52 protein-coding genes are annotated in these 44,568 nt (G+C 64.1%); 18 read left to right on the forward strand and 34 right to left on the reverse strand.

All coding sequences use genetic code 11. The features are described 5' to 3' along the window. Window positions 1-180 precede the first annotated feature (180 nt). From ACESNG_RS12920 to ACESNG_RS12945, 6 genes are all read right to left on the reverse strand, one after another. On the reverse strand, window positions 181-1,143 hold the full coding sequence (locus ACESNG_RS12920) for an ABC transporter six-transmembrane domain-containing protein (RefSeq protein ID WP_373069276.1): 963 nt from the start codon (window positions 1,141-1,143) through the stop codon (window positions 181-183). Window positions 1,144-1,146: 3 nt separating this feature from the next. Then, window positions 1,147-2,577: an SET domain-containing protein-lysine N-methyltransferase gene (locus tag ACESNG_RS12925; protein ID WP_373069277.1), complete on the reverse strand. Its 1,431-nt coding sequence runs from the start codon at window positions 2,575-2,577 to the stop codon at window positions 1,147-1,149. Further along, entirely contained in the window at window positions 2,574-3,800 is a 1,227-nt protein-coding gene (locus ACESNG_RS12930) for a hypothetical protein (RefSeq protein ID WP_373069279.1), read from the reverse strand. The genes ACESNG_RS12925 and ACESNG_RS12930 overlap by 4 nt, the downstream gene beginning before the upstream one ends. Before the next feature lie 86 nt (window positions 3,801-3,886). Next, window positions 3,887-6,130, reverse strand: a complete 2,244-nt coding sequence (locus ACESNG_RS12935) for a TonB-dependent receptor family protein (protein WP_373069281.1) — start codon at window positions 6,128-6,130, stop codon at window positions 3,887-3,889. A gap of 101 nt (window positions 6,131-6,231) precedes the next feature. Then, a complete protein-coding gene (locus ACESNG_RS12940) occupies window positions 6,232-7,569 on the reverse strand; it encodes a CitMHS family transporter (protein ID WP_373062750.1) in 1,338 nt (445 codons plus the stop codon). A gap of 8 nt (window positions 7,570-7,577) precedes the next feature. After that, entirely contained in the window at window positions 7,578-9,488 is a 1,911-nt protein-coding gene (locus tag ACESNG_RS12945) for a CocE/NonD family hydrolase (RefSeq protein ID WP_373062748.1), read from the reverse strand. 150 nt (window positions 9,489-9,638) lie between these two features. Here ACESNG_RS12945 and ACESNG_RS12950 point away from each other — a divergent pair, with 150 nt between their 5' ends. Next, complete coding sequence (locus ACESNG_RS12950) at window positions 9,639-12,368, forward strand: PAS domain-containing protein (protein ID WP_373062746.1); 2,730 nt, start codon at window positions 9,639-9,641, stop codon at window positions 12,366-12,368. 36 nt (window positions 12,369-12,404) lie between these two features. Here the strand turns inward: ACESNG_RS12950 and ACESNG_RS12955 are convergent, their stop codons facing one another. The 7 genes from ACESNG_RS12955 to ACESNG_RS12985 form a co-directional block, all read right to left on the reverse strand. Next, entirely contained in the window at window positions 12,405-12,872 is a 468-nt protein-coding gene (locus ACESNG_RS12955; RefSeq protein WP_373062744.1) for a hypothetical protein, read from the reverse strand. A 1-nt stretch (window position 12,873) separates the two neighbouring features. Continuing rightward, on the reverse strand, window positions 12,874-13,224 hold the full coding sequence (locus ACESNG_RS12960) for a hypothetical protein (RefSeq protein ID WP_373069283.1): 351 nt from the start codon (window positions 13,222-13,224) through the stop codon (window positions 12,874-12,876). Window positions 13,225-13,227: 3 nt separating this feature from the next. Beyond that, a complete protein-coding gene (locus tag ACESNG_RS12965) occupies window positions 13,228-13,482 on the reverse strand; it encodes a hypothetical protein (protein WP_373062742.1) in 255 nt (84 codons plus the stop codon). A 6-nt stretch (window positions 13,483-13,488) separates the two neighbouring features. Beyond that, entirely contained in the window at window positions 13,489-13,779 is a 291-nt protein-coding gene (locus ACESNG_RS12970) for a CocE/NonD family hydrolase (protein ID WP_373062740.1), read from the reverse strand. Between the two features lie 93 nt (window positions 13,780-13,872). Continuing rightward, entirely contained in the window at window positions 13,873-14,025 is a 153-nt protein-coding gene (locus tag ACESNG_RS12975; RefSeq protein WP_373069305.1) for a CocE/NonD family hydrolase, read from the reverse strand. Between the two features lie 102 nt (window positions 14,026-14,127). Next, complete coding sequence (locus ACESNG_RS12980; RefSeq protein WP_373069285.1) at window positions 14,128-14,388, reverse strand: hypothetical protein; 261 nt, start codon at window positions 14,386-14,388, stop codon at window positions 14,128-14,130. A 100-nt stretch (window positions 14,389-14,488) separates the two neighbouring features. Beyond that, complete coding sequence (locus ACESNG_RS12985) at window positions 14,489-15,808, reverse strand: hypothetical protein (RefSeq protein ID WP_373059719.1); 1,320 nt, start codon at window positions 15,806-15,808, stop codon at window positions 14,489-14,491. A 570-nt stretch (window positions 15,809-16,378) separates the two neighbouring features. Between ACESNG_RS12985 and ACESNG_RS12990 the strand changes: the two genes are divergently transcribed. Beyond that, window positions 16,379-17,080, forward strand: a complete 702-nt coding sequence (locus ACESNG_RS12990) for a hypothetical protein (RefSeq protein ID WP_373059717.1) — start codon at window positions 16,379-16,381, stop codon at window positions 17,078-17,080. A gap of 147 nt (window positions 17,081-17,227) precedes the next feature. Here ACESNG_RS12990 and ACESNG_RS12995 read toward each other — a convergent pair whose 3' ends face one another. Then, window positions 17,228-17,683: a hypothetical protein gene (locus tag ACESNG_RS12995; RefSeq protein WP_373059715.1), complete on the reverse strand. Its 456-nt coding sequence runs from the start codon at window positions 17,681-17,683 to the stop codon at window positions 17,228-17,230. Further along, window positions 17,680-18,102 carry a hypothetical protein gene (locus ACESNG_RS13000; RefSeq protein ID WP_373059713.1) on the reverse strand — a complete coding sequence of 141 codons (423 nt, stop codon included), beginning with the start codon at window positions 18,100-18,102 and terminating at the stop codon, window positions 17,680-17,682. The genes ACESNG_RS12995 and ACESNG_RS13000 overlap by 4 nt, the downstream gene beginning before the upstream one ends. Window positions 18,103-18,366: 264 nt before the next feature. On the opposite strand from ACESNG_RS13000, the gene ACESNG_RS13005 reads away from it, so the two are divergent. Continuing rightward, window positions 18,367-19,599: a histidinol-phosphate transaminase gene (locus ACESNG_RS13005; RefSeq protein WP_373059711.1), complete on the forward strand. Its 1,233-nt coding sequence runs from the start codon at window positions 18,367-18,369 to the stop codon at window positions 19,597-19,599. Between the two features lie 63 nt (window positions 19,600-19,662). Here the strand turns inward: ACESNG_RS13005 and ACESNG_RS13010 are convergent, their stop codons facing one another. From ACESNG_RS13010 to ACESNG_RS13075, 14 genes are all read right to left on the reverse strand, one after another. Next, on the reverse strand, window positions 19,663-20,193 hold the full coding sequence (locus ACESNG_RS13010; protein ID WP_373059709.1) for an SET domain-containing protein-lysine N-methyltransferase: 531 nt from the start codon (window positions 20,191-20,193) through the stop codon (window positions 19,663-19,665). Between the two features lie 344 nt (window positions 20,194-20,537). Then, window positions 20,538-20,933, reverse strand: coding sequence for a hypothetical protein (locus ACESNG_RS13015; protein WP_373059707.1), 396 nt, complete (start codon window positions 20,931-20,933; stop codon window positions 20,538-20,540). A gap of 24 nt (window positions 20,934-20,957) precedes the next feature. After that, entirely contained in the window at window positions 20,958-21,212 is a 255-nt protein-coding gene (locus ACESNG_RS13020) for a M23 family metallopeptidase (RefSeq protein ID WP_373059705.1), read from the reverse strand. 9 nt (window positions 21,213-21,221) lie between these two features. Further along, entirely contained in the window at window positions 21,222-21,644 is a 423-nt protein-coding gene (locus ACESNG_RS13025; protein ID WP_373059703.1) for a hypothetical protein, read from the reverse strand. 155 nt (window positions 21,645-21,799) lie between these two features. Then, complete coding sequence (locus ACESNG_RS13030; protein ID WP_373059721.1) at window positions 21,800-22,030, reverse strand: BrnA antitoxin family protein; 231 nt, start codon at window positions 22,028-22,030, stop codon at window positions 21,800-21,802. 2 nt (window positions 22,031-22,032) lie between these two features. Then, window positions 22,033-22,323 (reverse strand): BrnT family toxin, encoded by a 291-nt coding sequence (locus tag ACESNG_RS13035; protein ID WP_373059701.1) that lies wholly within the window; start codon window positions 22,321-22,323, stop codon window positions 22,033-22,035. Window positions 22,324-22,428: 105 nt separating this feature from the next. Then, a complete protein-coding gene (locus ACESNG_RS13040; RefSeq protein ID WP_373059699.1) occupies window positions 22,429-23,439 on the reverse strand; it encodes a hypothetical protein in 1,011 nt (336 codons plus the stop codon). Window positions 23,440-23,744: 305 nt separating this feature from the next. After that, window positions 23,745-24,110 carry a HigA family addiction module antitoxin gene (locus tag ACESNG_RS13045; protein ID WP_373069287.1) on the reverse strand — a complete coding sequence of 122 codons (366 nt, stop codon included), beginning with the start codon at window positions 24,108-24,110 and terminating at the stop codon, window positions 23,745-23,747. After that, window positions 24,076-24,270, reverse strand: a complete 195-nt coding sequence (locus ACESNG_RS13050) for a type II toxin-antitoxin system RelE/ParE family toxin (protein ID WP_373069289.1) — start codon at window positions 24,268-24,270, stop codon at window positions 24,076-24,078. The genes ACESNG_RS13045 and ACESNG_RS13050 overlap by 35 nt, the downstream gene beginning before the upstream one ends. A gap of 366 nt (window positions 24,271-24,636) precedes the next feature. Next, window positions 24,637-24,867, reverse strand: a complete 231-nt coding sequence (locus tag ACESNG_RS13055; protein ID WP_373059693.1) for a tyrosine-type recombinase/integrase — start codon at window positions 24,865-24,867, stop codon at window positions 24,637-24,639. A 234-nt stretch (window positions 24,868-25,101) separates the two neighbouring features. Further along, the gene (locus ACESNG_RS13060; RefSeq protein WP_373069291.1) at window positions 25,102-25,227 is read right to left on the reverse strand and encodes a hypothetical protein; all 126 of its coding nucleotides are present in this window, start codon (window positions 25,225-25,227) and stop codon (window positions 25,102-25,104) included. Between the two features lie 17 nt (window positions 25,228-25,244). Beyond that, complete coding sequence (locus ACESNG_RS13065) at window positions 25,245-25,502, reverse strand: phage integrase N-terminal SAM-like domain-containing protein (protein ID WP_373059689.1); 258 nt, start codon at window positions 25,500-25,502, stop codon at window positions 25,245-25,247. Window positions 25,503-25,612: 110 nt separating this feature from the next. Further along, window positions 25,613-26,404 (reverse strand): YecA family protein, encoded by a 792-nt coding sequence (locus tag ACESNG_RS13070; protein ID WP_373059687.1) that lies wholly within the window; start codon window positions 26,402-26,404, stop codon window positions 25,613-25,615. A gap of 87 nt (window positions 26,405-26,491) precedes the next feature. Further along, the gene (locus tag ACESNG_RS13075) at window positions 26,492-27,355 is read right to left on the reverse strand and encodes a HEAT repeat domain-containing protein (protein WP_373059685.1); all 864 of its coding nucleotides are present in this window, start codon (window positions 27,353-27,355) and stop codon (window positions 26,492-26,494) included. 589 nt (window positions 27,356-27,944) lie between these two features. Between ACESNG_RS13075 and ACESNG_RS13080 the strand changes: the two genes are divergently transcribed. The 3 genes from ACESNG_RS13080 to ACESNG_RS13090 all read left to right on the forward strand — a co-directional run bounded on the left by ACESNG_RS13080 (window position 27,945) and on the right by ACESNG_RS13090 (window position 30,882). After that, window positions 27,945-28,529, forward strand: a complete 585-nt coding sequence (locus tag ACESNG_RS13080; RefSeq protein WP_373069293.1) for an ECF-type sigma factor — start codon at window positions 27,945-27,947, stop codon at window positions 28,527-28,529. Between the two features lie 71 nt (window positions 28,530-28,600). After that, window positions 28,601-29,479: a protein kinase domain-containing protein gene (locus tag ACESNG_RS13085; RefSeq protein ID WP_373059681.1), complete on the forward strand. Its 879-nt coding sequence runs from the start codon at window positions 28,601-28,603 to the stop codon at window positions 29,477-29,479. Between the two features lie 164 nt (window positions 29,480-29,643). Further along, a complete protein-coding gene (locus tag ACESNG_RS13090) occupies window positions 29,644-30,882 on the forward strand; it encodes a hypothetical protein (protein WP_373069295.1) in 1,239 nt (412 codons plus the stop codon). Here the strand turns inward: ACESNG_RS13090 and ACESNG_RS13095 are convergent. After that, window positions 30,832-31,587, reverse strand: a complete 756-nt coding sequence (locus ACESNG_RS13095; RefSeq protein ID WP_373061343.1) for a PEP-CTERM sorting domain-containing protein — start codon at window positions 31,585-31,587, stop codon at window positions 30,832-30,834. The two genes, ACESNG_RS13090 and ACESNG_RS13095, sit on opposite strands and share 51 nt — an antisense overlap. 100 nt (window positions 31,588-31,687) lie before the next feature. On the opposite strand from ACESNG_RS13095, the gene ACESNG_RS13100 reads away from it, so the two are divergent. Genes ACESNG_RS13100 through ACESNG_RS13115 form a run of 4 tightly spaced genes read left to right on the forward strand, consistent with a single transcriptional unit; the run spans window position 31,688 to window position 34,348 of the window. Then, on the forward strand, window positions 31,688-32,593 hold the full coding sequence (locus ACESNG_RS13100) for a VOC family protein (protein WP_373061345.1): 906 nt from the start codon (window positions 31,688-31,690) through the stop codon (window positions 32,591-32,593). Between the two features lie 36 nt (window positions 32,594-32,629). Next, window positions 32,630-33,220 carry a hypothetical protein gene (locus tag ACESNG_RS13105; protein ID WP_373061347.1) on the forward strand — a complete coding sequence of 197 codons (591 nt, stop codon included), beginning with the start codon at window positions 32,630-32,632 and terminating at the stop codon, window positions 33,218-33,220. Then, on the forward strand, window positions 33,213-33,986 hold the full coding sequence (locus ACESNG_RS13110) for a 1,4-dihydroxy-6-naphthoate synthase (RefSeq protein ID WP_373061349.1): 774 nt from the start codon (window positions 33,213-33,215) through the stop codon (window positions 33,984-33,986). Before ACESNG_RS13105 ends, ACESNG_RS13110 begins: the two co-directional genes overlap by 8 nt. Then, window positions 33,983-34,348 (forward strand): DUF952 domain-containing protein, encoded by a 366-nt coding sequence (locus tag ACESNG_RS13115; protein WP_373061351.1) that lies wholly within the window; start codon window positions 33,983-33,985, stop codon window positions 34,346-34,348. The genes ACESNG_RS13110 and ACESNG_RS13115 overlap by 4 nt, the downstream gene beginning before the upstream one ends. 42 nt (window positions 34,349-34,390) lie before the next feature. Here the strand turns inward: ACESNG_RS13115 and ACESNG_RS13120 are convergent, their stop codons facing one another. Together ACESNG_RS13120 and ACESNG_RS13125 are read right to left on the reverse strand one after the other, a co-directional pair. Further along, window positions 34,391-34,993, reverse strand: a complete 603-nt coding sequence (locus ACESNG_RS13120) for a tRNA (cytidine(34)-2'-O)-methyltransferase (protein WP_373061353.1) — start codon at window positions 34,991-34,993, stop codon at window positions 34,391-34,393. 38 nt (window positions 34,994-35,031) lie between these two features. Beyond that, window positions 35,032-36,510, reverse strand: coding sequence for a serine hydrolase domain-containing protein (locus ACESNG_RS13125; protein ID WP_373069297.1), 1,479 nt, complete (start codon window positions 36,508-36,510; stop codon window positions 35,032-35,034). Between the two features lie 102 nt (window positions 36,511-36,612). On the opposite strand from ACESNG_RS13125, the gene ACESNG_RS13130 reads away from it, so the two are divergent. Further along, window positions 36,613-36,957 carry a hypothetical protein gene (locus ACESNG_RS13130; RefSeq protein ID WP_373069299.1) on the forward strand — a complete coding sequence of 115 codons (345 nt, stop codon included), beginning with the start codon at window positions 36,613-36,615 and terminating at the stop codon, window positions 36,955-36,957. After that, the gene (locus ACESNG_RS13135; protein WP_373061359.1) at window positions 36,958-37,335 is read left to right on the forward strand and encodes a hypothetical protein; all 378 of its coding nucleotides are present in this window, start codon (window positions 36,958-36,960) and stop codon (window positions 37,333-37,335) included. A gap of 90 nt (window positions 37,336-37,425) precedes the next feature. Here ACESNG_RS13135 and ACESNG_RS13140 read toward each other — a convergent pair whose 3' ends face one another. Together ACESNG_RS13140 and ACESNG_RS13145 are read right to left on the reverse strand one after the other, a co-directional pair. Continuing rightward, a complete protein-coding gene (locus ACESNG_RS13140) occupies window positions 37,426-37,713 on the reverse strand; it encodes a protein kinase domain-containing protein (RefSeq protein ID WP_373061361.1) in 288 nt (95 codons plus the stop codon). Between the two features lie 236 nt (window positions 37,714-37,949). After that, on the reverse strand, window positions 37,950-39,131 hold the full coding sequence (locus tag ACESNG_RS13145; RefSeq protein WP_373061363.1) for an ATP-binding protein: 1,182 nt from the start codon (window positions 39,129-39,131) through the stop codon (window positions 37,950-37,952). Window positions 39,132-39,195: 64 nt separating this feature from the next. Here ACESNG_RS13145 and ACESNG_RS13150 point away from each other — a divergent pair, with 64 nt between their 5' ends. From ACESNG_RS13150 to ACESNG_RS13175, 6 genes are all read left to right on the forward strand, one after another. Next, window positions 39,196-39,597: a hypothetical protein gene (locus ACESNG_RS13150; protein ID WP_373069301.1), complete on the forward strand. Its 402-nt coding sequence runs from the start codon at window positions 39,196-39,198 to the stop codon at window positions 39,595-39,597. Between the two features lie 27 nt (window positions 39,598-39,624). Further along, window positions 39,625-39,882 (forward strand): hypothetical protein, encoded by a 258-nt coding sequence (locus ACESNG_RS13155; RefSeq protein WP_373061367.1) that lies wholly within the window; start codon window positions 39,625-39,627, stop codon window positions 39,880-39,882. Window positions 39,883-39,961: 79 nt separating this feature from the next. Next, complete coding sequence (locus tag ACESNG_RS13160) at window positions 39,962-41,950, forward strand: Ig-like domain-containing protein (protein ID WP_373061369.1); 1,989 nt, start codon at window positions 39,962-39,964, stop codon at window positions 41,948-41,950. Further along, window positions 41,947-42,474, forward strand: a complete 528-nt coding sequence (locus ACESNG_RS13165) for a hypothetical protein (protein WP_373061371.1) — start codon at window positions 41,947-41,949, stop codon at window positions 42,472-42,474. Before ACESNG_RS13160 ends, ACESNG_RS13165 begins: the two co-directional genes overlap by 4 nt. After that, window positions 42,471-42,860: an IPT/TIG domain-containing protein gene (locus tag ACESNG_RS13170; RefSeq protein WP_373061373.1), complete on the forward strand. Its 390-nt coding sequence runs from the start codon at window positions 42,471-42,473 to the stop codon at window positions 42,858-42,860. Before ACESNG_RS13165 ends, ACESNG_RS13170 begins: the two co-directional genes overlap by 4 nt. Continuing rightward, window positions 42,857-44,568, forward strand: a 1,712-nt coding sequence (locus ACESNG_RS13175; RefSeq protein ID WP_373069303.1) for a WD40/YVTN/BNR-like repeat-containing protein, incomplete at its 3' end; no start/stop codon positions are given. The genes ACESNG_RS13170 and ACESNG_RS13175, both read left to right, overlap by 4 nt.

Genomic DNA, 44,568 nt, shown 5'->3' on the forward strand with positions numbered 1-44,568 from the left:
CCAGAACGATAGCTCGCTACGAGCATACCTCGTTCAGAGATTTCGTACGCATTCGCAGGATTCAACTACACGAAGGTTCCTTATATCGGCGCCGGCGCGCATGGATCGAATGGCCGCGTCGCGCGTCTCAGACGCAGCGCGCAGTCGACGAGTACGACGCTGCAGGCTGAGCGCGCTGACTCAGGTATCCTCTTTGCGTTCCGTTGGCATGTCTCGCGACGCGTCGGCACCGTTGCTCGCGACCCCGCTCATGCGCCGGAGAATGTCCTTCAGGGCCCCGAGCCGCTGGATCATGTAGGGAATCGTTTCGAGTCCGCTGGCGAATTTCAGAATGTAGTTGTAGATGCCGACGATGGCACCGACCTGCACGACGGCGTGACCCGGCTCGGCGGCCACGAGCAGCGATCCGGAGATGGCTACCAGCACGAGCAGTTCCGTCGCGCCGAAGTTCCACGCCTCCTGGTCGGAGAGTCGCACTTGCCACATCCGGAGCCGACGGAAATGCAGATCGATCTCGTCCGCGTTACGCCTGCTGATCACATCCACCTGTCGCTCGAGCTCATCGTACTGCTCGAGGTTGAGCTGCACCGCGCGACGGCCGTAGCGACGCCCCAGCAGGATGACCGGCACGAGTACGGCAAGGCAGATGCCGACCACCGAGCGATTGTACAAAAAGAGCAGGATCAGCGATCCGATCACGTTGTACAGCGCTTCCACGATGTAGTTGACGTCGTGCTCGAGGAAGTCGACGACCTGCCGCGCGAGCGTGGCGTGTGCGCTGCGCCGCGACAAGTTCGCTGCATCCTCGGTGCGTGCCAGCATTCGTGTCACGAACAACGTGAACACGGCCGTGAAGGTCCGGGTATCATACATGTGGCGCACGGTGCCGATGATCAGGTAGCCGAGGTGCGCAATGGACAGCGATATCAGGCCGGTGTAGGAGCCCTGAATCAATCCGTCGATGGCGGTGCCGAGAAAGTACGGGCGCAGGAGCAGTGCGAGCATCTCCACCGCGAAGAGCGAGTAGGTGAAGAACAGTCGGTAGCGGAACTCCACCAACACCCGCCGCAGTGGCGCGCCCGCCTCGAGTGCCCGAGCGAGCGTTCCGCGTTGTGTCGTCGCCTCCGTCAATGCGCTCGACATCTACTACCCGCGCCTGGCACATTCACGGTCGGATACCGAGTTGCCGATGGCGCCCGAGATCTGTCCTCGACAGGCCGGTGCGCCACAACGGCATGCAAATGGCGCACTGGTGTCACTCATCGACAACCCGTAGTCGAGCGTGAGTTCCTCTCCGCGCGCCATGTCCCGCAGCGCAATCAGGTTCAACCCGTCGAACGCCGTGTTGGGCGCACACGAGTGATTCTGTGGTGCCCAGGCGGCCGGATCGGCATCCCATAAGGCGAAGATATCACTGCTCAGCGGGTACGCATAATGCCGGAAGAGCTCACGGTCGGGCGCCGACCACGTGTGGTCCACGTGTCGTCGTGTGACGATGCGATGCGCGCGCTCTTCTCCCGGGAAGACGAGCTCGCCGACCGCGATGGCGCGCCGAGCGAAGATGCCGTACCCTGAGAGCGCGTTCCCCTGCATCTCGTACGGGAGCAATGTGCGGCGATGGCGTGCCCTCCCTTCGGCGATGATGCGTTCGGCAAATCCGGACTTCCCCATGCCGTCGTGCCGCAGGATGTAGTCGGCAGAGCCTTCGTATCCGTCGTCGTAGAATACCGAGCAGGTGAAGTTGATCTCCAGGAAGAAAAGCTCACCCGTCTCGCTCAAACGGAAATCCATGCGCGCGTATCCCACACCGCCGAATGCCTTGAAGACGCGCCGAGCTGCGTCTTTCAACTCTGCGGCCAGTGCGGCGTCGCGCACCGGCACGTTCGCCTGCGGATGGAGCTCGCTGGTCTTGAGCGCGTAGGTCTTGAAGTGGGAGCCTGCGGGAAACTCGAACTCCACCGGCTGCAGCGCCGTGCACTCGCCTCGACCGGCCACGTCGGCGACGACGAGCACCGTGAATTCGCGGCCGTCTACGTACTGCTCCACCAGCAATTCGGGGAACTCCGGCAAGAGCGCGTCGACCTGAGCCCGCAGCGCGGCCACATCGTGAACCAGCGCCTGCTCGTTCACGCCACGGCTATCTCCGGCATGCGCGGGCTTTACGAACAGTGGGAAGGGTAGCGTTGCCGCGATCGCCTCGATGTCGTCGCTGCAGCGCACGAGTCGATACGCCGGTGTCCGCACGCCGGCCGTGTGCGCCACGTACTTCATGAGTGGCTTGGACGGATCGTACAGCAGGGCACTCGGCCCCGTGTACGGCAGCTCGAGGAGGTCGAGCGCGAGGATCACGTCCACGCTTGGCACGTCCCAATCAAGATAGCCCTCGCACAAGTTCACGAAGATGTCGAAGCCCATCGTCACGCAATCGCGGAGCTGCCGATACGTCGTGCGCTTGTCGAGAAACAGATGGTGCACGTCGTGCGCTGGCAGTAGTGCCGCGAGGTCGCGCGGTGGGTCGTAATGGCGGTAGTCCACCTTGGACGACGAGTAATCGGGCTGCAGAACGCAGATCTTCACGAGGACGCTCCCGCTGGCCGCGAGGAGCCGCCGAGGAGGGGCACGATGCGAATCGCGTGTGATCGCTCGGCGTCGGCGATGATCTGCTGTACCACGTCGCCGAACGGGACACCGGCAAAGCGCAGGATCGCCCCGATCGACGTGTAATTCTCGTCCTCGGAGAGACCGCATTGCGCGTTCACCTCGAGCACATACAGTTCATTCGTGTCAGCATCGAGTCGCAGGTCCACGCGACCATAGCCGCGTCCGCCCATCGATGCGTAGGCTGCCATGCTCACATCCATCACACGTTGCGCGACAGGGCTCGTCACCGTCGCGTACTCCCAGAGGTATTCGCCGTCGGCGATCGGTGCTTCGCGCTCGTAAATCTCCCACAGGCGGTCGAACGAGAGGAACTGCTGCGTCGGCGGCAGGGCGCGATTGAACACACGCTCCACGGGCCGATACACCGTACAGGCATCCGCTGCGTCGCACGACCCCACGATGAACGTGGTGTACTCAGGGCCGGTCACGAACCGCTCAACAAGCACACCGCCGCCGGCGAGGTTCCACCCGCGATACCCGTTGCGCAACGCGTCCAGTTGCGTACGCAACGCGTGCTCCGTGTGCACCACCGAGTCGACCGTGATGCCCATGCTGCCGGCGGAGATCGCCGGCTTGACGATGAGGGGCGTGCCCAGACGCGTAAAAATGCCCGCTATGTCATGTCGGTCCGGGCTGGCGGTGGCGACATCTTCGCCTCCGGGCATCAGTACTTCCCACGGCGAGGTCGGCTCGTTGGTGCGATCGAAGATCTGCTTCATACTGATCTTCGACGTCGTGATGTCGTAGAAGTTAGCGTCGGCACCGGTGTAGCAGAGCCTCAGGTCGTCCAGGTAGCGCACCACCGAGATTCCCGGCACGCCGTTGACCTCGTCGCCGTCGCACAGGTTGAAGACGATAGTCCGCGTAGTCCGGGCCTGGGCGGCGAGCGCTTCGAGGATTGGACGAAAGTCGGCCATCGTGACCGGTTGCCATGACCATGCGTAGCCCAGCGCCTCGAAGGCCCGCGCGTATTCGGCGTGGCTCTGGCTGAAATCGTTGTAGTAGTCGAGGTTGGGGTCGGACGATTCCGCCGACGGCACCAGCACGACGACGTGTCGGTTTGTAGTGATATCGGGGACTGACGCCGTCACGGCAGCGAGTCCGGCGGGCGGTTTGTACGCTGGCGGTGGCGAGTCCATGGCATATGGAAGGGGCGAATCGGGGCAGCATGGACAAGCGAACACCGGAGTACGTGCTTGTAAAGCCGCTGTGCTACGCTCGCTGGTCAGAACGCCGTACGCACCCCGAGCATGAGCTGCCGCGGCAGCGCGAGACGAATTCCCTGCGGCCGACGTGACACCACGGCGGTCTCGTCCAGCAGGTTCTTGACCGCCAGCAACAGCTGCACATCCGGCACGTTGCCAAGCGAGAGGCTGTACGAGGTGTTCAGATCCACGAGGGTATAGGCCGGAACAGCGCCGATCTGTCCATCGGGCGACGACGTCTCGAGATTGCGCCGATCGCCGAACTGGCGGCCGATGTAGCTGACGAACAGCTGTGTCTCGAAGCCGCGCGTGCGCGCGGTAATGTCGGTATTGAACAGATGGCGCGGTGCATACGGCAACTGCTTGCCGTTCACATTCAGCGGGGCAACGCCGGTCACGCCGCTCTGGTAGATGCGGTCGCTGGTGAAACGCGCGTCGGTGTAGGTATAACGGGCTCCGATGTCCACGGGAACATTGAGCGCGGTCTCACTGAGCGCCAGAAGAACGGCGCTTTCGACGCCGGCGTTGCGTGTGCGACCGCCATTGGCCACGCCGGTCGCGAGTTCGTCGGTGCGCCCCCAGAGGTCGGACGCCGACACCGTTTGATTCTCGAACTGGAGCAGGAAGCCAGTGAGCTCCACATTTACCGCGCGTCCGAGCGGCGTGCGCACGCCCGCCTCGTAGTTCCAGCTCTTCTCCGGTTCCAGCGCCGTCACGTTGCCGGAGTTATCGATGGCCTCCGACACGCGAAACGGCGCGAAGCCGCGGTGCACGTTCGCAAACAGCGACGCGGGGGCGGCATTCACGGTTGGCAGGAGCCAGGTTGCACCCAGCGCTGGGATGAGGACCGTTTCCGACCGCGTGTTCCGGATAAGCGTGTCGGCTACGCGCGAACCGAATTGCGCGCGACGCACCTCGCGCGAGAAGTTCGGGTTCTCGACGCGCAGCCCCGGCGAGAGCTCGAAGCGCCGCCCGAAGCGAATGCGATCCTGCAGCCAGGCGGCACCAGCGTTCGTGAGGCGTGCCTCCCAGTCGCGCGTCAGTGAGTCGCTCGAGGTGGCATTCCGTCCTATCTGGAACTTGGAGTTGTACCACTCCTTGATGGCGCGAGCACCTAATTGCAGCTCATGGTGCACTGCGCCTGTCTCGACCGTGCCGCTGAGGCGCGTTTCCGTGCCGGCCACGCTGATCGTCCGGTTTCGGCTGCCGCTTGTACGACGCATGAAGACGGCGCCACCTCGTACTGTGGTGTCGCCCCAGATCGTGCCGGTGAAACCGGAAGGACGCGCGTTCGATGTGGTGTTGCGCGCGAAATCCTGACGCCGATTATCTCGAGCCGTGAGATACGTGAATGCATTGGTCCGCAGCGTCCAGGTGGGCGAGATCGACCAGTCGTGGAACAGCGCCAGCGTAGGACGGCGCACGACAAACCGGTCATCGGGGGCGAGCGCCCCCAGCTGTCCGCGCTGCAGCATGGATTGCGTCAACCCGAGGTAGGTCTGATTGGTGCGCTCTTGATAGTATTGCGCCTTGAGGCTGAGACGCTGCGCATCGCCGAGTGCGCGCGTGAGCTTGAGCGTCCAGTCATCGACCTGGGCCCACACATCGCGCAGATCGCGCACCTGCTTTCGAGTCCAGCTCAGTCGCGACGCCACACCGAACACCGATCCGCCCACATCGGCGTATCCGTTGAGCAGGTTGGTGCTACCCATCAATCGCACGTTGGCCGCGCGCGTGGTCGGCGGGGGGGCGGTCAGGTAGTTGATCACGCCACCAGTCGTCTGCGGACCGTACAGAATGGCGGAGGCACCCTTCGTGATTTCGATGCCGGACATCCGCTCAACGGGCGGCGAGAAGTACGTCGCCGGCTCCGAGTAGGGGGCGTGAACGACGGGAATTCCATCTTCCAGAAGCACCATATTGCCGGAGCGGGCGGCATCGACGCCACGCACACTGATATTGGTGCGCAACCCGAGCCCATCCTCATCCACTGCGTGGACACCTGGCGAGCGTCGCACCATTTCATTCACCGTCAGCGGGAGCTGGCGCCGCAACTCGGCGGCGGTGATCACGGTGGTAGCACCGGGCTGGCGATTCACCGCTTGGCCCGAGGTGCCGACGGTGCGCATGGCCGGGAGGGATTGCGTCGTGTCGCTGGGCGAGCGGTGAGACCCGGTGTCCTTGGGCGCGCTCGGACGGGTGGGCTGGGCGACGAGCGCGAGAGGGGCGAAGACGCCGAAGACGAGGAGGGAGCGAAGCAGCATACTGAGCGGTGGGAGAGGTCGGGAAACACCAAGCCTTTTTTAACACCCTCTGCCTTACGCCCAGATTAATGTGGACCCTCCCGACGCTCCCTCGCGCTATGCTAGGCGGCGCGCCCCACGAGCGGGATCACCAGCGTTACCAGTCCGATCGCCAGCAGCACGAGTGTCGAGCCGAGGGCCCACTTCAACGTAAAGCGCTGATGATCATCGAAGTCGACACCGGCCAGACCGACGAGCAGAAACGTGGACGGCACGAGTGGGCTGAGCAAATGCACCGGCTGCCCCACCAGCGCCGCGCGCGCCATTTCGGCGGCTGAAATCCCGTAGGCTTCGCCGGCCTTGGCGAGAATCGGCAGCACACCGAAGTAGAACGCATCGTTCGAAATGAGAAAGGTGAACGGCACGCTGAGCATGCCCGTTACTATGGCCAGATATGGACCGAGCGCGGCAGGGACGAGCTGAATCACGCTATCGGCCATCGCGTCCACCATTTTCGTGCCGGACAGTATCCCCGTGAACACACCGGCGGCGAAGATCAGCCCGACCACCGACATCACGTTGCCCGCGTGACGGGCAATCAGCGCCTTCTGCTGGTCGATGCCAGGATAGTTCAGCATCAGGGCGATCGCGAAACCGATCATGAACAAGACCGGGAGCGGCAGCACCGCCATGATGAGCGCCACGAGCAGGGCGACGGTGAGGATTGCGTTGACCACCAATCGATCCGGCCGACGGTGCGACGTGTCCTCGTGATACTGCGGGTTGGCCAGTTCTTCATCCAGCACGTCATTGGCTGCTGCGATGCCAACCATAGGGTACGGCGTGAGCGTGAGCCGCGCTCGCTCGCGTAGCCCAAGTCGGTACGCCACGAAGAACACCCAGAGCGCACCACCAATCATGGCCGGAATCAGCGGGACAAACACAGTGCTCACATCGATGCCGAGCGCACTGGCGGCGCGCGCCGTGGGACCGCCCCACGGCAGGATGTTCATGACGCCGCCGGCGAGCATCGTGACGCAAGCCAGAATGAGCGGCCGAAGTCCAAGCTTTCGGTACAGTGGCAGCATGGCCGCGGTCGTGATCATGTACGTCGTCGACCCATCGCCATCGAGAGACACCAGTAGCGCAAGCGCCGCCGTGCCCACCACGACCTTCACCGGGTCGCCGTGAACGAGTGCCACCAGGCGCTGCACGAAGGGCTCGAACAGCCCCGCGTCGATCATCACGGCAAAGTACAGGATCGCGAACATCAGCATGACGCCCGTCGGTGCGAGCTTCGTGATGCCGCTGACCATCATGTCGCCCAACGACGACGCAAATCCACCAGCCACGCCGAACGCGATCGGGATGAGAATCAGCGCGGTCAACGGCGAGAGTCGCTTCGTCATGATGAGCGTCATGAAGACGAGCACCATGGCATACGCCAGGAACGTGAGCACGGCGCGCTCTACGGACGCGCGGGAGCCAACGGGAGCACGATGTGCGACGGATACGTTGCATTGTGCTGAATCGTGATATCGGTGGTGATCATGCGTCGGTTCCGTCCCAACGGTTCGCCGGTATTCGGATTCACGTCGAATCGCGGGAAGTTGCTGCTGGAGACATCCACGCGTATGCGGTGTCCCTTCTTGAATACGTTCGCCGTGGGAAACGGTTCAATGGTGAACTCATACACCTTCCGGGGCGTCAGCATCACGGCGTGGTCACGCGTGGCTCGGTACCGACCGCGCACGATGGCGTCGGTGAGATTCATGTCGAAGCCACCCGGCCAGTCGATGCTCGATGGGTACACGTCCACCAGCTTCGCCGTAAAGTCTGCATCGACGGTCGTCGCCGATGCGAAGAGCTTCACCGTGATCGGGCCGATGATGGTCATGTCTTCCTTCAACGGCTCGGTCTGGAACACGACGACATCGGCACGCGAGCGCAGCGGGAGCCACGGCGCCTGTGACGGCGGGAAACGCGGATCCTCGCGCTGATTGAACGCCCCGTCCTTCAAGCGAGCGGAGGCCCCTCCGCCAATGGTGGGCACCGGGTAGCGCGGATCGAACGTGTACGTCGTGGTGGCACTCACTCCCGCAGGCTTCGTCGGCGATAGCGTCCCGTCGCCGTGAAAGTAGTAAGAAACGAGCTTGGTCCCGGCCAACGGCCATTGATCTGCACTGCGCCAGTACCCGCCGTGCATCAAGCGCCCGTTCTTGTCCTTGCGACCGTCGCCGGTGCCCATGACAAAAAGCCGAACTGGCGCGAGTGACTCGACCGCGTTCTTGACGCCCTTCAGGTGGTAGTCAAACCACCGCATGTGAAAGTCCGTGAGGAAATCCTGAATGGCTGCACTGTCGCCGAACGCCACGTCGCCGGCATAGGGCAGATTGTTGCCGCCGTGCTTCCAGGGGCCGACCATCACATACTGCGGCGATTTCTTCAGTCGGCGGAGTTCCGTGAAGTTCTTGAACGTGCCGGCGAGGAAGATGTCGTACCAGCCGCCCACCTGCATCATCGGGATGTCTGCAGTTTGCGGGTAATGCTCGTCCCACGCCAGCATCGGATCTTTCCAATACGCGTCGTAATCGGCGTGCTCGAAGAAGTCGAAGTACCAGCCCTCGTATTGCGAGTCGACCGACAACGGGTTAAGGCCACGGCGCATGGGCTGCACGCTATACCAGTTTTCCGCCTTCTCTTTCGTCATGAGCGCTTTCACATCGTCGGTGCGCGCGTCGGCCAGCAGTTGCGTCCACGCCCACGTGAGCTGTCGCCCCATTTCGTACGTGCCGCGATAGCGCACACCATGGTCCCAGCCGTTCGACATGCCGCCCATGTTGAGCACCAGCGACTTCAGCGACGGCGGATTGTACTGCGCGGCGCCAGCCTCCATGTGCGCAGCGAACGAAGTGCCCCACATGCCCACCTTGCCGCTGCTGTACGACTGCTTCGCGAGCCATTCGATCGCGTCGTATCCGTCGGTCGCGTCGATCGGTTGCACCTTCGAAAACACGCCTTCGGATTTATAGCGACCACGGGCATCCTGCAACGCCACCACATAGCCACGCTCGGCGTAGAACACGGCCAGTTCGGCCAGCGATGTTTTGTTGTACGGTGTGCGGTTCAGCAGCACCGGGAAGCGCTCTGCGACCGGTGCGCCGTTGCGAGCGGGGCGGTAGATGTCGGTGGCCATCCGCTTCCCATCACGCGTCGGCATCAGGAAATCCGTAGCGACCTTGATCGCGTCGAACAGCTTGGGTGATGACACCCAACCTGGCGGCGGCATGCGCGAGGGGTCAGCGGTGGCTGCCACCTGTGCGGGGAGGCGCGCACCGGTCAGGACCAGCGCGAGCGTGCAGAGGAGAATGAGTCGCATGCACCAATCTGCGACGCAGTGCGTGCCGGCGCCAACGCGAGAGCTACTCAAGCCGGTGGACAGGCTGTAATATGTCCGTGAAGGGAATGCGCGCCGATGTAGGCACCGCCATTTTGATCTTCGGTAGCTGACAAACTCGGAGCAACACGGATGCCGCGCGAAGTCGTTGGAATCATCGAGGGGGTCGGCGACACCATTACGCGTGCCGACGACGCGTTCTTGGCGATGGTCGACCGCGACCGTGCCGACCTCATCGCAGGCCGTCTCAACTGGCGGGAAATGACGCCGCCCGAGTTCCTCCGGCGTGAAGACGCCGGCCTCAAGGAGGCGTTGACCGCCGGTGGTGACGGCTACGCGGCCCCCTTCCGCAAGGAGTTCGTGCGGCCGGATGGCACACGCGTGCCCGTACTCGTGTGCTGCGCCCTGCATCGAGATATGCTCGGCCAGTGGACGAGGTACGTCGTGGACCTTGGGGCGCGGGAGGCGCCGCTCGCGGCCATTGCACCGATGCGTCCCTCGTCCGTAGAACCGAACCCCGCAGGATTCCTCCAGCGGTTGATCGGCGAGCTGACCGAGGAGCGCCGGCGCCTGTTCACGATGTTGGACGGCACGACCTCACTGATCTGGGCCGTTGATCGTGACTTGCATCTGGTCAGCTCCAATGCCGCGTTTCAGGCGGCGCTGCGACCGCTCCTAAGCCGCAACCTTGAAGTGGGCGACTTGGCTATTCTGCCCATGCTTCCCGACGCGATGCAAGCGCAATGGCGCGGGTTATACCTTCGGGCACTGGCTGGCGAGCGGTTCATCGAACGAACCGATGTCGCCGTCAACAGCACCGAGATCGTGAACGAGCACACGTTTTCGCCGATCTACGATGCATCCGGGGTGATCACCGGCGTCGCCGTGGTGAGCACCGACGTGACGTCTCGCGTTGCTGCCGAGCGTGCCGAGGCCGCGCGAAAGTACGAACTCGAGGCCGCGCAGCGACTGGCCGGCATCGGTAGTTGGGAGTGGGACCCGCGCACGAACGTCACACAATGGTCCGAGGAAATGTTCCGGATCTATGATCGCGATCCGGCGTCGGGGGCGCCCTTGTACGACGAGCTGGAGCGCTATCACGGGGCCGATGACTTGCAGAAACTGCAGGCCTTTGTGGAGCGTGCGTTAGTCTCTGGCGAGCCGTATGCAATGGATACGACGTTCAAACGGCGCGACGGGGCCGACACGTGGGTATTTGAAAGCGCCGAGGTGGTCCGCGATGCGAACGGCGTGATCGTCAAGCTTCGCGGCGCCACGCTCGACATTACCGACCGCAAGAATGCCGTGCTGGGTCTTTCCCAAAGCGAGGCAAAGCTGTTGGAGGTGCAGCGGATCGCGAGAATGGGCAGCTGGGACTGGAAGATCGCATCGGACGCCGTCACGTGGTCCTCATCGCTGTTGGAAATCTTTGGCCTCGATGCCGACACCACCGTGCCGCCGTACGCACAGCATGCGCAGTACTATACGCCGGAGAGCTGGGAGCTCCTCGGTGCGGCCGTCACGCACGCGGTGGCGGCACACCAGCCGTTCCAGCTCGATCTCGAAATGATGCCCGAGCGCTCGCGTGTGCGCTGGATCGTCTCGCGGGGAGAGCCAGTCATCGATCAGGCCGGTGCGGTTGTCGGCCTCCAAGGCATCGTGATCGATGTGAGCGAACGCAAGGTCGCCGAGGAGGAAAACCGTCGTCTTGAGCTGGCCCTCGTTCGGGCGCAGAAGACGGAGGCTGTGGGCCAGCTTGCTGGCGGTATCGCGCACGACTTCAACAATATCCTGACCGCGATGCTGATCGAGATTCAGGAGCTCTTGAGCGAGCCGCCACGGCCGGAGCAGCTTCGCGACGGACTGCGCGACTTGCAGCTCGCCGCGGACAGGGCGGCCAGTCTCACCCGTCAGCTACTCCTGTTCAGCCGTCGACAGGTCTTACAGGTCCGCCCGTTGGAGCTCAACGGGCTGATGGCCGACCTGGCCCGCATGCTGCGCCGTCTCATTGGCGAAGATGTGACGCTCGAGGTGCGCGCGAGTGCGCAGGAGCTCTGGTTTGACGGTGATGTCGGCATGATCGAACAGGTCATCACCAACCTGATCGTGAATGCTCGCGACGCCATGCCGCGCGGTGGACGCATTCTGGTGCGCACCGCGGCGCTGACGGTTGAGGAGGGCGCCGAACCTCGGGATTCCAACGCGCGAGCTGGTCGCTTTGTCGCGTTCGAGGTGGTAGACGAAGGCCATGGCGTTCGTCCTGATCTGGCCGCACACGTTTTTGAACCGTTTTTTACCACGAAGGAAGCCGGAAAGGGTACCGGTCTTGGCCTCGCCACCGCCTTTGGTATTGCCCAACAACACCGCGGGTGGATCGAGCTCGCGAGCCCGTCGGGCGGTGGCGCAACCTTCACGGTTGTGCTCCCGATGGCGTCCGCTCGTCCGATCGTGAGCGCCATCGAGAGCCCTGTCTCGACGCGGGCAGCCACGCCGGCGCGCGTGCTGCTGGTGGAGGATGATGCCGCCGTGCGTCGAACGTTATCGCGAAGCCTCGCTGGAATCGGGTACGAAATCATCCTTGCCGTCGATGGCCCCGAGGCGCTACGACAATGGTCCGACTACGATGGACAAATCGACTTGGTGGTCAGCGATATGGTGATGCCCGGCGGCATCTCGGGGCTCGAATTGCTGGAGCGATTGTCGCAGCTGAAGCCCGACCTCCGAACCATCCTGATGAGCGGCTATATCTCCTCCGCCGAGGACCGAAGTCGGGTCGAACAGACGGGCGGCCGCTTGCTTGCGAAGCCGTTCAACGCGGAGGGTCTACGCCGGGCAGTCGCCGAGGCGCTGGCGGTACGCTGAACGCGGTCGACGATCGCGAGATTTCGTGTACGCGACTTACCGCGCCGTGACGCGCAACCCACGCACCATGCCCAGCATGGAGTGCGGCTTGCCCTTCTCGTCGAGCGTGCAGATCAGCACATAGTCGCGGCCGCGCTCGAGCGTGACGAGCAACGCGGCGTCCACTGTCTCGCCGACGTCGATGTAGAGCAATCCTTCACCGGGGTCGTACAGGCCCGTGATATCGGCGCCGTTCAACTCGAGCCGCAGCAACGAGTCGAGCGACACACCCTGCTTCACGCGCGCGATCGACACTTCGTGCGGGACCGTGCCGTCGCTGCGAAACGTGAAGCGAGTGAGACCCGGCGGCAGCGAGTCGGGAGCGTCGAGCGCGAAATCGTGACCCACGACCTGCACCACCGGTGGTTCCGCCCTCTGTTCCCCGTTCTGTTCTGCGGGCGATGACGCGCACGCGATCGCCATCGTCGCACCGCACACGACAACGAGCGAACGCGCTGTCGTCATTTCACCGCGACCAGCTTGAACAGGCCGAGTGTCTGATGCTTGGGTGCGCCCGCCGAATCGGCGAACTGGCACCAGATCGCCCACTTTCCTTCAGCGGCTCGGTCTGGAACACGACGACATCAGCGCGCGATCTCAGCGGCAGCCACGGCGCGTGTGACGGTAGGAAACGCGGATCCTCGCGCTGATTGAACGCCCCGTCTTTCAAACGCGCCGAGGCCCCTCCGCCAATGGTGGGCACCGGGTAGCGCGGATCGAACGTGTAGGTCGTCTTGGCGCTCACGCCGGCGGCCTTGGTCGGCGAAAGTGAACCGTCGCCGTGAAAGTAGTAGGGGACAAGCTTGGTTCCGGCCAATGGTCACTGATCCGCACTGCGCCAGTAGCCGCCGTGCATCAGGCGCCCGTTCTTGCCTTTGTGACCGTCGCCGGTGCCCATCACAAAGAGCCGAACTGGCGCGAGTGCCTCGGTGGTATTCTTGATCCCCTTGAGATGGAAATCAAACCACCGCATGTGAAAATCCGTGAGGAAATCCTCAATCGCGGCGCTGTCGCCGAACGCCACATCGCCCGCGTATGGCAGATTGTTGCCGCCGTGTTTCCACGGGCCGACCATCACATACTACGGCGATTTCTTCAGTCGGCGCAGTTCGGTAAAGTTCTTGAAGGTGCCGGCGAGGAAGATGTCGTACCAGCCGCCCACCTGCATCATCGGGATGTCCGCCGTCTGCGGATAGTGCTCGTCCCAGGCCAGCATCGGATCTTTCCAGGACGCGTCGTAATCAGCGTGCTCGAAGAAGTCGAAGTACCAGCCCTCGTACTGCGAGTCGACCGACAACGGATTCAGTCCACGGCGCATCGGCTGCACGTTGTACCAGTCTTCCGCCTTCTCCTTCGTCATGAGCGCTTTCACATCGTCAGTGCGCGCATCGGCCAGTAGTTGCGTCTACGCCCACGTGAGCTACCGTCCCATTTCGTACGTCCCGCGATAGCGTACGCCATGGTTTCAGCCATTCGACATGCCACCCATGTTGAGCACCAGCGATTTGAGCGACGGCGGATTGTACTGCGCGGCGCCCGCCTCCATATGGGCAGCAAACGACGTGCCCCACATGCCCACCTTGCCGCTGCTATACGGCTGCTTCGCCAACCATTCGATCGCGTCTTGCCGTCGGTCGCGTCGATCGGCTGCACCTTCGAGAACACGCCTTCGGACTTGTAGTGACCACGCGTATTCTGCAGCGCCACCACATCGCCTCGCTCAGCTGCGGGCGGGTCGGTAGATGTCGGTGACCATCCGCTTGCCGTCACGCGTGGGCATCAAGAAGTCCGAGGCGACCTTGATCGCATCGAACTGCTTGGGTGACGACACCCATCCCTGGGGCGGCATCCGCGACGGGTCGAGCGGAGCAGCGACTTGAGCGGAGAGGCGCGTGCCGGTCATGACCAGCGCACGCGCGTAGGGAAGCATGAGCCACGGACTTCGCGCCGCGCTGCCGTCGCGACCACCATGACGACTCACTTTCGGGGAAGTGGAGGTAGGGCCTCGTCGGTCGTGGGGGGAGCGGCGGCGACGTGCGCTGGGCGGCCTTGCGGGCCGCCGTCGACGGCGCCGCGCTCGCTCACTGTCTGGGCACGGACTTGGCCGGCGGCATACGTGGGAAGGCGCGCTGCGTCTGGTCGGCCGTCTCCTCGCCGAAGGCAGAGGCGAGTTCCTGGTAAATGCCGATCAGATCGACGAGCGTCGCTGCCGATTCGCTGATGATCTTGCCAATGCCGACCGCTCCTTCGGTGGCGCTTTCGGCGGCCGAGGCGAAGGGCAGACCACCCGCGATACTGCCGCCAATGACGCCACCCGCGGCGCCAGTGGCCAAGCCGATCCCGGTGTTCAACAGCACTTTCGTGAGCGCCGCTGCCTTCCCACCCCACCCGGCCACCTTCGCCTGCATATCGCGGATAATCTCCGCATAGAACTTATACTCCTCTGTTCCCGCCTTCACCCGCTCGCCGAGTGCCGCCACCTTCTCGATGAGCAGGACAACGCTGTTCTCCGCCTGCTCGAGTTTCTGTACGACTCTGGGATTCGGATTCGAGCGGACCGACCGCATCAGCACCTCGTTCGCATCGAGCAATTGGCTGAGCTTGATCGCGGTGTTGTGCTGCCCCACCTCGAGTCCGGTGAGCTTGATCCCGAAGGTCTGGTTCATATCCGCGCACTTCGCCGGCGTGGCCACGAAATCGATCGTGGTGAGCGATTTGACCACGGCGCGTCCGACCTCGTTCAGCGCGTTCATGTTCGGATCACTCGACGGCCCTTGCGCGACCTTGAGAATCCCCTTCAGCACCTGCTTCGAGACCGTCTCCGCGTCGTCGTAGAGCGACTTGCACTGCTGGATGATCTCGCTCGCGCCACGCGCGATGCCGATCAGCGAGATGAGGCTCGATCCACCGCCGGAGAGAACGATGCCTGCGACGCTGGCCGCCACGCCGGCTACGCTTAGCGTGATGCCGATGCCCGCCTTGACCTTGTACTTGGTGTACGCCTTCCGTTTGGCCGCATGCGCTGTGAGCAGACTCACCGCAACCGCTTCGATTTTCGGCAGCAACTGCTTCTTGACTTCGTTCAGCTTGGCCGGCAGCCGCGCGGAGTGCGCCTTGGCATCGGCCTCACGCTTCACCTTGTGCGCGTCGGCCATGTTCAGTTCCGTGCCGTGGACCGCGCCCGCCATCAGCTTCGCAAGGTCCCCGCGCAGAAGCGGCTGCAAGAGGTCGACCAACTGGTTCAGGAGGAGCGGGTCCTTACTGAACACCTTCTGCAACGACCCGTCCGGATCCTCGAAGGTGACATCGATCTTGACGTCGGGGACCACGACGTTCGTCGGCCGATAATGGCCGATGATGGCACTGCGAAGGGGGAAACCGTGCAGAACGGTGAACGGCATTGGCAGTCGGGCAGAAGGAGAAGAATGGCGTTGCGAGATTGTACGGCTGAATGCAGACGACCGCAATCGCGCGGCGTGGCGGACTCGGCGAGGAATGCCTCATGACGCCTGCGGGCGCAATGCCGCAGCGGCGGGTTGGGTTCGTGCCGCTGGATTCGACGTCGCGAATCTTTCGCGAGAACGTCAGATTGCTTCGACTCGGGCATCTTCTTCGTGGCGCCACCCTCGGTAAGCCCTGTGTTCGAGGCTCTCACTCATGTTGATGACCGCTGAAAGTTGGCGCAAAAAGACCAGCAGTGTGTTTGCAGATCGCAAGAACCCGCTCATCACCGACATCGATATCCTGCTCGGCGAGTACCACCCCCCCCCAACAAGACCGACCTGCAGAAGCCGAAGCTGCTGATTCTGATCCGTCGATACTGCAGTGACTGGCTGTCGGAGAAGGGAGACAAGAAGCAGAGTTTCCGTCGTGAGTAGCTCGCGGAGTTGCGCGATCAGACCGAAGGGCTGCTGCGAGGACCGGTGATGCAGGCGGCCATTCAGCAACGGCAATAGGTCGGGAGTAGGGCCATGGCCGGCAAGCAGATGCAGGAAAATGTGGCGGAGACGCTCCAACCGCGTACCAACGCGAAGCAAAAATTCGGCTTACAGGCCACCCTGCCGATGAATCGTGTCTCCGCCGGATTCCTCGAGCAGAAAATTGAAGATCACAATGCAACGCGTGGCGATCAGATCGATCCGCATGATCTGATCGCCACGCTCGATTTCGCCGGCAGTGAGAACCAAAAGGGGAAGATCATTCGGAATTTGGAGTACCTGCAGAAGGCCGATCGCCTCAGATGCCAACTGCAACTGTGGCCAGACGGTCGATTCCATCGCGGTGGTCACGATATTCCCCACGCCAGCCCCGGGGGCAACGAGCTCTATGCGATCGACGATATGGAATACATCTACACCTCGGCGCAGCCCGCCAAGTCAGGCACGTTCCATCATTCGTCGTTCCTGTCGGGGAAGCCCCTCCTCTGCGCCGGTGAGATCACGTTGGCGGCGGGGCACGTGGTGCACATCGACAACCTGAGTGGCCACTATCAGCCCAACACCTCGTACCTGCTCCGTGCGGTCGAGGTGCTGTTGGGCAAGTACCACGTCAACTTGGGACAAGTCACCATCATGGACATGGCACAGCAGGGTGTGGAGTGGCGGAGCGCTGGCGAGTTCTTGCGGCTACGGGGCAGGCCGCCGATTCGACTCACGGCGAACCGGCGGAGATAAGACGCCAACGACGTTTCCTCCCCGACGGCGTGGATGCCTGCGCCTGTACCGGAGGCAGCATCAGTTGCCGTCGGTCGGGCGAACGTTCGACGTGATAGCTGTTCGCCGCGGGTTACTCCCCCAGAGGCATGGAAGCCAACATGCGACTCACTGCGCCGTGACGCACAGCCTGCGCACCATGCCCAGCGTCGAGTGTGGCTGTCCTTTCTCCTCGCGCGTGCAGATCAACACAGAGTGGCGGCCGCGCTCGAGCGTGACGAGCAACGAGGCGTCCACCGACTCACCGACGTCGGTGTAGAGTAGTAAGTAACCAGGGTCATACAGGCCCGTGATATCGGCGCCGTTCAACTCGAGCCGCAGCAGGGAATCGAGTGATACACCCTGCTTCACGCGCGCGATCGACACGTCGTGCGGGACCGTGCCAGCGCTGCGAAACGTGAAGCGAGTGAGACCCGGCGGCAGCGAGTCGGGCGCGTCGAGCGCGAAATCATGACCCACGACCCGCACCACCGGCGGCTCCGCGATCTGTTCCGCAGGCGGTGACGCACACGCGATACCCATCACCGCACCGCTCACGAGAAGCAGCGTGCGCGAGGTCATCATTGCACCGCCACCAGCTTGAACATCCCCAGTGTCTGATGCTTCGGCGCGCCCGCCGAATCCGCGAACTGGCACCAGAGCGCCCACTGTTCGCCTGACCTGAAATCGATGCGTAGCGACACGACGTCGTTGCGCTTCCCCGGCTCGGCGAAGAGGACCGCGCTTCCGGTGGCGCAGAGCCGACGCACTGACGCGCCACGCGCAAGCGAGTCGGCAAACTCCCTCGGGGTGACGCCAACCTCGAGGCGGGCGACGAGGAGTTCGTGGCTCTGCGCCCCGCGGTTCTCGAAGGTGATCACCATGGGACCCGCGCGCAGCGAGTCAGGCGCGACGAACGCGTAGTCGGTGCCCACGATGTGCACGGTCGCTGGCGGTACGGGCGGTGCGGGGCGCGCGCAGGCCGTCAGACACGTCAGACACATCAGCACCAAGGCCAGTCGACCGCGTGAAGATCGCGTCGCCTGAACATGCTGCGCCGGTCGATTCCGAGCAAATGGCCGGCTCAGCCGGACGATTGCGGTGAACCCGCCTCCCATCTCGGAAGCCGACCTCGGAAGCCGACCTCGGAAACCCAAGCGCCCTCGCCCGAGACGCCGTATGTTTTCCGAGTATCGACCAGCGGCCCGAGCCTGTTCGCTCCGCGGTCCGGTGACCCGCGCGCCCATGACAACCCGAGAGGAACCGCTATGACGCCGTTCACGCCGTCCGCTGTCTCCCGTCGCCAGTGGCTCAAGTCTTCCAGCCTCGTCGCCGGTGGGGCTATTGCCACCGGGTCGCTGACGCCCGCGCTCGCGCAGGCGCTCGAGTCAAATGGGCCGCACCTGGAGAACGGCCTGACGACCCCCGCGGGCTTCGCGGCGCACGAGCGGATGGTCGAGGCCGTGCGTCGTGCCGACGGCCCCATTCGCCTGGCTTCGAACGAGAACCCGTACGGCATGGCCCCGAGCGCGCGCAAAGCCATCGAGGACGGCTGGAAGCAGCACTCCTGGTACGGCGCGCCGGGCCTCCCGAATCTCAAGAAGATTTACGCGCAGTCGGTGGGCGTGCCGGAAGATCACATCATGATCGTGGCCGGCTCGAGCGAGCTGCTGAGCATCGTGAATCTGGCCTACGGGGTAAAGGGTGAGATTCTCACCGCGTGGCCCACGTATGAGGGGCTGCCGCGCTATGCCGAGACGCTCGGGATCAAGGTGCACAAGGTGCCGCTCGCGGCTGACCTCACGCACGACCTCGACACGATGGACAAGCGCCTCACACAGGCGATCGACTTGGTTTTCGTGTGCAACCCGAATAACCCCACGGCGAACGTCACCGAAAACCGCACGCTGCGCAGCTTCGTATCGAGCGCGTCGCGCCGCTCGATGGTGCTGGTCGATGAAGCCTATCACGACTTCGTGACCGATCCGTCGTACACGTCGTGCATCGACATGGTGAAGGCCGGCGAGAACGTCATCGTGTCGCGCACCGGCTCGAAGATTCACGGTCTCGCCGCCCTGCGCACCGCGTTCGTGATTGCCCGCCCCGACATCATCGCGCGCCTGCAGCCGCTCAGCACCAGTGCCCCCGGTGTGTTCGGCGCGCTGGGCGCGGCCGCGTCGCTTCAGGACACCGCGTATCAGGCGATGTGCAAGCAGCGCAACGTCGAGGGCCGCGAGATCATGAAGACGGCGATCGCGAAGCTGGGTCGCAAGATGACGGACTCGCAGACGAACTTCGTCTTCTTTCATACCGGCATGCCAGTGGATTTGGTGCAGAAAGCGATGCTCGCCAAGGGGTTCATGATCGGGCGCGCTTTCCCGCCGTACACCGACTGGGTGCGCATCTCGATTGGGACGCCCGATGAAATGCGGGCCGTGGCCGCCGCACTGCCGGAAGTGATTGGCGGCGCGCCGAAGTCGATGGGAAGCTCGGGGGCGTAGTCCGCGTCCGTGCCTCGGCGCTCGCCTTGGCGTCTGGGAAAGATCTGAAAGAGAAAGTCTTGCTCACCATGGCACGCCGTCGTGATGCGCCGCCAGGTGCGGCGCCAGCAACGGTCGCAGTCGATCACGGTCTTTCGGCGAAAGGTGGCGGAACCCGCGCACCGTGCCGAGGCAGAATAGGCTCCCGCAGTGGCAGGCGAAAGGCTCCGCCATGTCGAATTCGGTCGTGTTGTAGTTGAAAGTCAGCTCATCACCATGCCCGATGAGGCGGAGTGCCACCACGTCTCGGCCCCGAATGATGGTGTTCGGTTCGCAGCTGTGGTTCAGGAAGCGCCACGGATACTCGTCGATCTGCTCGAGTACATCCAGCGTCGTGTCGATCTCGATGTGCCGGTCGGTATCGATTTGCACGGACGTAAAGCTCGGACGACGAGCGTCGATGCCATCGATGGACACGATGACTTCACCCCCTGTTACCAGTGTAGTGGCCATGAGGTGGAACGAGCGGTCGAAGCGTACCACGGCTACTTTGCTTCGCGCGTGAATGTCCGTGGGTGCGTCGACGATGGCGATGTCGCTGGTTGGAACGGGCATGGCGGCTGCGTCGGGGTTGATGCAGAAGGGCGACCTGTACTCAGGCCGACGCTGCATTTCGGAAAACGTTAAGAGACGCCGACGTGAAACGCTTTGGTCGCATTCGACGCACCTTGGTTATCTCGATGACGGCGGCGGTGTGACTTCTCGTAGGCGCCGGGTCCGTCACTGCACAGAACCCCTCATCGTTGGCAGGCCCTACGTCGCCGGCAAATATGGCCGTCCCGCGCCCAACCCGCTGCGCAACTAGCAGCGAGCGTGAGTGTTCTCGTGGAATGCGTGCGGCGTGCAGCAAGATGCGCTGCTCGCGGAAGGCGAAGAGGCGGACAACAGTCAGCGCATCGTCACTTTGCTCGAGCGTGCGATCGAGCCACTGGTACGGCGCATCGCCCCACGTCCACGCGAAGTAATTGCGCAGCAAGCCGATATTGGGCACGACCTCGGGATTCCCCGAGTAGAACGCGTCGGGCACGGGCTGTGAGTAAAGCGTTGCGTGAGTTCTGCGCCCACACAGCCACACTGTTCGGCGTGCCGTTGAGCAGATAGCGCGCCCCCTGCTCGTGATTGCCGTTCACAAGAAACACCGGCGCGCCGTAGCCGATGATGCCAAGGTACGGAAGCTGGATGGTGTAGCGCTGGCGGACTTGCGCCTGGCTCACCGGCGACGGATTTGCCTCGTTGATCTGGTCGACGCTGAAATCATCGCCCAGCAAGAGTGTAGAAACCGGGATTGTCGGCACGCCGCGTGTGCGCCGGGCTCGGCATCAGCGTGATGTCTTTGAAGGGGCGTACTGAGTTGCACGGAACTTCTTGTTCGGCAGCAGGCCGCACTCACTGGCGCCAGCATTTCGAAAGTTCATGGGTACGGTCTGCCTGCACGGCAGCGTGTTGTAGCCAGGGGGGAGATTGGGGCCACAGATTTGCACATCAAAGTGCAGTTGGGGGGCGCCGGTTTGACCAGAGTTACCACTGAACGCAATGCGCTGACCCTGCTCGACCCGATCACCGACGGCGACCAAGACTCCGCCCTATTTCAAATGGATGTAGCGAGCAATGGTCCTGTCCTTATGTTCGACCATCACAAAGTTCTCTTCAAGGTCTCTGTCGTTCCCGTCCGCGAAGCTCACCTGCACGGCAACCACCTGACTGGACCGTGCAGCAACCAAGGGGGTTCCGATCGGCATTTCCATATCAACGGTGTAGAGCCTGACGCCCTTGTTCCCAGGATTGCAGTATCTGGCCGTGCGCCAAACGAGGAAGGACTTACCCGGTTCAAACGGGAGAACATAGTTCGAGGCCTTCGGCTTCGGGAACGCCAGGCGCTCCACAGTTGGCCCTGCCGGCTCCGCTTCGCACTCATCGGGCGCGCGAACAGGCGCCGCGCTTTCAGTGACGGTGGTCGGGGCAGCCGGGAGGAGGGCTGCCAAGCTAAGTCGCATCAGCGGGGTCAAGGTGAGATCTCATACGGCACGGGAGAGAAGTCTGTGTGCGGCATAACGCCGCGTTCTGCTGCAAAGGCTGTAATAAATTCGCTGTGAACGGAGTAGCGCGAAGCGCTACGCAGTTACACAGCGTACCGCCATGCCTTTGACTGCAGCAACGCTCGTTATGCGGCACCCGCGCGCGATGTCTTCCAGGTCATCGAGAGGCGTCTTCCCGAGGCCGCGCAGTCTCGCAGGTACAGATTGATCAAACTTTGGTAGGGCACCTCCGTTTCGTCCGCGAGCGTTTTGAAGTAAGCCACGGTGGATTCGTCGAGCCGAATCGTCACGGGCTTCTTCAGGCGTTTCGCGTACGGATTCTTCTTCGCGTGGGCGAAGTCATATTGCTTGCGCATCATCACCTCTGCTCAGTGTAAGTCTGCTGCTCCGGCCTCGTGGCTTTGCGCGCGGAAATGAGGCGAATCACATCGCCATCCTGACGTTCGCAATGCACGACCACGAGCACGCGCAAGGCGCCGCTCAGTCCGAGCAGGATGTAACGATCCTCGTCGGTCGAGTGGTCCGGATCCGGAATCAACAACGCCCCTTCATCTTCGAAAACCGTTTGGGCTTCCGGAAAGGCGATCCCATGTTTCTTGAGATTCTCCGCCGCCTTCTGGGGATCCCATTCAAATCGCGGTGCGCTCATTTTCATAATGTACGCACGTCGTATGTACAGTCAAGCTATCGGTCAATCTCCGAATGTGTGCCCCACACTCGCTAGCGCACCTTCGCTCGTCGGCAGCAAGCGGCGTTATGCGGCCGCGATCTGATCCACGCGTCGCCTCCAATCCTCGACGATGCTCGGCCAAGGGCGTTGGAGCAGGCGTTCAAGTACCTCCCGAATCTCGCGCCCTGGTGTTCGCAAATACTGTCGCACCGCGTCGACACCGCCCACTTCGTGCACCATCAGGGCAAGCACCGCGCCCGCGGCGTTGCGGCCGTCGGAGGAGACACCCATGTCGTCCACGAGCCGATCGAGATTGAGCTGAGGTTGTAGCCTCAGCAGTGAGTCGAGATGCCGCACCGAGCCTCGAAAGTCTCGGCCGGCCGTCCCGCCGAACCAGGTCGGCACCCCCTCCGAGGCGAGGAGCGACGTACTGCTCCCTCGAAGAATCGGGAGAAGCACGACGTGCGCGATTTCGTGACGGTACTCCTCACCGAGCGCCGGGATACCGGAGAAGACCTGCAAGTTGACCGGTTTACTGAAGCCTCCGGCGGCTCCGAAGCGCTCGGGTATGACCACGCCAAGAATCTCCAGCGCCCGATCGACGCTCTCGGTGACGTAGTAGTCGATATGGGGTGGGGCCGCCACGCCGAACGCCGTGGCGAGGGAATCCACGAAGGCCGCGGCCCGGACGGCCATTTTGGCGTCGAAGCGCAATGCGGGGGCAACGCGGTAGGTGACGCGGCCGCGCGTCTCGCGGACCCCCGTGCTCGTTCGGAACGGCAAGGCATTGACGAGCACCCAGCGCCTGTCCTCGCGCCGAGCGTAAACGGTCATTGTGAGCGCGGACTTGGTCGCGGAGTCACGCGTGGTGGTACCCTCGGGCCAGAACCGCGTCACGATCTGGTAGGCACTGTCGACCGCCGCGTTGACGGGCGTGACGCTCAGCACTTCCGGGATGGCCTGATCGGGAAGGTAGAAGCCAGCCAGATCGTACATCGGCCACTGCGCCTGCTCCGATGCATTCCACAGCGGTGACGGCTTTCCAGCATTCACCGCGAACTGGCCGCGCTTCGACGCCAGATATTCATCCCACACTTGACGGACCGCTTGCTCTGAGGCGTGCGTGGGTGCGCTGACGCACCCACTCAGGCTAGCAGTGACGAGAAGTGGAGCAAGCCACGCAAACACTGAAGTGCGTGGACGCGATTCATGGATCACAAGCGAATCTCCGAGGACGTGATGCGCAATGGACAATGGTGGCCTTCGTCCACATAACGCCTCAGCGTTCTGCTGCAGCGCATCAAACCAAGTGCGGCCGGACGGGCGACGTGCGCTTGCACGGCGACCGCCTGCCGCACACTGCATGGCGCTGTCAGCAGCAACGTTCCGTTAGCGTGCCACTAGCCCGCGCGCGACAAGGGCGTCAATCGGGAAATGGTGACGGCTTCGGCGGAGCGCAGTGCATGCCACAGATCCCAGTCCTGTTGCAAGCCGAGCCAAAAGTCCGCGCTCATGCCGGTGACCTGCGCCAGCCGAAGCGCTGTATCCGAGGTGACCGCGCGCTTGGCGTGAATCACCTCGTTCAGGCGCGGGAACGACACGCCAAGCTGTACCGCAAACGCTGACTGCGAAATCCCGAGCGGACGCAGAAATTCCTCGAGCAGCATCTCACCAGGATGCGTGGGCGGACGATGGGTCGGCAGGCGCCGCTGCACCAGCGTTGACGGCCGTTTAGTGGTAGTCCGTGACTTCGACGTTGTCGGCATAACCGTCCTCCCACCGGAAGCAAATCCGGAACTGATCGTTGATGCGGATACTGTGCTGGCCGCGCCGCGCGCCACGAAGGGCCTCCAGCCGATTCCCAGGTGGAATCGCCAGCTCTCGCAGCTCGCGCACGCGATTGAGCTGCGTCAGCTTGCGCGTCACGGGCGGCCAAAGCATCGGGGGACATGCACGGCGCGCGCGCCGGCTGTCGAGCCCGTTAAAAAGGTCCTCCGTAGCGGAATCCGCGAACGTGCGTATCACACTAGCTATTATAACGGATGCCGTAGCAGTGTGCCAGTTGCACCAGTCGCGCTAACGCTCAGTGGCCTGCTGGGCATGCCTGCGGGCCGGACGTTGTACAGGCAACGTTCCGCAGGATATCGAAAACGTGCCTTCCTGCGCGCAACCCCGCAACCCACGACGGCGCAACCACTTCGCACGCGGGTCGCGGTTGAACCGGATTCCGTTCGGCTGCGAGCGCCGCAGCCTAAACAGATTTCGGCTGGAGGGTCGCTTGCCGCACACGTATCACCGCCCTACGTCCAGCGGACTGCGCATTTTCAGCCCGTCACGGTTCACCACGTGCCGATAAATCATCGTCGTCCGCACGTCCTTGTGCCCGATCAACTCTTGAATCGTGCGAATGTCCGAACCCGACGCCAGGAGATGCGTGGCGAAACTGTGCCGATAGATATGACTTGTCGCGCGCTTGCCGATCTGGGACTCGCGCACCGCGTTCGTGACTTCGCGCTGCAGCACGCTCTCGTGCAAATAATGTCGCCGAAACTCGCCGGTGCCGGGGTCTCAGCGGCTCCGCGTGGCCGGAAAGATCCATTGCCACGGCCAGCTCAACGCGGCGCGGTCACCAGGCTTTCGACGCAGCGCATCGGGCAGCACCACGTAGCCGCCGCCGGTAGCAAGGTTTCGCGTGCTGCGCCGCCATACGTCGGAGGTGCATCCGCAACGCTGGCAGCAGGCGCTGCGGCAACACCGTCAACCGTACATCAGCGATGCCATCAAGCGCGTCGTCCGGCGCATAACCGGCAACAGGCTCTGCGTTTCGTCGCGAGTCATCGCCACCGGCAGCCGCGCCAGGCGCTTGGCGTGCAGTTGCTGCATTTCTCCCGATATCGGCATCACCAACACCTCCCGGTACGGAAAACCCGCGCCGCCAACGCCTGGTTCTGCGCGCTCGCATTCACCTGCTCGTCACGCGCCAGATGCGTCAGGAAATCGTGGACCTGTATCGTGCCCATCTCGCGCGGATGTCGGCGTCCGTGACACCGTACGTACTGCCGCACCCAATGCACATACGCCTCCTCCGTTTGGCGGCTGTGATGCTTCGCGACGATCCGGTCAGGCAGCACGCTCAGGAAGGTCTTGTCGGTCGACATCCGCCACGAGGCGACGCGTTCTCCGAATCCGCGTCACCGCCACTCCGCACACGCGGCCCTCACGACGCATGCCCGCGCGCTCGGACCTCACAAACTTCCGGGCCGTCACCCTATCGCTCGCTCTCGGGTTCATCCTCGTACCCGTCCTCATCGCCGTACGCCGCATCCGCGGTGTCGGTCCACAACCGCGCGAGGCGGATCTGCCACGCCGGATCGGTCTGCTGCTCGCGCGGAATCGGCGATGCGCTCACGCCAGCGTCGGTGAGCACGCCGGCGAGCAGCGTCTTGCCGTCCATCAGCAACAGCGAATCCGCATGGAGCCCTGAGAACACGCGCACGCCGTCGGTCTCGATCACATAGGCGAGAATGAACTCGCCGGGGCCGAGGTCGTGCGTGAGGTCCGGCTCATGCACGAAGAAGGTGGTGCCGCTCAGTCGATCGGTGAGCGTCGTGCCCACGCCGGCTTCCACGGTCTCCACTTCCCAGAGTCCGAGCGGTGACGCCAGCGCTGCGGTCGCGAGTCGTCGCGTGTCCTCGTCCGCCTTGCGTCCCATGGCATCATCGAGCCAGGCCGCGGCGATCGGCTTCGCAAATTTCGCAGGCGTGAAGTTGAACAGCGACCACGCCGTGAAGAGATCGGCCACGGCCTCGTTGATGTCATCTTCCTCGCTCACACCCCACGCATCGAGCGCGGCATCGACCCACTCCGCGCCCAGCTTGCGCTCAGCCCAGTCGAGCAGCTCCTGCCCCACGCGCTTCTGCCGCTGCAGTACCGAGTCGCCGCGGATCCATTCGGCACGCGCATCGGGCGGCAGCGCAGCGGCTTCGGGGGGCACGGCGGCGCCGTGACACTTCTTGTATTTGCGGCCGGAGCCACACGGGCAGGGAGCGTTGCGATCCATGCCGAAGCATAATGCGTCGCCGGTACCTGCGGGCTATCACAATCCAACGGCCGCCGACCGATCAGCGAATGCCGTACGACGACGTCGCTACACCAGCGCTTCGAGGTCGATCCCTTCCAGTACCGAGTCGGACACGGCACTCCGTGCATCCTCTCCCAGCAGCTCATCGCCGAGCGCCACACGCGCCGGGTTCGGAGACCCGCTCAGATAGTGTGCGAGGCGTTGCGCGACGGAGGGCTGATGACGCATCAACTGCTCGAGCAGTGCCCGAAGCACCGGCACCGAGCCACGCTCCTTGATATGGTAGATGGTGGCGCGCGCGAGGGCGCGACTGAATTCGTGCGAGCGATAGGGCGTCAGCCGCTCGACGATGGCCACCGAGAGCTCTTCGACGCGCTCGCTGATGAGCATCTCGCGCATCACGGCCACCGGAAGGGGCTCCGCGCGTGTGTCGAAGGCGCAGAGGTATCGCAGGCGCACGTCCGAGACGCGATCGAAAAGTCCGGCCTGCAGGACAACCCAACTCTCCGTGGTGGCAAAGACCTCCAGTGCGCGCGCTGCGGCGACACGAACCGACGGCTCGCGATGCTGCATCAGCGCGATGACGCGTGCGGCCGTCTCGTCGGCCCCTTTCGCGCGTAACAGCGTGAGCGCTGTCACCACCACATACGGGCCATCGCCGCGCAAGCACGACGCCAGATACGGAACACTGCCCTTGAAATCGACGATTTGACCGAAGAGTCTCTCGGCATCGTCGCGAGAATCGGGCGCCGCTTCGAATGCGGCATCCATCTCTGGGAGCGGTGCGAGCGCGACGGGCTCCGCTTCGAGCTCCACCTCGGGTTCCGCAGCCGGCGGCTCGAGGTCCGGCGCCTCCTCCGGTAGCGGCACCGACGGCAGCATCGCTGCGGTCGCGGAGCTCGATCGACACGCCGGAAACCCGACGCTCACGGAGCTGGGTCGCGGTCAGATCGACGTCAGTCTCACAAAGCGCCGTGAGCAAGGCGGCCAGATCGCCGTCACCGACCCGCGTTTCGATGCGGACGCGTCGCACACGCGCCCCACCGAGGCGATGTAGGACGCGAATGGCCGACACCGAGTCGACCTCATCGCCGTTCACCATGAGGCCGTGCGATTCGACGAGCAGCACGAATTCGCGCAACTCGAGAACCGATCGCAATGCGGCGACGACCGCATCGAGTTCGGCCGCCGTTGGCGTCGACGCACGAAGCATGGCGGAGGCAAGGCTCTGCGCCACCACGGTTCCAGCGGAACGTGGCGCGGCACTCGATGACGAGGCGGACTGCTGCACTGGATTCATTGGTCGGAGTCAAGGCGCGCAGATCCCGACACCACGCAACAATGTCAGAGTATTGTCGAGCTGCTGCAATTCTTGAGTGGGTTGATTCGAGGGTCCGGGCTACGTTCCGGAGATCCGCGACGGCGCCCCAAGCACTGTTGCGGGAGGTGGCATCCGAACACCAGCGAGACCGATCGGTCCTCTATCCGACACGCGCGATCGGCGGCATCATCTGTGATCGTGACTGATATTCTGAATCCCGACCCGAGGTCTCTGACCGAGTTACTCGCCGCCTCGCAACAGGGTGACGAGTCGGTCAAGGATCTGGCCGCCCGCCGCGTCTATGACCAACTGCACCAGTTGGCAGAGATCTATCTGGGCCGCGAACGCCCCGATCACACGCTGCAGCCCACCGCACTGGTGAATGAGGCCTACCTCCGCCTCATGGGGCAGGAGGTGCCTTGGAAAAGCCGGTCGCACTTCTTTGGCATCGCGGCAACGATGATGCGTCGCATCCTGGTTGACCACGCCCGACGCACAACGGCGGACCGACGCGATCGCGGGCTGCTGGTCACGCTCGATCCGGCAACGGCCGACGCCACCCCGGCGGCACCCGACCCGGTCACGGATGTCCTCGGCGTGCACGAAGCGCTGATACGACTCGAACTGGTCGACACCCGTCAGGCGCAGATCGTCGAGCTCAAATTCTTCGTGGGACTGTCACTCGACGAGATCGCTGAATTACTGGCGATCTCGCCGGCCACGGTGTCACGTGAATGGACCATGGCGCGCGCCTGGCTCCATGCCGAGTTGCGCGACCAATGAGGGAGTTCCTAACGGTACGAGGCGGAACGTGCTGACGCGCAGTACCACCAGCGGGTGGCCATCAAGACGTTGTGGCGTGGCGCGGACAGCGAGGTATTGCTGAACCGGTTCCGTTCCGCGCGACAGATTCTCGCCGCGCTGCAGCATCCGAACATCGCGCAGCTGATCGACGGCGGGCCACCGCGTCGGGCACCCCATGGCTCGCCATGGAGTATGTGGACGGCGTATCCATCGACGAGTACTGCGACGCCCACCAGCTATCGATCCCGGCGCGACTCGATCTCTTTCGCACGGTCTGCCACGCGGTGCAGTATGCGCACCAACGGTTGGTGGTGCATCGGGACCTCAAGCCGGCCAACGTGCTCGTCACCGTCGACGGCACCGTCAAGTTGCTCGACTTCGGCGTCGCCAAACTTCTCGACGAGAACAGTGCTGGCGCATCGGTGACGGCGGATGGCATGTCGCCGTTCACGGCAGCTTATGCGGCGCCCGAACAGGCCAACATGGAAGTACGCAGCGGTTCGCCGCGCGTGCCGAGCGCCATCGGGCGCGCCTCCTCGGCCACCGTAGCCCCCAACCGCGGTTTCGAGCGCGCGCGAAAACTCGGTGCGGCACTCGATGGCGAGCTCGATGCAATCATGTTGCAGGCGCTGCAACGCGATCCGGCCAGACGATACGCGAGTGCGCTTGCACTCAGCGACGATGTGCATCGACACCTGAAACGCGACCGTGTGTTGGCGCGCCAAGGCACGGTCGGCTATCGCATGTGGGCGTTCACCCGACGGCATCGATCGTTGGTCTTCGGTACGTCGTTCGTGATGCTCACCGCGGTTGCGGGGAGTCTGCTCTCACTGCAGCAGGCGCGCGACCTGCGATTCGAAGCTGCACGCGCCGAGCGTGCTGCCAACTTCATGTCCGGTATCATGAACGGCACATCGACCGTGTCTTAGGACCAGTTGATCAGCATGGGTCCGGCCGGAACAGTGGGGCAACGACTCGATAGCGCGGTCACACGGGTCGCCCGCGAGTTTCCCGACGACGAGCGACTCCGTGCGCGCCTGTATACGGCGTTCGGGGCGAACTATAGCTCGCAGTTCCGCTACGCGCGCGCGCCGTGCTCGACTCGGCGCGACTGCTCGCGAAACGTGCGTACGGGCAATCGAGCGATGAGCACGCTCGCGCCTGTATCGAGTATGCGACCCTCGAGCTCACCTTCCACGGCGCGGAAGCGGCCAATGAGGCGATCGACGCAGCCACGCGCGGCGATGGACGAAAGGACCCCAGCAGTGTCCTCAGCACGCAGATCATGTTGTTGCGCGCAACGCAAGCGCTGCTGCGCGGCCAGCCGCGCGCGGCCGACTCGTTGGCCGCGCACCTGGTCGAGATCGAGCGACGCGCGCGCGGAGTGACACGTACAGTAGCGGCGGCAGAGAATGTCCGCTTGGTAACCACGTCGTGGATTACGCGGGACCCACGCGCGTATCACCTTAAGGCGCGATCGATTGAACGCATCACCGATTCGCTCGATATGCGACTCTCCAAAGAACGGGACGGTGCCGCCGATGCAGCAATCGAGGCGATGCTGGTGTTGGGTCGGGCGGATAGTGCCGAAGTCCGCACGCGGATGCAGTCGGAACGTTTGCAGCGTACCTTCGGCTCGCAGCCGTGGGTACAAGTGTGGGCGGCCAAATCGGCGGCGCTATTGGCGAGCCTTCGTGGTGATACCGTCACAGGCCGCCTCGAGCTGGCGAAAGGTCGTGCGATCGTCGACACGCTTGTGGAGTTCCCGTTGGACCTACGCGTGGTGTTCAGTAACGAGTATGTCGATGACGCCTTGGCACGAAGGAGCTTCGCGGAGGCGCTGCGCATGGCGATCGCCACGCGCGATGCTGTCCTGCCGACGCAGTCTTCGTACTTGCTCGGTTTTGCGTATTTGTTCATCGGTACGGCGTACCTCGCAGGTGGCGACGCGGCGGCGGCCGAGTCGGAACTGCGCGCCGGTTTGACCCGGATCGCACCGACACCGGATCTTTCATCGATGGGTCCACGATTACGCCGAGCGCTCGCCGACGCATTGGCGAAACAGGGCAAGGTGGCTGCGGCCGACAGCGTTCGTAAACTCGATCCACCGAAGGGCTCCATGCCGCCGTGCACACCCGGCGGAAATGGGTGGGTTGCCCAGATCGCTGAGCGGTGGCCCGGACGTGGGCGCCGCGATCAATGGTCGAGATCTGGCAAAGGCCCCGCGCTGTGGCGCAGGGCCTTTGCTCCAGCAGCCTGGATCTTCCAGCAGCCACCATGTTCACGCCAACTTGCGTTTGCGAGAAAGGATGCCGATCGCCACGAGGCCTGAGGCCATCAGGAGGTACGTTGATGGCTCAGGGACCGTCGTGGTCGTCGGATTGACTGGCGGCGGTGTGAGATCGACGACGTTGAGAACGAGGCGTCCGACGTTGCTTGTCTCGGCATTCGGCATGGGCGTCACCTCGAACAGGTTGATCCGGACGTTGCGCGAAACCACCTGAGGACTCCAGTCGGTAATCGTGAGCCGGAAGTTGCCCAATATTGTCGAGAGCCCGGTACCAGCACGAGACGCTCCGAAGTCATCTTGCACCGTCGTGCCGACACCGCTGATCGTGTTCGTGGTGGCATTCCAGTACGACGAGACGGCCAGCGCGTTACTTCCCGTTTGGGGCGACACCGCGAAGTTGGGGTTGAAGGAATCACCGACGAGCCCGCCCGCACCACCCCACAGGTAGAAGGTGTTCAGGCCAGTCGCGAGCGTAATGCCCGACGGAATCAACGAGCCGACGGGGCCGTCGCCGGTGTAGAGAAACGCATCGGAGCCGGGATTCGACCCGCGCGTGATGTACGTATTCGCACAGCACGAGGTGCCTCGTGTGTCGGTGAAATAGCCGGCAGGAGTCAACGTGGGGTTCAGTCTCATCGTCGTCACGCCTGTCAGCACTACCTGCGCGCTGGCGGTCGAGCCGCCAACGGTTGCCAGCGCACCGAACATCCACAATGCCAGACGTGTCGCGCGTTGCCCGTGTCTCATAAAGTTCTCCAGTGCAAGTGAGGGGATTTGCCCATCCGGACTCCCACGCTTACACGCGCATTGGCCCATAAATCTCCCTCACTTGCCGCAACGACCCCACATGTACGCCCTCACCATCTCCCGTACGTCGCCGCTCTCCGCCGTCACGCTGTATCGCGCCTGGACGACGGGCTGGCCGTCGTGGTTCGTCGAACCCGAATCCGCGCGCCTGCGGGCCGTGGTCGGCGAGCCGTTCTTCTTTGAAGTCGCGCAGCGCTTCAACGACGGACGCGAGCCTGTCCGTCATCCTCACTACGGTCGTTTCCTTCGCCTCGAGCCCAACGCCCTGGTGTCGCTCACCTGGGTCACTGGCGTGGGCGGCACGGGCGGAGCGGAGACCACGCTCACGGTGCATCTCGATGCGATCGCCGGCGACTTCACGCGTGTCACGCTCACGCACGAGGGCTTCGTCACGCCCGAATCGCGCGACGCACACGAAACGGCGTGGCGCGTGATCCTGGCCCACCAAGACGCCACCCTGCAAGCACCGGGTACCGTCGCACCTGAGGCGATCATCACCCCGCGCAGCACGCCGAGCAGCAACCGCTCCCTCCCCGACGCCACGTTCATCCCCGTGCGCAGCTATCCCGATGTCGAAGCCGCCGTGGCATGGCTACGCGAGGTGTTCGGTGCGCGCGAACGCCTGCGCGTACCGCGAGATCGCGGGCAACAGCGCGTACAGCTCACGGTCGGTAATGGCGCCGTAGTGGTCGCGGCCTGGGACGCCGCATTCACGCCCGCGACCGGTGGACGCCCGCCCGCCGTGCTCATGGTGCGCGTGCCCGACGTCAACGCGGCGTACGACCGCGCGCTCGCGCTTGGCGCTTCTGGGCTCACTCCACCCGCCGACCATCCCTTCGGCGAGCGTCAGGCGTCGGTGCGCGATCCGGCCGGGCACGCCTGGACGCTCACGGAAACCATCGCTGACGTGGACCCGGCCAGCTGGGGCGGCGAACTCGTGGAGTGAGCAGCAACGCCTTACACTTCATGGCATGAGCCCGTCATGAACGATCGCGCGCAAATATTGGTGGTAGCGGCCACCGCGCGCGAACTCGCGGCGCCCGATGGTTGGCTCACGCTGCAATGCGGCGTGGGACCCGTGGAGGCCGCCGCGGCCACTGCAGCTGCCATCGCCGAGCTTCAACCTACCGCGATTCTGCACGTCGGCATCGCCGGCGCCCGTCGGCATCGTGCCTTCGCGCCGGCATCGCTCGTGATCGGCACCGACGCGCGTTACTGCGACTTGAACGTGCCGGTGGAGTGGGCACCGAATACGGTGCCGGCCTCACCCGCATTGTTGGGCGCGGTACAGCGCGTGCTCCCCCAGGCGTCCACGCTGTCGATCGGCACCAGCGCCCATGTGGGCGGCACGACCGGCTGTGACGTGGAAGCCATGGAAGGATTCGGTGTGCTTCGCGCCGCGCAGCGTGCCGGTGTACCGGCCATCGAGGTACGAGCGATCTCGAATGACATCGAAGAGACCGATCGCGCACGGTGGCACTTCGACGCCGCGTTCGCTGCGATCACGCATGTCACGCCGCTGCTGGTGCACGCCCTGCGCCAGTACGTCATCGCTACACAGAACGATGCGTGAACTGACGTTCGGCTATTCGCCCTGCCCCAACGATACGTTCGCGTTTCACGCGCTTACGTTCGGGCTCATCAACACCCCTGTTCGCATCACGCCGGTGCTACTCGACATCGAGGAGCTCAACCGACGGGCACATCACAGCGAGTTCGATCTCACCAAACTCAGTGTCGGCGCCTTCGCAGGCATCGGCGATCGCTACACGCTGCTGCGCAGCGGTGCCGCACTCGGTCACGGCGTGGGACCGCTGGTGGTCACGCGTACGCCGATGTCATTGGCAGAAGCCGTGAGCGGACTCGTCGCGATCCCGGGACGCGAAACCACGGCGTATCGCCTGCTACGCCTCGCCGCGCAGTCGCTCAACCAAGTGGTGGAGATGCGCTACGACCGCATTCTGCAGGCCGTGAGCAGTGGTGAGGTGCACGCGGGTCTCATCATTCACGAGAGCCGGTTCACATACGCCGAACACGGACTCTCGAAAGCCATTGATCTAGGCGATTGGTGGGAGCGCGAAACCAACTTACCGGTTCCGCTGGCCGGCATCTGTGCCCGCGCCGACCTCGACGCCGATACCGTCGCCGAAGTGGAACGCGCCATTCGTGCGTCGGTGCAGTATGCCTTCGATAACCCCGAGGCGAGCCGAGACTACGTCCGTGCCAACGCGCAGGAAATGTCCGACGAGGTGTGCGCGCAGCACATCGCGCTGTATGTGAACGCACACAGTCTCGACATCGGCGATGACGGCATGCGTGCCATTCGGCGACTGGGATGACCTTTTCCCCGGACAACGCGGTATTCCACATCTGTTCGCGCCAGGCTATTGCTGACGCGCGCGTTCGTGGCAGCTACCACGCCGAGAGTCTCGCACAGGAAGGTTTCATCCATCTGTCGCGTGCACATCAGGTGGTGCCCACCGCGCAGGCGTACTACGCCGGCGTACCGGATCTCGTGGTGCTGGTGATCGACCCGACACAGCTGACTGTCCCGTTGCGATACGAGCCGCCTGCTCCTCTCCCATCGAGCACGCCCAAGCCGGCAAGTAGTGAGCTGTATCCGCACTGTTACGGCCCCATCGATCTGGCGGCCATCGTGGACGTGCTGGACTTGGCGGAATTCGTGGGGATTGCCCCGTAGCTGCCGCAAACTACAAACTGAGAACTGAAAACTGCAAACTCTTTAGGGAGCAGGGGGGAGGGTCTCAGGTGGCAGGGAGTTGGAAACGCGCGCGGTTCCACTGCTTCCTCCTTCCTGAGACCCTCCCCCCTGCTCCCTAGGGAGTTTGCAGTTGAGCTCTCGGCTCTCAGCTCCCAGCTCACTCACCCGCCCCTGCCGCAGCACCTCATACACGGCCACCGCCACCGTCGTTGACAAGTTCAATGACCGCACCCGCTCCGACGTCATCGGCAACGCGACGATCCGATCCGCGTACTGTTCACGCAGCGCCGCCGGCAGTCCACCCGTCTCGCGCCCGAACACCAGCACCGTCCCCTCGGCCGGCGCGAGCGACGCATCCCAGAACAGCTGCGTCGCGTTGGTCTCGAAGAAGAACGGCGCACCAAATCGCGGCATCTCGCGCTCGAACGCCTCCCAGTTGGGCCACACGCGCACGTCCACGTGCTCCCAGTAGTCGAGACCGGCGCGCTTCACCTGCGCCTCATCAAGAGAAAAGCCCAGCGGCTCGATCAGATGCAGCGTCGCGCCGGCCGCCAGGCAGGTGCGCCCCGCGTTCCCCGTATTCCAGTGAATCTCCGGGTGCACCAGTACCACGTGAATACTCACCGATCACACCTCACGAGTTGGCCGTCGCCGCACGGAGATCACTTCGAAGGCACCCGATGAAAAAACCCGTCGCCCGCAATGATCCGCGTGACGCGCCCGTTCTCCTCCACGAAGCGCACCACCTCGCCCACCTCGGCTCCCCCCGTGCGTGCCGTATATCGGAAGCGTCCGTCACCCAGCGGCTCGAGTGCTACAGGTGTGTCCACATTCGCACCGTTCGGCGTGATCAGCACAAGCTTCTGATTCAGTAGCACCACCTGCACGTCGCTCCAGGCGCCGCGATACAGACCGGCAAAGCGCGACCACGACGGATCCCATGTCACTACCACCGGCTTCGGCGCGCCGGCCTTCGCCACGGCCGCACCGACCGTGACCACCAGTTGACGCAGGATGTCGCCCACGTTGGAGTCGTTCGTGTTCGTCAGCACGATCACCCCGACCTTGTCGTCCAGCTGGAAGAACGTTTGCGTCGTGTTGCCCAAATACCCACCACCATGCCCCACCCACGAGCGGTCATTGATGCGGCGGATGTCGAAGCCAAGCCCGGTGCCGCTCACCCACGTCTCGTCCACCGCGCGCGCACGATGCATCTCGCGCCACGAACCACTGCTCACGATCTGCGCGCCACCGCGTGGTCCGCGGCGAAACTGCGCCGACACGAACTTCGCCATGTCAGTCACGTTCGACGTCACGCCAGTGGCGGCCGCCATACCGCGCGCATCGATGAACGGAATGATGGCGCGCGTGCCGTCGGGCATGCGGCGTCCATAAGGAACCGTGAGGCCGGGTACATTCTTGTCCACACTCGACTCAGTCATGCCGAGCGGGGTGAACATGTTTGTCGCCACGTAGTCGGCCCACTTCTGTCCCGTGATCTGCTCGACCACCAACCCCGCCACCGCAAACGCCAGGTTCGAATACTTCCACCGCACACTCGGCGCGAATGCGGCCTGACGCTCGCCGTAAAGTCGCTTGATCTCGTTTTCTGTGGGGAACTCATTCGTCGACCAGTGGTCGCCGGCCTCGCGCTGCAGCCCCGACACGTGTGAGAGCAGTTGCTCGATCGTGATCGGTCCATCGTCATCGCCGGCCGGCTTCGCCGTAAACCACGGCAAGTATTTCTGGACGGGATCATCGAGGCGCAGCTTGCCCTCTTCGCGAAGCTGCATGATCGCGATGGCCGCAAACATCTTGCTGTGCGACGCCATCCGGAACTTGGTCTGCGGCGTCATCGCCACTTTGTTGGCGACGTCGGCAAAGCCAAAGCCCGTGGCCCACACCAGCTGCTGATCGTACACCACGCCAACGGCAATGCCGGGTAGTCCGCGATAGGCGATCTGTCCTTCCATCCACGCCGAGAAGAGACGTTCCGCACCAAGCACATCGGGATCGGTGGCGATCGACGACGACGCCGACGTAGTGGCCGCCTGTGCGGCGAGGTTGTACGGCAACAGCATCGTGGTGGACAGCGCGAGTGCTGCGGCGCTGCGCCGTACAGCAGACATGGAGCGTTGCATGAGACCTCGAATGCGAAAGACGTGGGACAGACTGGCAGGGGCTACGCGCCGAAGCCAATTTAGTGCAGACGTACCCCTCTTCAACCCGGCGCAGTTTCGCCATTGCACTCGTTTGAGCGACTCGCTGCTGCCGTATGTGCGCACTACCGCATCGAGCGCCAGATCAAGACAATCGCGGGCTCCGTTTTCTATCTTCGGGCGGACCCACTCGGCATCAGCTTCTATCACAATGACAACGGGGTCGAGACCGCACTCACGGCGGAGCGTCAAATCGGGACTGGCGGTCATCGCTGGTCACCGGATGGGCGCGTGGCGGCCCTCGAAACGATCGTGGATTCGGCAGCGGCGCTGATGCTGTATGATGCCGACGCATTGACGCGGCGCATCATCCCCATGGCGCCGACTGAGAATGGGTGGTTCGTAAGCGAAGAGCGAGGCATTTTGTAGATGAGCGATGGTAATCCGCGCACGTGGTTGTCCGATGCAAAAGGCAACGGCCGACGGCAGCTTAAGTCGAGCGTCACCATCGAAGGGCAGATCAGCGGCAACGCTCGCTGGCAGCTCTCGGGCGACGGGCTTGCACTTGCCGTACTCCGAAATGTGAGGGACAGCGTCTCGGTGAGACTCTTCACCCTCGACGGGGTTGCGCTGCGGGAGCTGGCGACCCCGTTGCGACAGGGCGGCAGCGTCGCGTTCGCCGGATTGCCGCGCGGAGGGTTTTTGTATCTGGCCCTTACCGTGCCCGGGAGCGCGACGACTGAGTTGCTGAGCGTGGATCCGTTGTCTGGCGCCGTACGCCGCGAGCTCGTGCTGCCTCGGGAGTGATCGGACGCGGCGTGTCGGCCAGCAGTCGCGCCACAACTGCCTGCACCGTTGGTCGGCTGAAGGGCGGCTCGCCGGCCAGCATCTCGTAAGTCACTGCACCCAGCGCGTAGAGTCGCTACGCGCGTCGATCGTGCGTTCATCGGTGGCCTGCTCGGGGCTCATGTACTGCGGCGTGCCGAGGCTGAGGCCCGACTGCGTCATGCGCGCGACGCCAGCCGGTTGCACCGCGAGCGCAATGCCGAGATCCGCCACCAGCGCGGCGCTATCCTGCAGCAGAATATTTTCGGGCTTGATGTCGCGATGGATCACGCCCTGCATGTGCGCGTGATCGAGCGCACCAGCCACCTCGCGCAATGTTTCGCCACGTACGTACGGCATCACGTAGTACAACAGTCCAACGCCGCGCCGAGATCGGGGTGCAACACCTTGGTCGCGACATCGCGGTCGTGCTTGATGTCGTGCGCGAGATACACGGTGGTCATGCCGCCCTGCCCCAAGTTCGCGGCCGACGCGATAGCGGTCGGAGAGGGCGGTGGTGAGGCGGTCCACAATTGACATTGCCCGAAGTTACCGGTCGAGCGACATGTCGTCGAGGCTAGTGTGCGCGGAGGGCACTATCGTGCCGTGGCCGACAGATACTCGACCAGTCCGGCCAGTGATGTCGCCGTGACGCCCCCACCCATGGGCCAACTCTCCGATCCGCCGTGCACGACGTGCACTGCCGCTGCATCCAGATCGGCCGCGGCGGAGCGCAAGCCCCTCGACACCGTTGGCGCCGCCGTCCGCTTGATTTCGATCAGCATCTCGACCCGACCTCCACGCTCGAAGAGCAGATCGACCTCTGCTCCCTTTTCCGTGCGGAAGTAGAGGGGAAGCCGATCGCTCCCCGCCGCGGCGATCAACTGCTCAATGACGAACCCTTCCCAACTCGCGCCCACCACCGGATGCGAGAGCACATCGTCGAGCGATTCGATCGCGAGGAGCGCATGCAGCAGACCACTGTCTCGCACGTAGAGTTTGGGCGCCCGCACGAGGCGCTTGCCCAGATTTCCACTCCAGGGAGGCAATCGGCGCACGAGCAGCAAGTCGGTGAGCAGGTCCACATAGCGACCGATCGCGGGGCTCGACACTTCGAGGCTGGCAGCGAGCCTCGCTTTATTGACGGGAGTGCCCTGCGCGTGCGCCAACATGCGCCAGAGTCGGCCGATCAACTCGGCCGGCATGCGGGGCGCGAACATGGGGACGTCGCGCTCGAGGTAGCTGCGCACGAAGTCCTGTCGCCAGGTCATGCTGTCGGCGCCATTCGCGGCCAGCAGGCTGCCGGGAAAGCCACCGCGCACCCAGAGGTCAGGCACGCCAGCGTCGTGCGTCGCCAACTCACGCGCGAGAATCGGCGTCATCTCGAGATATGCTACGCGACCGGCAAGCGACTCGCCCGCTTGTTGCTGCAGATCGAGCGACGCGGACCCGAGCAGCAAGAAGTGTCCGGCGCGCTCACCGGCGGCCCGGCGCTCGTCGATGATGCCTCGCAGGAGGGGAAAGAGTGCCGGTGCGCGGTGGATCTCGTCGAGGATCACCAATCGGCCGGCCTGCGCGCGCAGGTAGCTGTCCGCATCGTCGAGCCGGCGGCGATCAGCCTCCCGCTCAAGGTCGAGATAGAGTGCCCGACTGCCCCACTCTGCGGCGAGGGCCCGCGCAAGTGTGGTCTTCCCAACTTGGCGCGGGCCGAGAAGGACCACGGCCGATGTCGTCCGCAGGCGTTGGCGAACCGTGTTGAGCAGCGTTCGGGCGATCATTATCGTAAATATAACTCCTGGCGTTCGTTTTACGAGGTTTATTAAACGATTAAGCCGGTGCGAAATGCTGGCCATTCGATGGGGAAACTGGCTCCTCCTCCCCGCCGTCGGTCTGGATGATGGGGAGAAAACGCCGCAGCAGGCTTCCCCGTCGTATGGAGTTGGCATGGCCGACCGGCTGCGCGGCCCCGGCGAGACGATGCCTCCTGCGCGAGGTGGTCGCATTTGGTACAAGCAATCGGGCGTCGGCACGGGCACGCCGGTGGTGCTAATGCACGGAGGACCAGGCGCTGGCAGCTTTTACCTCAAACCGTTCGAAGCACTGGGCGACGATCGTCTCGTTGTTCGCTACGACCAACTTGGCGCCGGGAAGTCGAACCGACTCGCCGACACCACGCTCATGAACATTCCGCGCTTCGTCGAGGAGCTGGATTCGCTCCGACGCACGCTCGAGATCGATCGATGATTTCTCAACGGTCAATCGTGGGGAACGGTGCTCGCGCTCGAATATTACAAGGCGCATCCGGATCACGTGGTCGGCATCGTTTTGGGCGGATCGGTGTCAGATTGGCGCCAGTACTCTGTCGAAGTGAACAAGTGGGAGAAGCAGCTTCCGGATTCGATGTGGCGCGTGATCGCGCAGTGGAAGACAGCCGGCGTGGACTCAACCAATGCCACGTTCGGCACCGAACAGTATGTGATATCCGGGACTTTCTGCGCGCGGATGACGCGCGCAGGTAGCTGGGTTTGAGGGCTTGCGAGATCGTGTCCCCGCCTCCATAGTCACTAGAGTCTGCTTGCCCCCACCGCCATTGCCTCTTATCCCCCAAATGCCACGACTTCGTCACCGGGCCGTACTCGCCGCGGTTGCATTTCTGGCGGCGTGCGGCGGCGACCCCGCTGCCCCTGATGTGCCCCCGGTGGTTGCCGTGACTGCGTCTGCAGGGGTCAATACGCTGCCCTCCGGCGCCAACGTGCAGCTGAGCGCCACGTTCACCGACAATCGCGGTAAGCTGGTGAACAATGCGACGTTCACGTGGAGTTCCGCCAACAGCGCCATCGCCGGTGTGACCGCCGCCGGCTTGGTCACCGTGGCGCAGGCGGGCACCACCACCATCTCCGCCACGTCCAGCAGCACTACTGGCAGCTACAGCCTCACGGTTACCCCGGGTGCGCCGGCCAAGCTGGTAATCGGCACCGCGCCGAGTGGCGCCGCGTCGGGCGTGCGGCTCACCACGCAGCCGGTGGTGCAGGTCCGCGACAACGCCGACAATCTGGTGTCGTCGGCCAGCACGACGGTGAGCGTTGTGCTGGTTGGGGGCGGTACGCTCACTGGCACCAGCAGTGTGGCGTCGGCGCAGGGCGTCGTCCGATTCACCGATCTCACGGTGTCGGGATTGGTGGGCGCGCGTTCGTTGCAGTTCGCCTCGCCGGGGCTCACGACCGTGACGTCGGGCAACTTCGATCTGGTGGCCGGTCCGGCGACCGCGGTGACGTTCGTGGGCGCGCCGCCGAGGCTGCGCAGCGGCGTGCCGAGTGCGACCGGGGTGCAAGCGCAGCTGCGTGATCTCGAGGGCAACGACAGTCCGCTTGCCGGGCGTCGTGTAGTGGTGACATCGGCCGGTGGGCAGGGCGTCACGGCGCTCGGCAGCACGACCGCGCTGACCAACGCCACGGGGCGGGCGGTGTTCAGCGCGCTCACCGTCACGGGCCTCGCGGGTACACGTGCGCTCACGTTTCGTGCCGATTCCATTACCGCTGCCGCCACCGCCTCGCTCTCGCTGATTGGTGGCCTGCCCACGCGCCTTTTGCTCGAACGCGACGCCCCGATCGGTGGTGAGGCCGGCGTGCCGCTTTCGCCGGCGCCCATTCTTCGCATGCTCGACAGCGTAGGCAACACGTCGGCCGACGCGGGTGTCGTGCTGCGCGCCACGCTGCAGGGCGGCGGCGCCCTCAGCAACAACACCGCGACCACGGACACCCTCGGTCGGGCCACATTCTCCGCCCTTGCCATTCTCGACGGCGGCACTGCGCGCGCATTACAGTTTAGCGGAGATGGGCTGGTGGGCGTCACGTCCCGCAGTATTGCCGTAGCGCCGCCCGATACCGCAGCGCAGCCGACCAGCATCCGTACGTCGCTGTCGGCCAGCGATACCGTAGGGCGCGTACTCGAGTTGCCGACCACCACGGCGGGCTTTCTGCCGTTCCTGTCGGCACGCAACGGCACCGGAGAAACCATGGGCACCGGTGGCGTGCGCTGGTTCGCGCGCGATCCGTCACGGGCAACGGTCACCTTCGATGGACGGATTACCGGCGCCCTGCCGGGGCGCACGTTCGTGGTGGCGCAAGCCAGCCGCACGCCCGCGGTGGCCGACTCGATCCTGGTGTTCGTGCCGCGCAATGCCACCGGGCCCATTCTTCGGGCTACGCTGCCAAGCTATCGCATCACCACCGACACGTTCTCGATCGTGGTCGAGGTAGCGGCGCGCGATGGGCGCACGCTGTCGGCCGCCGACCTCAGCGTGGCCTGGCCGGGATCAGCGGCGTTTCCGTTTTCCCCATTTACCGTCACGGCCATCACCCCGCTGCGCGCCGGGGTCGTGGCGCAGCCCGTCGATGCCCAGCAGAACGTGCGCGTCACGTGGACGTCGGCCACGCCGGTGTCCGGCGCCGTATCACTCATTCGCCTCACCTGTCGGGTGAACCAGCGTGGCGTGGGCAACCAAGTGGTATTCACGCTCAACCAACTGCTGGCCGGAGACCTGACAGACGTCACGGGTGCCACCAGCGTGTTCAATCCCGTGGTGATCGTGCGATGAGTGCACGACAGACCATGTCACAGCAGTTCAACCGAACGGTACGCATGAACAAAACGCTGATCGTCGCCCTGGCCGTGCTGAGCGCAACAGGCTGCCGTAACGCCCTGCTCGACACGCCGCAGCCGGTCGCGCGCAGCACCATGGAATTGCACGCGCGAACCGTGACCGGCGACACCGTGCAAGTAACGATCGCCCTTGGCAGCGGCCCGGTGCGCGCCTTGGGCAGCGTTACGGCGGAGCTGACCAACAGCTCCGACTGGACCTTTGTCGGCTGTGCCGCCGCGCAGGGGGAGCCACTGCTGGCATGCAAGGCGCATGCGGGTTCGGTGCGCGTAGCCGCCGCCTGGGCTGCGGGCACCCACGACGGCGAGTTGGTCACGCTCACGTTCGTGCGCATGGCGCCGACCGCTCGTGTATCATGGCAGTTGTCGCTTCAGGAAGCGCACGGCGTGAGTGGACAGTCGCTGCTCGACGAGCTCGACGTCCGAACGGACGTTGCAACGGTTACGGGAGGCGCGCCATGAGCGCACGTCACCCACGCACCGCCTGGCTGGCCTTGCTGCCGCTGGTGGTGGCTTGCCACCAGCGCGGCCGCGCGGTTCCCGTGATTGAATCGCTCACGCCCGGCGCGGCCGATGTGACGCGCGGCGCGATCATCGATGTCACGGTTGCCGGCCGCGGGTTCGATTCGCTGAACACTGTGCACTTCGGTCGTGTACTGTTGCGCCAGGTGCCGCGCACGTCGGCGACGTCGCTGCGCTTTACCGTACCGCGTGACGACGAACAGATCCCCGATCGCGGCGCGGCGCCCGTGACGCCGCTGGCCAGTGGGACCTATCCCGTTTCAGTGACAACGCGGCAAGGCACCTCGAACACGCTGGCGTTCACGCTCAGCGGGATGGTACGATGACGAACCGTATGCTTTTGGCTGTGCTGTGCGCCGCCTTCATGCCACAGCTGGCCGTCGCGCAGCAGAAAGAGGTCATTCGCGAGAGCGACCCGGAGGAGCGTCGGCAGGCGCTGGTCAGCCTGTGGGACGCCCCGCCCGGCTCGCTCGAGGCCCGCACGGGTATGTCGTACGCCCTGTGGCTGTCGGCGCAGCCTGGTGCCAGCAGCGCCATGCTGCGAGACGGCGTGCCCGTGCCGACCCCTGGTCGCTGGACCAGCATTGGCCCGCGCGGCCTGTACATGGACAACGGCTTCTTCGGGTCGCTGCCGCAGCTCGATGCGGGCCGCGTGCCGACGTTGGCTTTTCACCCCACCGACCGCAACGTGTTGTACGTGGGCACGTCGGCCGGCGGTTTGTGGAAGAGCACCAACGAAGGCGCCAGCTGGATGCCGCTCACCGACAATCAGTGCTCGCTGGTGATCGGCGCCGTAGCGGTGGACCCCGTCAACCCGGAGATCGTGTATGCGGCCACGGGCGAACAAAATGAATCGACGCAGGGGTGCGGCGTGTTGCGCAGCACCGATGGCGGCGCCAGCTGGACGACACTCGGGCAGAACGTCTTTACCACCTCGCCCACGCAGTCGTTTGCGGTCTACGGCATGGTGATCGACCGCGCGAGCGCGGGCACCTCCAATGCCACCACCGTGATGGCGGCCACGCTACGCGGCATCATGCGGTCCACCAACTCCGGACAGACGTGGACGGTGGTCACGCCGGCACTGACGTTCAGCGATATCGCGCAGCATCCGACCGACCCGAACATCATCTACGCCGCGCGTGTGGGCGTGTCGGGTAGCGCGACGCCACCGGGACTCTGGCGCAGCAGCGATCGCGGCGCAACGTGGAGCACGGCAACGAATTTCACGGCCGACTCGGTTGGACGCATGGAGATCGCTGTCTCGCGGGCGCAGCCGGGCAGCGTGTGGATCGTGGCCGGACGCCTCGACCGCCGCTTTGGTGGACTCTATCGCTACGACGAATCCAGCGGAACTCGGACGACGCTCGATGCCACCGGCTTGACGGCGGCACCCGCGGTGTCCGGCCGGAACAACTTCGGCGAGCAGAGCGAATACAACCTCATGATCGCGGTCGATCCGGCCAATGCGAATGTGATCTACACGGGCGGCGTGCGGGCCTACCGCTCACGTAACGGTGGGCAGACGTTCACCGAGATGGCGCCCAGCATCCACGTGGACTGGCACGTCGTGCTGGTGGACCCGAACGATTCGCGACGGGTGCTTACCGGCAACGATGGCGGAGCGTTTCTGTCGCGCGACGGGGGTGACTCGTTCGAGTCGTTGAACGCCGGACTCGCCACGTCGCTCCACTATCCTGGCCTGTCCGTGCACCCCACCGACCCCACCGGAGTGCTCACGGGTCTGCAGGACAACGGCACGCTCATTGCCCGCAACGGTCTGCTGCAGTGGAACGGTGTGTACGGTGGCGATGGCGCCTTCACGGCGATCAATCCGGACAACCCCGACATCGTGTACGTCTCGAGCCAGAACGGCAACATGCTCCGTTTACAAGTCAGCACGGGCTTGGAGCGCACCATCACCAGCGGCATCGACGCGAGTGAACGCCGGGCCTTTATCGCCCCCTTCGTGATCGACCCCCAGCGATCCACCCGCCTCTACTTCGGCGGCTCGCGCGTGTTTCGCACCAGCAA

Source organism: Gemmatimonas sp. (assembly GCF_041689975.1).
Classification (GTDB): Bacteria; Gemmatimonadota; Gemmatimonadetes; order Gemmatimonadales; family Gemmatimonadaceae; genus Gemmatimonas.

What these genes read in the sequence shown, in the direction of transcription:
- ACESNG_RS12920 (WP_373069276.1), bottom strand. Translation starts at nt 1,143, where the DNA reads ATGTCGAGCGCATTGACGGAGGCGACGACACAACGCGGAACGCTCGCT.
- ACESNG_RS13160 (WP_373061369.1), top strand. Translation starts at nt 39,962, where the DNA reads ATGCCACGACTTCGTCACCGGGCCGTACTCGCCGCGGTTGCATTTCTG.
- ACESNG_RS13000 (WP_373059713.1), bottom strand. Translation starts at nt 18,102, where the DNA reads ATGTGTCTGACGTGTCTGACGGCCTGCGCGCGCCCCGCACCGCCCGTA.
- ACESNG_RS13115 (WP_373061351.1), top strand. Translation starts at nt 33,983, where the DNA reads ATGACCTTTTCCCCGGACAACGCGGTATTCCACATCTGTTCGCGCCAG.
- ACESNG_RS13005 (WP_373059711.1), top strand. Translation starts at nt 18,367, where the DNA reads ATGACGCCGTTCACGCCGTCCGCTGTCTCCCGTCGCCAGTGGCTCAAG.
- ACESNG_RS13070 (WP_373059687.1), bottom strand. Translation starts at nt 26,404, where the DNA reads ATGGATCGCAACGCTCCCTGCCCGTGTGGCTCCGGCCGCAAATACAAG.
- ACESNG_RS13060 (WP_373069291.1), bottom strand. Translation starts at nt 25,227, where the DNA reads ATGCAGCAACTGCACGCCAAGCGCCTGGCGCGGCTGCCGGTGGCGATG.
- ACESNG_RS13100 (WP_373061345.1), top strand. Translation starts at nt 31,688, where the DNA reads ATGTACGCCCTCACCATCTCCCGTACGTCGCCGCTCTCCGCCGTCACG.
- ACESNG_RS13135 (WP_373061359.1), top strand. Translation starts at nt 36,958, where the DNA reads ATGAGCGATGGTAATCCGCGCACGTGGTTGTCCGATGCAAAAGGCAAC.
- ACESNG_RS12930 (WP_373069279.1), bottom strand. Translation starts at nt 3,800, where the DNA reads ATGGACTCGCCACCGCCAGCGTACAAACCGCCCGCCGGACTCGCTGCC.
- ACESNG_RS13125 (WP_373069297.1), bottom strand. Translation starts at nt 36,510, where the DNA reads ATGCAACGCTCCATGTCTGCTGTACGGCGCAGCGCCGCAGCACTCGCG.
- ACESNG_RS13045 (WP_373069287.1), bottom strand. Translation starts at nt 24,110, where the DNA reads ATGCCGACAACGTCGAAGTCACGGACTACCACTAAACGGCCGTCAACG.
- ACESNG_RS13110 (WP_373061349.1), top strand. Translation starts at nt 33,213, where the DNA reads ATGCGTGAACTGACGTTCGGCTATTCGCCCTGCCCCAACGATACGTTC.
- ACESNG_RS13145 (WP_373061363.1), bottom strand. Translation starts at nt 39,131, where the DNA reads ATGATCGCCCGAACGCTGCTCAACACGGTTCGCCAACGCCTGCGGACG.
- ACESNG_RS12950 (WP_373062746.1), top strand. Translation starts at nt 9,639, where the DNA reads ATGCCGCGCGAAGTCGTTGGAATCATCGAGGGGGTCGGCGACACCATT.
- ACESNG_RS13165 (WP_373061371.1), top strand. Translation starts at nt 41,947, where the DNA reads ATGAGTGCACGACAGACCATGTCACAGCAGTTCAACCGAACGGTACGC.
- ACESNG_RS13140 (WP_373061361.1), bottom strand. Translation starts at nt 37,713, where the DNA reads ATGCCGTACGTACGTGGCGAAACATTGCGCGAGGTGGCTGGTGCGCTC.
- ACESNG_RS13170 (WP_373061373.1), top strand. Translation starts at nt 42,471, where the DNA reads ATGAGCGCACGTCACCCACGCACCGCCTGGCTGGCCTTGCTGCCGCTG.
- ACESNG_RS12955 (WP_373062744.1), bottom strand. Translation starts at nt 12,872, where the DNA reads ATGACGACAGCGCGTTCGCTCGTTGTCGTGTGCGGTGCGACGATGGCG.
- ACESNG_RS12935 (WP_373069281.1), bottom strand. Translation starts at nt 6,130, where the DNA reads ATGCTGCTTCGCTCCCTCCTCGTCTTCGGCGTCTTCGCCCCTCTCGCG.
- ACESNG_RS12945 (WP_373062748.1), bottom strand. Translation starts at nt 9,488, where the DNA reads ATGCGACTCATTCTCCTCTGCACGCTCGCGCTGGTCCTGACCGGTGCG.
- ACESNG_RS12990 (WP_373059717.1), top strand. Translation starts at nt 16,379, where the DNA reads ATGGCCGGCAAGCAGATGCAGGAAAATGTGGCGGAGACGCTCCAACCG.
- ACESNG_RS13150 (WP_373069301.1), top strand. Translation starts at nt 39,196, where the DNA reads ATGCTGGCCATTCGATGGGGAAACTGGCTCCTCCTCCCCGCCGTCGGT.
- ACESNG_RS12985 (WP_373059719.1), bottom strand. Translation starts at nt 15,808, where the DNA reads ATGCCGTTCACCGTTCTGCACGGTTTCCCCCTTCGCAGTGCCATCATC.
- ACESNG_RS12995 (WP_373059715.1), bottom strand. Translation starts at nt 17,683, where the DNA reads ATGATGACCTCGCGCACGCTGCTTCTCGTGAGCGGTGCGGTGATGGGT.
- ACESNG_RS13010 (WP_373059709.1), bottom strand. Translation starts at nt 20,193, where the DNA reads ATGCCCGTTCCAACCAGCGACATCGCCATCGTCGACGCACCCACGGAC.
- ACESNG_RS12965 (WP_373062742.1), bottom strand. Translation starts at nt 13,482, where the DNA reads ATGGTCGGCCCGTGGAAACACGGCGGCAACAATCTGCCATACGCGGGC.
- ACESNG_RS13065 (WP_373059689.1), bottom strand. Translation starts at nt 25,502, where the DNA reads ATGTCGACCGACAAGACCTTCCTGAGCGTGCTGCCTGACCGGATCGTC.
- ACESNG_RS13030 (WP_373059721.1), bottom strand. Translation starts at nt 22,030, where the DNA reads ATGCGCAAGCAATATGACTTCGCCCACGCGAAGAAGAATCCGTACGCG.
- ACESNG_RS13095 (WP_373061343.1), bottom strand. Translation starts at nt 31,587, where the DNA reads ATGAGACACGGGCAACGCGCGACACGTCTGGCATTGTGGATGTTCGGT.
- ACESNG_RS13035 (WP_373059701.1), bottom strand. Translation starts at nt 22,323, where the DNA reads ATGAGCGCACCGCGATTTGAATGGGATCCCCAGAAGGCGGCGGAGAAT.
- ACESNG_RS13105 (WP_373061347.1), top strand. Translation starts at nt 32,630, where the DNA reads ATGAACGATCGCGCGCAAATATTGGTGGTAGCGGCCACCGCGCGCGAA.